At 62.7% G+C, this 57,671-nt stretch carries 47 protein-coding genes (1 of these 47 running past the window's edge); 31 read left to right on the forward strand and 16 right to left on the reverse strand.

All coding sequences use genetic code 11. The annotated features are described in order from the left end of the window. Positions 1-67 carry the start of a VOC family protein gene (locus tag G7016_RS15935; RefSeq protein ID WP_181116103.1) on the reverse strand. The gene continues 560 nt to the left of window position 1, outside the view, so only the first 67 of its 627 coding nucleotides appear in the window; the start codon lies at positions 65-67; the stop codon falls past the left edge of the window. Between the two features lie 21 nt (positions 68-88). Beyond that, positions 89-700, reverse strand: a complete 612-nt coding sequence (locus G7016_RS15940) for a LysE family translocator (RefSeq protein ID WP_181116106.1) — start codon at positions 698-700, stop codon at positions 89-91. Positions 701-1,051: 351 nt separating this feature from the next. On the opposite strand from G7016_RS15940, the gene G7016_RS15945 reads away from it, so the two are divergent. The 4 genes from G7016_RS15945 to G7016_RS15960 all read left to right on the forward strand — a co-directional run bounded on the left by G7016_RS15945 (position 1,052) and on the right by G7016_RS15960 (position 5,587). Next, entirely contained in the window at positions 1,052-1,414 is a 363-nt protein-coding gene (locus tag G7016_RS15945) for a DUF805 domain-containing protein (RefSeq protein ID WP_181116110.1), read from the forward strand. A 4-nt stretch (positions 1,415-1,418) separates the two neighbouring features. Then, positions 1,419-3,617 (forward strand): FAD-binding protein, encoded by a 2,199-nt coding sequence (locus G7016_RS15950; RefSeq protein WP_181116115.1) that lies wholly within the window; start codon positions 1,419-1,421, stop codon positions 3,615-3,617. Further along, positions 3,614-4,639, forward strand: a complete 1,026-nt coding sequence (locus G7016_RS15955) for a hypothetical protein (RefSeq protein ID WP_181116120.1) — start codon at positions 3,614-3,616, stop codon at positions 4,637-4,639. Before G7016_RS15950 ends, G7016_RS15955 begins: the two co-directional genes overlap by 4 nt. A gap of 222 nt (positions 4,640-4,861) precedes the next feature. Further along, the gene (locus tag G7016_RS15960; protein ID WP_258195211.1) at positions 4,862-5,587 is read left to right on the forward strand and encodes a phosphodiesterase; all 726 of its coding nucleotides are present in this window, start codon (positions 4,862-4,864) and stop codon (positions 5,585-5,587) included. 103 nt (positions 5,588-5,690) lie between these two features. Here the strand turns inward: G7016_RS15960 and G7016_RS15965 are convergent, their stop codons facing one another. After that, positions 5,691-6,605 (reverse strand): LysR family transcriptional regulator, encoded by a 915-nt coding sequence (locus tag G7016_RS15965; RefSeq protein ID WP_181116124.1) that lies wholly within the window; start codon positions 6,603-6,605, stop codon positions 5,691-5,693. Between the two features lie 209 nt (positions 6,606-6,814). On the opposite strand from G7016_RS15965, the gene G7016_RS15970 reads away from it, so the two are divergent. Both G7016_RS15970 and G7016_RS15975 read left to right on the forward strand, forming a co-directional pair. Next, positions 6,815-8,155, forward strand: a complete 1,341-nt coding sequence (locus tag G7016_RS15970; protein WP_181116127.1) for a nucleobase:cation symporter-2 family protein — start codon at positions 6,815-6,817, stop codon at positions 8,153-8,155. A 31-nt stretch (positions 8,156-8,186) separates the two neighbouring features. Beyond that, positions 8,187-8,696 carry a nucleoside deaminase gene (locus tag G7016_RS15975; protein ID WP_181116132.1) on the forward strand — a complete coding sequence of 170 codons (510 nt, stop codon included), beginning with the start codon at positions 8,187-8,189 and terminating at the stop codon, positions 8,694-8,696. Between the two features lie 80 nt (positions 8,697-8,776). Here G7016_RS15975 and G7016_RS15980 read toward each other — a convergent pair whose 3' ends face one another. Further along, entirely contained in the window at positions 8,777-9,172 is a 396-nt protein-coding gene (locus G7016_RS15980) for a RidA family protein (RefSeq protein WP_181116135.1), read from the reverse strand. A 141-nt stretch (positions 9,173-9,313) separates the two neighbouring features. Here G7016_RS15980 and G7016_RS15985 point away from each other — a divergent pair, with 141 nt between their 5' ends. Next, a complete protein-coding gene (locus tag G7016_RS15985; protein ID WP_181116138.1) occupies positions 9,314-10,210 on the forward strand; it encodes a LysR family transcriptional regulator in 897 nt (298 codons plus the stop codon). A 37-nt stretch (positions 10,211-10,247) separates the two neighbouring features. Here the strand turns inward: G7016_RS15985 and G7016_RS15990 are convergent, their stop codons facing one another. Genes G7016_RS15990 through G7016_RS16000 form a run of 3 tightly spaced genes read right to left on the reverse strand, consistent with a single transcriptional unit; the run spans position 10,248 to position 14,204 of the window. After that, positions 10,248-11,561, reverse strand: a complete 1,314-nt coding sequence (locus G7016_RS15990) for a c-type cytochrome (protein WP_181116141.1) — start codon at positions 11,559-11,561, stop codon at positions 10,248-10,250. 25 nt (positions 11,562-11,586) lie between these two features. Beyond that, entirely contained in the window at positions 11,587-13,728 is a 2,142-nt protein-coding gene (locus G7016_RS15995; RefSeq protein ID WP_181116144.1) for a xanthine dehydrogenase family protein molybdopterin-binding subunit, read from the reverse strand. Positions 13,729-13,733: 5 nt separating this feature from the next. Next, on the reverse strand, positions 13,734-14,204 hold the full coding sequence (locus tag G7016_RS16000; protein ID WP_181116147.1) for a (2Fe-2S)-binding protein: 471 nt from the start codon (positions 14,202-14,204) through the stop codon (positions 13,734-13,736). Between the two features lie 473 nt (positions 14,205-14,677). Here G7016_RS16000 and G7016_RS16005 point away from each other — a divergent pair, with 473 nt between their 5' ends. Beyond that, positions 14,678-15,532, forward strand: a complete 855-nt coding sequence (locus G7016_RS16005; protein ID WP_181116150.1) for an alpha/beta fold hydrolase — start codon at positions 14,678-14,680, stop codon at positions 15,530-15,532. A gap of 96 nt (positions 15,533-15,628) precedes the next feature. Here G7016_RS16005 and G7016_RS16010 read toward each other — a convergent pair whose 3' ends face one another. Further along, on the reverse strand, positions 15,629-16,264 hold the full coding sequence (locus tag G7016_RS16010; protein WP_181116153.1) for a nucleoside/nucleotide kinase family protein: 636 nt from the start codon (positions 16,262-16,264) through the stop codon (positions 15,629-15,631). A gap of 387 nt (positions 16,265-16,651) precedes the next feature. On the opposite strand from G7016_RS16010, the gene G7016_RS16015 reads away from it, so the two are divergent. From G7016_RS16015 to G7016_RS16035, 5 genes are all read left to right on the forward strand, one after another. Then, a complete protein-coding gene (locus tag G7016_RS16015) occupies positions 16,652-17,878 on the forward strand; it encodes an MFS transporter (RefSeq protein ID WP_181116156.1) in 1,227 nt (408 codons plus the stop codon). A 163-nt stretch (positions 17,879-18,041) separates the two neighbouring features. Beyond that, on the forward strand, positions 18,042-18,812 hold the full coding sequence (locus tag G7016_RS16020; RefSeq protein ID WP_219854710.1) for an alpha/beta fold hydrolase: 771 nt from the start codon (positions 18,042-18,044) through the stop codon (positions 18,810-18,812). 90 nt (positions 18,813-18,902) lie between these two features. After that, complete coding sequence (locus tag G7016_RS16025) at positions 18,903-19,589, forward strand: type 1 glutamine amidotransferase domain-containing protein (RefSeq protein ID WP_181116159.1); 687 nt, start codon at positions 18,903-18,905, stop codon at positions 19,587-19,589. Next, a complete protein-coding gene (locus G7016_RS16030; RefSeq protein ID WP_181116162.1) occupies positions 19,586-21,040 on the forward strand; it encodes an aldehyde dehydrogenase family protein in 1,455 nt (484 codons plus the stop codon). The genes G7016_RS16025 and G7016_RS16030 overlap by 4 nt, the downstream gene beginning before the upstream one ends. A 62-nt stretch (positions 21,041-21,102) precedes the next feature. Next, entirely contained in the window at positions 21,103-22,437 is a 1,335-nt protein-coding gene (locus tag G7016_RS16035) for an MFS transporter (protein ID WP_181116165.1), read from the forward strand. On the opposite strand, the gene G7016_RS16040 is transcribed toward G7016_RS16035, so the two are convergent. Continuing rightward, positions 22,427-23,011 (reverse strand): TetR/AcrR family transcriptional regulator, encoded by a 585-nt coding sequence (locus G7016_RS16040; protein ID WP_181116168.1) that lies wholly within the window; start codon positions 23,009-23,011, stop codon positions 22,427-22,429. The genes G7016_RS16035 and G7016_RS16040 overlap by 11 nt on opposite strands. 106 nt (positions 23,012-23,117) lie before the next feature. On the opposite strand from G7016_RS16040, the gene G7016_RS16045 reads away from it, so the two are divergent. Further along, entirely contained in the window at positions 23,118-24,554 is a 1,437-nt protein-coding gene (locus G7016_RS16045) for an amidase (RefSeq protein ID WP_181116171.1), read from the forward strand. A gap of 9 nt (positions 24,555-24,563) precedes the next feature. Here the strand turns inward: G7016_RS16045 and G7016_RS16050 are convergent, their stop codons facing one another. After that, positions 24,564-25,094, reverse strand: coding sequence for a cytochrome b (locus G7016_RS16050; protein ID WP_181116172.1), 531 nt, complete (start codon positions 25,092-25,094; stop codon positions 24,564-24,566). Between the two features lie 11 nt (positions 25,095-25,105). Continuing rightward, entirely contained in the window at positions 25,106-27,124 is a 2,019-nt protein-coding gene (locus G7016_RS16055) for a M10 family metallopeptidase C-terminal domain-containing protein (RefSeq protein ID WP_181116175.1), read from the reverse strand. A gap of 273 nt (positions 27,125-27,397) precedes the next feature. On the opposite strand from G7016_RS16055, the gene G7016_RS16060 reads away from it, so the two are divergent. Further along, positions 27,398-27,817: an organic hydroperoxide resistance protein gene (locus tag G7016_RS16060; protein WP_181116178.1), complete on the forward strand. Its 420-nt coding sequence runs from the start codon at positions 27,398-27,400 to the stop codon at positions 27,815-27,817. A 24-nt stretch (positions 27,818-27,841) separates the two neighbouring features. Here the strand turns inward: G7016_RS16060 and G7016_RS16065 are convergent, their stop codons facing one another. From G7016_RS16065 to G7016_RS16085, 5 genes are all read right to left on the reverse strand, one after another. Further along, positions 27,842-28,744 carry a LysR family transcriptional regulator gene (locus G7016_RS16065; protein WP_181116181.1) on the reverse strand — a complete coding sequence of 301 codons (903 nt, stop codon included), beginning with the start codon at positions 28,742-28,744 and terminating at the stop codon, positions 27,842-27,844. A 53-nt stretch (positions 28,745-28,797) separates the two neighbouring features. Further along, a complete protein-coding gene (locus G7016_RS16070) occupies positions 28,798-30,012 on the reverse strand; it encodes an MFS transporter (protein ID WP_181116184.1) in 1,215 nt (404 codons plus the stop codon). Positions 30,013-30,250: 238 nt separating this feature from the next. Further along, positions 30,251-32,743 (reverse strand): M10 family metallopeptidase C-terminal domain-containing protein, encoded by a 2,493-nt coding sequence (locus G7016_RS25385; RefSeq protein WP_181116186.1) that lies wholly within the window; start codon positions 32,741-32,743, stop codon positions 30,251-30,253. 168 nt (positions 32,744-32,911) lie between these two features. Next, positions 32,912-34,294 (reverse strand): uracil-xanthine permease family protein, encoded by a 1,383-nt coding sequence (locus G7016_RS16080; protein WP_181116189.1) that lies wholly within the window; start codon positions 34,292-34,294, stop codon positions 32,912-32,914. A gap of 98 nt (positions 34,295-34,392) precedes the next feature. Continuing rightward, positions 34,393-35,295, reverse strand: coding sequence for a LysR family transcriptional regulator (locus tag G7016_RS16085; protein WP_181116191.1), 903 nt, complete (start codon positions 35,293-35,295; stop codon positions 34,393-34,395). A gap of 94 nt (positions 35,296-35,389) precedes the next feature. On the opposite strand from G7016_RS16085, the gene G7016_RS16090 reads away from it, so the two are divergent. The 16 genes from G7016_RS16090 to G7016_RS16165 all read left to right on the forward strand — a co-directional run bounded on the left by G7016_RS16090 (position 35,390) and on the right by G7016_RS16165 (position 57,658). After that, positions 35,390-36,586 carry an MFS transporter gene (locus tag G7016_RS16090; protein WP_181116194.1) on the forward strand — a complete coding sequence of 399 codons (1,197 nt, stop codon included), beginning with the start codon at positions 35,390-35,392 and terminating at the stop codon, positions 36,584-36,586. A gap of 227 nt (positions 36,587-36,813) precedes the next feature. Further along, positions 36,814-37,959 (forward strand): transporter substrate-binding protein, encoded by a 1,146-nt coding sequence (locus G7016_RS16095; RefSeq protein ID WP_181116197.1) that lies wholly within the window; start codon positions 36,814-36,816, stop codon positions 37,957-37,959. Further along, entirely contained in the window at positions 37,956-38,540 is a 585-nt protein-coding gene (locus tag G7016_RS16100) for an ANTAR domain-containing response regulator (protein ID WP_181116200.1), read from the forward strand. Before G7016_RS16095 ends, G7016_RS16100 begins: the two co-directional genes overlap by 4 nt. Then, complete coding sequence (locus G7016_RS16105) at positions 38,537-39,385, forward strand: ABC transporter permease (protein WP_181116203.1); 849 nt, start codon at positions 38,537-38,539, stop codon at positions 39,383-39,385. Before G7016_RS16100 ends, G7016_RS16105 begins: the two co-directional genes overlap by 4 nt. Next, complete coding sequence (locus G7016_RS16110) at positions 39,385-40,311, forward strand: ABC transporter permease (protein WP_181116206.1); 927 nt, start codon at positions 39,385-39,387, stop codon at positions 40,309-40,311. Before G7016_RS16105 ends, G7016_RS16110 begins: the two co-directional genes overlap by 1 nt. A gap of 25 nt (positions 40,312-40,336) precedes the next feature. Further along, entirely contained in the window at positions 40,337-41,944 is a 1,608-nt protein-coding gene (locus G7016_RS16115; RefSeq protein ID WP_181116208.1) for an ABC transporter substrate-binding protein, read from the forward strand. Positions 41,945-42,034: 90 nt separating this feature from the next. Next, positions 42,035-42,982, forward strand: coding sequence for an acetamidase/formamidase family protein (locus G7016_RS16120; RefSeq protein WP_181116210.1), 948 nt, complete (start codon positions 42,035-42,037; stop codon positions 42,980-42,982). After that, on the forward strand, positions 42,982-44,721 hold the full coding sequence (locus G7016_RS16125) for an ABC transporter ATP-binding protein (protein WP_181116212.1): 1,740 nt from the start codon (positions 42,982-42,984) through the stop codon (positions 44,719-44,721). The genes G7016_RS16120 and G7016_RS16125 overlap by 1 nt, the downstream gene beginning before the upstream one ends. A 117-nt stretch (positions 44,722-44,838) precedes the next feature. Continuing rightward, on the forward strand, positions 44,839-45,750 hold the full coding sequence (locus G7016_RS16130) for a bestrophin family protein (protein WP_181116214.1): 912 nt from the start codon (positions 44,839-44,841) through the stop codon (positions 45,748-45,750). Between the two features lie 436 nt (positions 45,751-46,186). Further along, the gene (locus G7016_RS16135) at positions 46,187-52,093 is read left to right on the forward strand and encodes a putative Ig domain-containing protein (RefSeq protein WP_181116216.1); all 5,907 of its coding nucleotides are present in this window, start codon (positions 46,187-46,189) and stop codon (positions 52,091-52,093) included. A 315-nt stretch (positions 52,094-52,408) separates the two neighbouring features. Next, positions 52,409-52,780, forward strand: coding sequence for an FxLYD domain-containing protein (locus G7016_RS16140; protein WP_181116218.1), 372 nt, complete (start codon positions 52,409-52,411; stop codon positions 52,778-52,780). Positions 52,781-52,862: 82 nt separating this feature from the next. Further along, positions 52,863-53,144, forward strand: a complete 282-nt coding sequence (locus G7016_RS16145) for a hypothetical protein (RefSeq protein WP_181116220.1) — start codon at positions 52,863-52,865, stop codon at positions 53,142-53,144. 436 nt (positions 53,145-53,580) lie between these two features. Then, the gene (gene frlA, locus G7016_RS16150) at positions 53,581-54,951 is read left to right on the forward strand and encodes a fructoselysine/psicoselysine transporter FrlA (protein ID WP_181116223.1); all 1,371 of its coding nucleotides are present in this window, start codon (positions 53,581-53,583) and stop codon (positions 54,949-54,951) included. A gap of 20 nt (positions 54,952-54,971) precedes the next feature. Next, a complete protein-coding gene (frlB, locus tag G7016_RS16155) occupies positions 54,972-56,000 on the forward strand; it encodes a fructoselysine 6-phosphate deglycase (protein ID WP_181116225.1) in 1,029 nt (342 codons plus the stop codon). 56 nt (positions 56,001-56,056) lie between these two features. Next, positions 56,057-56,845, forward strand: coding sequence for a fructoselysine 6-kinase (gene frlD / locus G7016_RS16160; protein WP_181116230.1), 789 nt, complete (start codon positions 56,057-56,059; stop codon positions 56,843-56,845). 81 nt (positions 56,846-56,926) lie between these two features. Continuing rightward, entirely contained in the window at positions 56,927-57,658 is a 732-nt protein-coding gene (locus tag G7016_RS16165; protein WP_181116233.1) for a GntR family transcriptional regulator, read from the forward strand. The last annotated feature ends 13 nt before the right edge of the window (positions 57,659-57,671 follow it).

Genomic DNA, 57,671 nt, shown 5'->3' on the forward strand with positions numbered 1-57,671 from the left:
CGAGTTCCGCGCCTGCTGCAAGCGTAGGCGACACGACGACCAGATGATCCAGGGTGGAACGCCTCATATGCACAGCTCCAGACAGGGCTCAGGCCGTGGGTTGGCTTTGCAGCAGCGGATACAGCGATAGCACCAACAACGCTGCCATGCCCCAATTGAACAGGCGCAACCAGCGCGGCACCCGCAGTACGTTACGCAAGGCGCTGCCGAAACCTGCCCATACGCACACGCTGGGAAGGTTGACCAGCGCAAACACCGCGGCAATCACCAACACGTTATAAACGTAGCCCTGAGCCGGAACATAGGTGGTGATGGCCCCCACGGCCATCACCCAGGCCTTGGGGTTCACCCACTGAAAGGCGGCAGCGCCCAGGAAGGTCACCGGCTTGCTGCCCTGCCCGCCCGCCTCGCTCATGCCGCCCGAGGTGGCGATGCGCCAGGCCAGGTACAGCAAGTAGGCCGCGCCTGCCCAGCGCAGGGCGGTGTAGGTCCAGGGCACGGCGTTGAAGATTTCCCCCAGGCCCAGCCCCACCGCCACCACCAGCAGCATGAACCCCAGGCTGATGCCCAGGGCGTGGGGAATGGTGCGCAGGAAACCGAAGTTCACCCCCGAGGCCAGCAACATGGTGTTGTTGGGGCCTGGTGTGATCGATGACACAAGGGCGAAGAGCGCGAAGGCAGGCAATAGATCGAGGAGCATATCCGTATGTTCTCTAGGCGTTGTAGCGTTGACAGTACCTCACAACGTGCGCGGCGGGACCGTACAGCGGCGCGTGGATTCACCGCTACACCTGTTGTATTCAGAGGTTGGGGTTGGCCCTTGAGCATGGTGTGTGGGGCTCAGCTTGGCATCGGAAAAAGCATTGGGAAGGCAATGCCGGGATCGACCGAAGGTAGGGGTAGCCTCGGAAATCACTAGATCAGCCGCAGCGAGGCTGTTCCTATGGGGCATTGTGCCGATCAGGCCTACGTGACGGGCTACGCCCAGGCCGCCCGATAGCGGTACACTGGCGAGCACAGGAAGCCTTTTGTTAAACGCAAGGAAGTTAGCATGCCACTGATAACGCCGTTTGTTATCGCCCGGGGGCGTATTAGCCGCTCCACTTATTGTTCAAGGCTAGTGCTGTTGGGGGTCGCCTGCGCGGCACTCGGTACGGTAGCCGCCAGCTGGTTAGGCAATAACGCCAGCGCCTTATTCTCCGGTTTCTTCGTCTATAGCGCGTCCGCACTTAGCTGCCAGCGGCTTCACGACACCAGCCGTAGTGGCTGGGCGCTGCTGTGGTTGTTGCTTCCGGTGCTCGGGCCACTCTGGGTTGGTGTACAACTACTCAAACGTGGAGCAGTTGGCAGCAACCGCTATGGCGCCGATCCGTCCGTGCGTACCGGTTACCTGACTGTCGATATCGAGCGCTAAGTACATGACCACCGTAAACGACGTCACGCGCCTGAACCCTATCCCTGTATTCGCCATCGCATGCCCGACCTCTACCCAAGCTGTTGTCGATGCCCTGCAAAGCACCAGCTTACCGATATCGGTAGGCGGCGGGCATTTCAGCATGGGGGGCCAAACCGCAAGCGCCGGCACCCTGCATCTAGACTTGCGCAAGCTCAACACCGTGCTCCGCTTCGACCCGCAGGAACGGCGGCTTCGTGTACAGGCCGGCATTCGTTGGTGCGACATTCAACGATTCATCGACCCCCACGGGCTCGCAGTCAAGGTGATGCAGACCTACGCCAACTTGACCGTCGGAGGCGCGCTCTCGGTTAACGCACACGGCCGATATATGGGGCTTGGCCCGGTAATTTCGTGTGTAAGGGCGATCACACTGGTATTGGCAGACGGCACCGTCATTGAGGCCTCCCGCAGCGTGAACAGGGAACTCTTCAGCGCAGCCATCGGGGGCTACGGGGCCATTGGAATCATTACCGAAGTCGAGCTGGACCTTGCGGAAAACAACAGGGTTCAGCGACAACATCAACGCCTCAGTATTGGCCAATATGGCAGCTGGTTCGATGCAAAGACAAAAGGCGTGGCTGACGTTGTGTTTCATAACTTCGACCTGTACCCGCCGCATTACCGGAAAGGCCGTGCCGTCAGTTGGTCGATAACCGACAAGCCTGCGACTGCCCCACGTTTACAACCGCTCCAACGGCGCTTCTGGTTAGCGCGTTACCTGCTATGGGCGATAACCGAAACCCCGTTAGGCAAGCTACGCCGTCAGTACCTGTACGATCCCTTGCTGTACCTCAAGGCACCGGTGCACTGGCGCAACTACGAAGCGGGCTATGACGTAGCCGAACTCGAGCCGGTGGACCGTGACCGGCGTACCTATGTACTGCAGGAATATTTCGTCCCCGTTGCTCAGTTCGAGCGGTTCGCCGATGCTTTGAGCAGAACGTTGAGCAAATATCGTGTGAACACCGTAAACGTCTCGGTACGTCACGCTTATAGCGATGACGAAAGCCTGATGGCGTGGGCCCGCGGCGAAACCTTTGCCTTCGTGCTGTATTACAAACAGCGTACCCGTCAAAGCGCTCGAGACCGGGTTGCAGTATGGACGCGTGAGCTGATCGACCACGCATTGGCCGTAGGCGGCACTTACTACCTGCCGTACCAACTACACGCTACCGACCAGCAATTCCATCGGGCTTATCCGCGAGCAGTCGAGCTGTTTGCACTCAAAGCACGTCTGGACCCACGCTATCGCCTGCGCGGGAGCCTCTGGGACCGTTACTACAATCGACAGAAAAGCGCAGCAGAAACGCCACAAGCAGGTTTGTTCGCTGCGGTGTACGACGATACCGAGCAAGCCGACCGCTTTTACAGGTTCCTGCAGAACATCTTTAACGTAATACCCGAAGACCGCTTGCACAGCCTTATCAAAGCAACACTAAGGGTGCACCGTGACGATGAATCGGTATACCGCGCCATCCAGGCGGCCCTGCCGACGATTACACCGCCCCTTGCCATGCTGACCCACGCCTTGCCGTCGTTGGCCACGCAAAAAGAAGAGATGGGCCGCCAGACCGCGCGATTGATCAGCAACCGCCAGCTAACCGATTATGTCGAGATCGGCACGACTGGCCGCTACGTCAAAGCACTGAAGAAGCACCTCGGCATTCGGGGGAGCGTCACCTTGGCACATGAACAAGCGCCAGGCATGTCACCGGTAGATATCGTCGAACGCGGGCAACTGGGCCGGCTTGGCGAGCATGTGCAGTTGATTGCCTTCGCTCCTCTGACGTTACCCGACGCCAGTGCGGACTTGATCAGCTGCTATATCGGCCTGCACCACATGCCAGAGGAAAGCCTTCGACCGTTCCTGGAGTCCGTTGCCCGCGTCCTGCGCCCTGGCGGCTACTTCGTCGTTCGCGATCATGACGTGACCACCCCTGAGCTTGACCGCTTCGTTGCATTGGCGCATACCGTGTTCAACGCCGGGCTGGGTGAGCGCTGGGAGACCAACCAGGCTGAACCACGCTTTTTCAACAGCGTCGCCTACTGGATCGAGAACATCGAAGCGTGCGGCCTACGGCATACCGGTGAGCGCTTGTTGCAAGAGGGCGATCCCTCGCTCAACACATTGATGGCGTTCGTCAAAGAGGCCTCAGCATGATTGGCCGCGTCCTCCTTGTCGCTTGGCTGCATGCTCTTACATTCCAGCAGGCCAACGCGGCTGATAGTCTGGTGCCATCCGAGGCAAGGCGCAGCGCTGAGCAAACCTTGCTTACCTATCCAGAATGGTTTCTGGTTCATAGCCCTGCAGAATATGCCCGGACGCTGCGCGCTAGCCCGCCCCACGCATTTCCGTTCCTCGCCCATACAGGCCAGCTCTGGTCTGCCTATGGGACCGTTACCCACGAACAAATTCGCGGCGATTACCCCGCCAACCTGGGTTACCACACCATGATTCTGGTTCTCGCGACCAGCACCACGGTCGAGTACAGCCTGCGTTCGGCCTACGAAAACACCTTGGGCCGAACCAGCTGGGCGCTGGCAGGCAACGCTCTAACGGCTGAAGATCGCTTCGCCGCCACCGCAGCTCAGGAATACGTCGACTTCATCCGTCAAGAACCTTGGTACCTGTTCGACTTCAGCGCCCGGCTCAAGGCGCTTTGGACTGAAGTACCGCTGTGGGGCCCCGGCCTGATGCGCAAGTGGGAGCGCCGTTACGCGCTGACATCGGAGTATGTGATCAAGGCGCTTTACGCCAAAGCGATCGAAGCGGCAACGCGTGCTACCTATGACGTGGCATTGATGAACACCGATGTTGTCATTGATGCACCTTCTCAGCCTTTACATCTACCGCCAAAGGTCGATTTGTTGCAAACCTACGCGGACGGAAGCCAATTGCTGAGCCTGCCGCGTTATTACGACTTTCGGCTGGCTGCCGCGGCTCTGGCGCAACAAGGCGCGCATATAACTGACATAGCGGGAAACCAGGGCGACATCTTGGTAACCATCTGGGTGGACAGTTCTCAACCCTTGCCCCAAGGCCGAGTGCTGTTCACCCAAGACATTCAGACCCCTGACCATACCAAACGGGTCGGGATGCTGATGCAGGTGACCGAACTATCGGCGTTCCTGGTTAATGCTGGCCCTGGCCGTTATCAGGTTGAGCATGTGCACGACTATTAAAGAGAAATAAGCGGAGCTTTCGACGCCCGCTTTTGCCCCCTATCCGGGAAATGTCAGACCTCCAAGGAGACCTCTTGGAGGCTGTGCCATAACAAAATGGCACTCTAGTTCAGGCAAGCACGAGTCGCTCGATTTCAACCAATGAGCCCCTGATTCCGCCCAGGGGTGGTTGACGCCAGCAACCTATGGCTCTTTTTGAACCGCTGACAAGGACACTGCACAATGCTGATTGCCCACCTCTCAGATCTGCACATCAGGCCCAAGGGTTTGCTCTATCAGGGCTTGGTCGATTCGAACAGGATGGGTGAGCAGGCGATTGCACACCTGAATCTGCTCAGGCCCCGACCGGACGTTGTGATAATTACCGGCGACCTGGTAGATGAGGGCCTACCGGAAGAATACGAAATGGCGCGGGCGTTGCTGGCGGGTATCGAGCAGCCGTTGTTGATGATTCCCGGTAACCATGATGATCGGGCGTTGCTGCGTTCTAGCTTTTCGCAACCGTACCTCTCTTCAACCGGAGGGCCTATGCACTTCAATGCCGACGACCTTGGGCCGGTGCGGATCATTGGAGTAGACGTGACCGTGCCAGGGGAACATTACGGCGACATGACCGAAGCGGCTCGGCTCTGGCTCGATACAGCACTCGCCCGGGAGCTCGCGCGCCCTACCCTCCTCATGCTTCACCAACCGCCGTTCCTGAGCGGCATTCCCTATATCGACACCTATGCCTGCCGAAACGCAGACAGGCTTCGCGAGGTCGTGCAGGGCTATCCCGCGATAGAGCGTGTGGTGTGCGGGCACATTCACCGCTCGATGCAATTACGTTTTGGCGGAACAGTCCTGTGCACCGCCCCCAGTACCACCACTGCAATCGGGCTGGCGCTGGATGCTGAAGCGGAAGAGGCTTCCTATATCGAACCGCCTGCGCTGCTGCTCCATCATTAGAAACCGGACACGGGGCTGATTACCCACTGGGTTCCCATCGGCACGTTTCCCGGGCCACTGCCATTTGCCTGAGCGGCCAGCCGGATCGCTCGAAGCCCCGCAATCACAGCGTGGTGGTCTTTCCGTTGCGATCCAGTTCAAACACCTTGTTGCCTTGCAATGTCTCCTTCAACCAGCGTTCAGCCTTGCCCAAGGGCCTTTGGCGGGCCCATAAAAGGTCGACCCCAATTTGCCAGTCGGTATGCGGGTAGGCCGAGAGTTGCAGTTCTACCAATTCGCCGTCGGCCAACTCGCGCTGTATGAGTTGACGGGGCAACGTTGCCCAGCCGAGCCCCGCCCGAACCATTTCCAGCAGCACCGGGTAGCTTTCCGCTTGCCACAATTGGGTTGAGCGCAGGTATTCGCTGCTGGGCAGTTTGCTTGCGTGGGCACTGAAGGCCAGACGCCGATGGACGTGAAGGTCGTCGAACGTCACGGTATCGAGCTGCGCCAGCGGATGGCTGGGATGGCACACGTGCAGCATGATCAATTTGCCCAATTGCTGGAACTCCAGCTCCTTGGAATAGCCCGGTTGTGAAAACGCCACGCCGAGCACCGCCTCGCCACTGCTTACCAACTCACTGACGTCGCCATGGACCGGATGGCGGATGATCAGGTCGACGAAGGGAAACGCCTGCTCGAACGCCTTGAGGGCCGGCATGACCGGCCCGTACGGCGTTTCAATGGCAAGCGTAAGGCTGGGCTCCACGTTTTCCGAAAGGCATTGGGCATGTGCCTCGAAGGTCATGCACCGCTCGAGCACGGCTTCGGCCTGGATCAGCAGTTTATGGCCGCTGGCGGTGAGTTGCGGGCTGCGGTTGGTGCGGTCGAACAGGTCGACGCCAAGGTCGGTTTCCAGGTTGGCAATCGCGGCGCTGATGGTCGATTGAGTCTTGCCCAATGCACGACCCGCCGCGGAGAACGATCCGCTTTTAACCACTTGTATAAACATCTGCAGTTGGTCGACTGAGAAGCGCAACGCAATGACTCCTGTTCGCAAAGGGCGATTCCTGTATGGGCCGCTTGATTGTGCCGCGTGCGCGCCATCGAAAAAAGCGATAGTTGCCAATTTGTTTCATCGCTGGAAACGCTCAACCATGGCCCCGCATCCATTGAGCTCCCGGGGCCAACGTGCACCCCGAGACTGTGCCCAATCACTCCATACGCTGCACTTCAGGAGCTTGTGACATGAATACACAACGCATTCATCCGGTGGACGAGGTTCTGCCCCTGCGGCAGTTGTTCACGTTCGGCTTGCAGCATGTGCTGGTGATGTACGCCGGGGCAGTTGCGGTGCCGTTGATTCTGGGAAGCGCGATGGGGCTGAGCTCGGCGCAGATCATTTTGCTGATCAATGCCAACCTGCTGACTTCCGGTTTAGCCACGCTGGTTCAGACGCTCGGCTTCTGGAAGTTCGGTGCGCGCCTGCCCTTGATCCAAGGCTGCTCGTTCATTGCGCTTGCACCCATGATCATGATCGGCAAAGAGTTCGGGCTCAGTCAGATCTTCGGCGCGGTGATTGTCGCAGGCTTCATTACCATTGCGTTGGCACCCGTATTCAGCCGCCTGCTTCGCTTCTTTCCGCCGGTGGTCATTGGCAGCCTGATCACAATCATCGGTATCTCGCTGATGCCGGCTGCGGCGATCTGGCTGGGGGGTGGCAACCCGGACGCAGCGGATTTCGGCAGCCCGGCCAACCTGCTGCTGGGCCTGGCCACGGTCAGTGTCACGCTGGTGGTTTACGCCCGGTTCAAAAGCTTCATCGGTAACCTTTGTGTGCTGATCGGTTTGTTGGTCGGCAGCCTGATCGCCGCAGCCTGTGGCATGACTCAATTCAGCCGGGTGAGCGAAGCAGCCTGGTTTGAACTCAGTGCACCGATGGCATTCGGGGCGCCAGAGTTTTCGCTGGCGCCCATCTTGATCATGACCCTGGCCATGTTGGTGATCATGGCCGAGACCACCGGCAACTGCCTGGCCATCGGCAAACTGACTGGCAAACCGACCACCCAGCAAACGCTGGGCAATGCGTTCCGCGCCGACGGCCTGTCGACCATGGTCGGTGGCCTGTTCAACAGTTTCCCCTACAACGCCTTCACCCAGAATACCGGCCTGATTGCGCTATCCAATATCAAGAGCCGCTTCGTCGTGGCCGCGGCCGGCGCGATCCTGGTGCTGATGGGACTGTTCCCCAAGCTTGGCGCGTTGATCGCGGCGGTGCCCACCCCGGTGCTGGGTGGCTGCGCAATCGTCATGTTTGGCATGACCACAGTGGCGGGGATTCAGGAGTTGTCGCGCGTGCAGTTCGAGGGTACTCGCAACGGCATCATCGTCGCGGTCTCGGTCAGTGTGGGTGTGCTGCCGATGTCCTTTCCGGCGTTGTTCGAACACGCCGGCTCCACACTGAAACTGGTTCTCGACAGCGGGATATTTCTTGGCGCGCTCACTGCGATCGTGCTCAACGTACTGCTTAACACTGAAAAAAAATTGACCGACAACGTCGGCGTCTCAACGGCTGAACTGGCCGATTGAATGATTGTTTTCCCACTGCCCGGAGTTACCCATGAATCAATTCACTCAGCTCATTCCCGCTGGGGTCAGCGAGCTGGACCTGGCATTGCTGCGCCAGACCATCACCTTGTCGCAGGCATCGAAACAGCGCGGTCGTCATCCGTTCGCAGCGTTGGTCGCTGACCGCAACGGCAAGGTAATTGTCGAAGCGGGCAACAATTCGATGCCCCCGGAGGGCGATCCTACCCAGCACGCCGAATTGGTCGCGGCAGCCGCCGCCGCCAGGCTTTTATCTCCGCAGGAGCTTGAGCTGTGCACGCTGTACACCAGCGCTGAGCCCTGCTGTATGTGCGCCGGCGCGGTGTATTGGACCGGGATTGGGCGAGTGGTTTATGCCTTGTCAGAGCACGCGCTATTGGAGCTGACGGGTGATCATCCCGAGAACCCGACCTTCGCCCTGCCCTGTCGCGAAGTATTTGCCAGGGGCCAGCGCAAGGTGAGTGTATTGGGGCCGATGCTCGAGGCCGAGGCCAGTGAACCCCACAAGGGATTCTGGTCGTGAAGGGGTCTTGAACGGCGGGGCCTTGAGCGGGTCAACGCTGCCAATTACGACACGAAAGCCACGCCGTGTTACCTCAGGCTTCAAAACGCGGGCAGTTTGGCCACCACCTTGATCTCGAAGTCGAAGCCGTACAACCAAGTCACCCCTACGCAGGTGATATTCGGGAACGGCGCCTGCCCCCAGTATTCGGGTACAACTTCCCATATGGTTTCGAACCTCGACTCGGGGTTAACGATAAATACCGTCACGTCGACCACGTCGTCGAACGTGCAGTCGGCGGCGGCCAGTACCGCGTTCAGGTTGGTGAAAGCCAGCCGCACCTGGTCGCGCAGGTCCGGTTCGGGTGAGCCATCTTCGCGGCTGCCAACCTGGCCAGAAACAAACAGCAAACCATTGCTGCGCACGGCCGGCGAGTAACGATTGCGCTCGTAAAGCGCTTGGCGGCCGGCTGGGAAAACAACATCGCGCTGGGTCATGGCGTTAGCTCCATCAGGGGGTCGGCTGACCCGTTATCGACAATGGAGATACGGTAGAAGCTTGCTACCCCGGGATAAACGCGCAACCCTCACCAGCACTATTTGCATATGCCAAACAATCCCCGTTCAAGCGAGGTGTCGATGGACCGTTTCGATGCAATGCAGGCCTTCGCTCGAGTGGTAGAGACGGGCAGTTTTACCAAGGCGGCCACTACCTTGCACATGAGCAAGACCACGGTGACGCAATTGGTGCAGCAACTTGAAGCGCGCCTGCGGGTAAAACTGCTGAACCGCACCACGCGCAAAGTGAATATCACCGCCGACGGCGCGGCCTACTACGAGCGCGTGGTGCGCCTGCTGGCCGATCTGGACGACGCCGAAACCGGGCTATCCAGTGCCGCTACCGCGCCGCGCGGGCGCCTACGCGTGGACGTGCCCAGCCCGTTTGCCAGCCATGTGCTGGTGCCGGCGATGCCGGAATTTCACCGGCGCTATCCGGATATCCAGATCGATATGGGCGTGAGTGATCGCATGGTCGATATCATTGGCGAAAACGTCGATTGCGTTGTACGCGGCGGCGAGCTGACCGACCAATCCTTGATGGCGCGCCGCTTGGGTGACCTACAGCTTGGGGTATACGCAGCGCCGAGTTATCTGCAGCGGCTCGGCACGCCCAACCACCCGAGCGACCTGGACGGCTCGGACCATCGAGTGATCGGTTTTCTATGGGCGCGCACCGGCAAGGCCCTGACCTATACCCTGCACCGCGGTGCGGAAAGCGTGAACGTGCAGGGCCAGCCAGTACTGTCGGTGGATGACGGCAATGCCTATCTCGCCGCAGGGTTAGCTGGGCTGGGAGTGCTGTGGCTGCCGGACTACATGGCCAAGGCGCCTTTGGCTCGGGGCGATTTGGTGCCGCTGTTCCAGGACTGGCGCCTGGATGCCATGCCGATGTATATCGCCTACCCGCCCAACCGGCACATCAGCCTCAAGTTACGGGTTTTCATAGACTGGGTCGCTGAACTGCTGCCTGCGTGATCTGACCGGACCTTCCAATGAGGTAGCCACCGGGGCGCTATCGCTCGGCCCGCTGCTTGGCGACCTGCTCGGCAGTGGCCTGGCCTTGCTGCGCGCCGAACAGTGCGATGACATGATTGGCCAGTTGAGCGATTTCGGCGTCGGAGTATCGGTCAGCGAAGGCCGGCATCGCCTCCTGGCGGTCGCCTACCCGGAGCCTGCTGCCGTCGAGGATCGCCTGAACCACGCTGCGCGCCGAGGGGTCATTCACTGAGCGCGTGCCTAGCAGGTCGGCATAGTTCGATTGCCGCCCCTGGCCATCCCACAAATGGCAGCCAGCGCAGTCGCCAGCGAACAACCGCTCGGCGGGATCTGCGTTGCCTTCAACAGCCATCGGTAGCCCACTGCCCGGAATGAGCTGGCGAGAGGGCTGCAGGTTGACCGCATTGCCCTCCCCCGAGGCATGAGCCGGCACCGAGGCCAGGTAATGCGCCATTGCCGAAATATCCTCGGCGCTCAGGTACTGCAGGCTGTTTTCGATGACGGCCGCCATAGGCCCGGAGGCGGTGCTCCGGCCCGGCGCATGGCCACTGCTCAGGTATTGCTCAAGTTGTGCCAAGGACCAACTGCCCAGCCCGGCCTCACGATCGGCGCTGAGGTTGGGCGCGACCCAGCCCTCGATTTCGGCACCCGCCAGGTATCGCCCGCGGCTCATCGCGAACCCCAGGTTACGCGGCGTGTGGCATTCACCGCAGTGGCCGAGCGCGTCGGTCAGGTAGGCACCCCGGTTCCACTGGGCGCCCTGGCTGTCGACCGACTGATAACGCTGGTCGCGGAAAAATACCATGTCCCAGAGATGCAGGCCCCAGCGCTGATTGAACGGGAAGCCGATGGCGTTGGCGCGTCGTGGTTGGTCAACCGGCGGCAGGCTGAAGAGGTAAGCCTTGATCGCCAGCAGGTCGCGGTCGCTCATGGCGGAGTAGGAGGTATACGGCATTGCCGGGTAGAGGTGGCCTTCCGGCCCTACCCCCTGCCGCACGGCACGAATGAAGGCCCCATCTGACCAGGCGCCGATCCCGGTTACAGGGTCTGGGGTAATGTTTGTCGAATAGAGCGTGCCGAAGGGTAATGCGAACGCGCGGCCACCAGCGAACGGCCGCCCGCCTTCGGCTGTGTGGCACGCCACGCAGTCGGCCGCCCGTGTCAGGTACTCACCGCGCTCAACGTCCGTGCGCAGCTGCGGCGGCGCGCCGTCCACCGCCGCCATGGCCGAGCTGGCCTGTGACTGCGGCGATCCAGCCAGCATCAGCGCGGCCGCAATCGCCAGCACTAGAACGCCGCCTACCGCCAGCCATTTGAAGGTCGTTTTCATGTACACGCCCTTGAGAGTCAACGGCTCATACCTTTGCCGCAAGGCGTATGGGCAACGTATAGAAGCGCCTGCCGGTGGCGGCGTGCACAGCGTTGACGAAGGCGCCGCCGACCCCCGCCGTACCGGCTTCACCCACCCCGCCCGGCGCCGCAGTGCTGGCAACGATGTCCACAATGATCTGCGGCGCCTGATTCATCCTCAGCACCGGGTAATCGTGAAAGTTGCTTTGCTGGACCTGGCCGTTCTTCAGCGTGATGTTCCCGAACAACGCCGCGCTCAGTCCGAAATTGATGCCGCCTTGCATCTGCGCCACAACGGTGTCGGGGTTTACCACCACACCGCAGTCCACCACGCAGATCACACGCTGCACGTTGATGGTGCCGCCAGGTAAAACCGTGAGCTCAACCACCTGGGCCATGTAGGTATCCCAGGCATTGAGCAAGGCGATGCCACGGCCACTGCCCGCCGGCAAGGGCTTGGCCCAGCCGGCCAACTCGCCAACACGCCTGAGCACTTCATGAGCCCTGGCGTTTTTTCCCAGCATCGCCAATCGGTAGGCCAGAGGGTCCTGGCCGACGCGGGCGGCAAGCTCATCGATAAAGCTCTCCAGCACCAGCAGGTTGCGGGTAGCCCCTACGCCGCGCCAGAAGCCGGTGACCACGGGGCCGTCTTCCTTGATGAATTCGGAGCGGTAGTGGGGAATATCATAGGAAAACTGCGTAGAACCTTCGGCGGAGTTCCCGTCCAGGCCATCCTTAAGCGCTCCCGGCGCCCAACGCGCCAGGTTGGACGGCCCGGCGATCTTGTGAGACATCGCGACCGGAAAGCCGTCCGGGCCCAGGGAGGCTTGCACCGAGTGGGCATACAGCCCACGAAATATCCCTTGGCTGATGTCCTCCTCGCGGCTCCAGGTGATCTTCAGCGGCGCGTTTACCTGGCGACCGATCATCACGGCCTGCTCGACGTAGTCCGTCTCCAGCCGCCGACCGAAAGCACCGCCCAATAGATACCCCTGGAGGCTGACCTGCTCCACAGGCAGGCCCAGGATTCGCGCGGCGGCGTCCCGGGCCCGTGCCGGAACCTGGGTGCCCACCCAGATGCGCGCCTGCGTGGCTTCTATGTGCACGGTGCAATTGATCGGCTCCATGGGGGCATGGGCGAGCATGGGGTTGTAGTAGGCCGTTTCCACGCGCTGGGGGTCTGCGGCAATCACCTTCAGGGCGTCGCCGTCGTTACGCGCCAGCACCCCCGGCCGGTTCAGCGCGGCCTGCATGGTGCCCAGCAGGTCGGCTGTTGTCAGCCCGGCGTTTGGCCCGGGCGCCCAGGTGATGTCCAGCGCCGCCAGCCCTTGGCCGGCATACCAGGTGTTGTCTGCCACTACCGCCACAGCGTTGACGATCTTGATCACCGCGCGCACGCCTGGAAGCCGGAGCGCGCGCTGTTCGTCCACGGCGGCCACGGTGCCGCCCAGTTCAGGGCAGGCGCGGACCATGGCGAAGAGCATCCCGGGCAGCACGGTGTCGATCCCGAACAGCGCGCTGCCGTCGACCTTGCCGGGGGTATCCAGGCGCTTTTCTGGCCGCCCGATCAGGCGAAACTCACTGGCGGGCTTGAGGGTGATCGCGGTCGGCAGCGGCAAGCGCGCGGCAGCGTCCGCCAATTGGCCATAGCGCAATCGCCGCCCGCTGGCGGGATGGATGACCTCGCCCCGGCGGGCCTGGCATTCGCCGGCGGTAACACCCCAGCGCTGGGCAGCGGCGTCGATCAGGATCATGCGCGCGGCGGCCCCGATCTCCCGCATGGGCTGCCAGAGTGTCCTGATCGTCAGCGATCCTCCGGTGAACTGATCCATGCGCGCCCCTCCGTACAAGCGGGCATCAGGCGGCGCGTGGCGCAGTTGTACCTGGTCAAGGTCGACTTCAAGCTCCTCCGCGATCAGCATCGGCAGAGACGTATAGGTGCCCTGGCCCATCTCGATCTTCGCCATGGTCAGCGTGATACGGCCGTCGTGATCGATGCTCACGAAGGCGCTGGGCTGAAACGGCGACGACTCCGCCGCCACCACGCCCGAAGGCATGAAGCCAAACCCCACCATCAGCCCGCCGCCGAGCGCGACACCTGCCTTGAGCAAGCCGCGGCGGCTGAGGTTCACTTCGGGAAGGTTCATGATGCTCATGCCTGCTTCGACGCCTGCAGCCGGGCCGCGTGCTTGATGGCTTCACGAATGCGAGGGTAGGTACCGCAGCGACAAATGTTGCCGCTCATGGCATTGTCGATGTCTGCATCGGTGGGTTGGGCGGTGCTGGCCAGCAGCGTGGCGGCCGCGACGATCTGGCCTGGCTGGCAGTACCCGCACTGCACTACCTCGACGGCCAGCCAGGCGGCCTGCACCGCCTGGCCTGTCGCAGTGGCGCCAATGCCTTCGATGGTGACGATGTGCTTGCCTTCCAGCGAACCTACCGGCAGCACGCAGGCGCGCTTGGCGTGGCCGTCCACCTGCACCGTGCAGGCCCCGCAGAGTGCCATGCCACAGCCGAACTTGGTGCCCGTCAGCTGAGCCACGTCTCGCAGCACCCACAGCAGCGGTACATCGGGAATGACGTCGAACTCACGCGTGCTTCCATTGATCATCAACTGGACCAACTGGCTCACTCCTGCAAAGGTCGGACTCTGGGCTGTTGCATACGCCACTGTACGTGCAGCCCTGTCGTCGCCCTTAGCGTGTTTGTGCTGAGGATGGAAGCCGATTGCTTTTATTCGAGCGCGGCAGGCTTCGGATCGAGGAGCAGCCGGGGGGCTGATCGGGAGGTGGCAGCAGTCAGCCGCTTCATTCGTGCCCGCTGGGGCGATGCGGGGTCGGCCTTTACCGGGGACAGGTAGCCGCCTTCAGGAACGATTTTGCTCACGGCAGGCTATAGCACAGAGTGTCTATCCGGACCGTTCGGGCGCGCCCTACAGTGCAAACGCCCTGGGACGTGAATCCATACGAGGCCGCAGATAGGCTCGCTGGGCACCACTGTTTTCTCGATGTTCCACTGCCATCCTGATCTCATTCTTCACGCGGCACCTTTGTTGATGCCCGTGGCCACATGTTCTGAAAAACAGCGAGGCGCGCAATGAAAAAGTACACGGTATCGGCCAATGGCATCCGCCAGTTCGTCATCGAAGAAGGCGACGGCCCGCCAGTGGTATTGCTTCATGGCTTTCCGGAAACCAACTATGCGTGGCGCTACCAGATCCCGGCGCTGTCCAAACATTACCGAGTGATCGCCCCCGACCTTCGTGGCTACGGCGAAACCGACAAACCCGCAGGCGGGTATGACAAGCGCAACATGGCCAAGGACCTGCACGACCTGCTCGGCGAGCTGGGCGTATCTAAAATCGCGCTGATCGGCCATGACCGGGGCGCCCGGGTCGCCACGCGCTTCGCCAAGGACTATCCGCAGCTGGTGGACCGCTTGGTGGTGATGGACAACGTGCCCACCCGGATCGTCTCCCGAGACCTCAACGCCGAAGTGGCCAAGGCGTACTGGTTCTTCCTGTTCCACCTGGTCCCCGACCTGCCAGAGGCCCTGATTGCTGGCAAGGAAGAAGTATGGCTGCGCTATTTCTTCTCGGACTGGTGCTTCGATCCCACGACCATCTCCGGCGAAGCCTTCGACACTTATGTGCGGGCGTACAAGGCACCCGGCGCGGTACGTGGCGCCATGGCTGACTATCGGGCCAATGCGGTGGACGTCGCCCAGGACCAGGAAGACGCCGACGTGAAGATCGCCTGCCCGGTCATGGCGCTGTGGGGCGCGGACTTCCATGCCGTGGGCAAGCTGTTCGACATGGCCAAGGTATGGGCGGAAATGGCCGACAACCTTGAGGCGCACCCTATTGCCGAGAGCGGCCACCTTCCACAGGAAGAACAACCGGAAGTGGTCAACGGGCTGTTGCTGAAATTCCTCGACGGCTGGCGCGGTTGATTCCTGAACGATGGCAAAGGAGGCGCCACCGAGGCTTTGACACCCCCACCCCAGCATCTCGCTGTCGCCAGGGCTGGGCTTTATAGGCGTGTGGCATCAGTCCCAAGGCAGTACAAAGTCCGCCCGGTCCTTGTAGCGCTCTATTAAACAGGCGTTAGGTTCGTCCACTGTTTCAGCCCATGCCTGTGCCTGGGAACGGGTACGCCCGTAGCGCTGATGGCGCTCTACCAGGCGCGCCATTCGCGTGGCGCTGTTCACCTCAACATACCATTGGTCGTCGAAGAGCTCGGCGATCCGCGCCCAGGGCCCTTCAGGCAGCAACAGGTAGTTGCCTTCGGTGATCACTAATTGGACCTCGCAGCTTACGGGGATGGCGTTGGCGATGGGTTCTTCTATCTCCCGGGCAAACTTCGGCAGGTAGACGATGTCATCCTCACAGGCCCTGAGCCTCAGCAGAGCGGCCCGGTAGCCGTCCACGTCGAAGGTATCGGGCGCGCCTTTGCGCGTTTGCCGTCCGATCCGTACCAGCTCCTGATTAGCCAAATGAAACCCGTCCATAGGTACCACTACGGCCCTCGGTCCCAACGCGGCGGCCAGCAGGTGAGCTACCGTGGACTTGCCCGAGCCAGGCGTGCCGGCGATGCCTAGCAGCGCACGCCTTCCGCTATGCATCAAGGCTTGCGCCCGTTCGAGGGCATGGGATGGTAACTGCAGGTTCAATAGCACTGTCATAGGTAAGGTCCTTCTCTGTGCCGAATGGCTCGATGCGCTTTGATTCGCTAGCCGAGGGCGCCTGCATTCGCCGCGGTTCTACCGTTCCGACACCATTGATGGATTCACGCGTTGTACCCTGATACTCGGATTGGCCTGGTCACCAACGGTTCGGAAAACATGCTGATAAGCTTGGCCGGCAGGCTTGGCTGACGGCCCGCCTCAGCAGGCGCGCCTCCAAAGCGGGCGAATACAGCCGCTCTATCCAGCGCCTCGCATCGACTGCGCTGATGATTACTATCGAGCGGCCCGCCTCTGGCCTTGCCTGAGTGCCCTCTATAATCCCCTACCCTTTTCTCCCCCGCTCCCCGCTCGCCCTCGGGCGACATTCTTTACCGGAACCGCACCATGCCAACCTCCAGTCAGGCCCCTCGCGGCCTACCCGAACATAGCCAACAGAGCGTCAAACAGCAGTGGCTTGCGATCCTCTCGGTCGCCGTGGGCGCCTTCGCCCTGGTGACCAGCGAGTTTCTGCCCGTAGGCGTACTCAACGATGTGGCCAGCGACCTGGGCATCAGCGCCGGCCACGCCGGCTTGATGGTTACCCTGCCCGGCATAGCCGCCGCCCTCGCGGCGCCCTTGCTGTCCGTGGGCATTGGCGCGATGGACCGGCGTTATCTGCTGATCGGCCTTACGCTGTTGATGGTGATCGCCAACTCGGTGGTCGCCTACGCCAGCGACTTCAGCCTGCTGCTGTTCGGTCGTGTGCTGCTGGGTGTGAGTATCGGCGGCTTCTGGTCCACGGCCATTGCGCTCAGCGGCCGCCTGGCCCCCAAAGGCGTGGGTGTGGCCCAGGCCACCTCATTCATCATGGCCGGGGTGACTCTGGCGACCGTGCTGGGCGTGCCTGTGGGCACCTGGCTAAGCGGCCTGATGGGATGGCGCATGACCTTCCTGGTTACTGCGCTGGTGGGTGTGCCGGTGTTGCTGGCGCAAATCCTGCTGTTGCCGCGGCTCAACCCCGACAAGGCCATTCGCATCAGTGACCTGCCAGCCTTGTTCATCAATCCGCAAGCGCGGGTTGGGCTGATCGCCGTATTGCTGATTGGCCTGGCGCACTTCGCCGCGTACACCTATGTGGCCCCCTTCTTCAAACAAAGCGGTGGGTTCGACGGGCCTACTATCGGCTCGCTGTTGTTGCTCTACGGCATCGCCGGGGTTGCCGGTAATGTGTTCGCAGGCTTCGCCGCAAACCGCAGCGTGCGTTACACCCTGTTGCTGGTTGCCCTGATGATCGCCACCAGTACCGCCCTGTTCCCCTACTTCGCCACCGGCCTTACCGGCGCTGCCATGTTAATCGCGCTGTGGGGCTTTGCCTTCGGCGCCTTCCCGGCCTGCGCCAGTATCTGGATGTTCGTGGTAGCGCCCAAGGATGTGGAACGTGGGATGCCACTGTTCGTGGCCCTGTTCCAGGTGATCATTGCTGTAGGTTCGTTCTTTGGCGGGCAGATTGTCGACCAGCTCGGCAGCTCGGTGCTGATGAGCCTGGCTACCGCCTTGGTGGGCTGCGGTTTTGTGTTGGTATTGGTGCTAGGGCGTAACGTCAGCAATAGCTTGGCGGCTCAGGCCCAGTAATGCTCAAAGCGGAGGGGCGAAGGCCTCCTCCGCCAGCTCTCACACGGTCTTCAACCGGCGAGGTGGAGCAGCCCTCGAAAAAGATTTAAAAAATCTCTAGACGACCGGTCTAATCAGGACTAATGTAACCCACACACCACCTCACAGCAGAAAGGAAACCGCGATGAAAACCCCGACCAGGCTGGCTGCCTTCATCTCTTCACTGGCCTTCATGGCCCACATGGGCGTCGCCTCCGCACAAGCAACATCGGCAAGCACACCCGCCAAAACCGTGGTGCTGGTACACGGGGCATTCGCCGACGGCTCGTCCTGGAACAAAGTCATCCCTTTGCTGCAGCAAGCCGGGCTGAAGGTGATCGCGGTGCAGAACCCGCTGGACTCGCTGGCAGGCGATGTGGCCTACACCAACCGCGCTATCGCAGACGCCGAGGGCCCCGTGGTGCTGGTTGGCCATTCCTGGGGCGGCGCTGTGATCACCGATGCCGGTGCGAACGAGAAGGTTCACTCCCTCGTGTATGTCGCCGCCTTCGCACCCGCTGACGGCCAATCTGCGCTGGACACTACCAAAGGCTACCCGCACAGCCCCGGACAGGCTTCGTTCGTGAAGGACCAGGCCGGCTACGTGAAAGTCAGTGATGAAGGCGTGGCCAAATTCTTCGCTCCCGACCTGTCGCCCTCGGAACAAGCCCTCGTCGCTGCTGGCCAAGGCGCGCTGAACAGCCACGCGCTGGGCGAACCGGTGCAGCATGTGGCCTGGCACAATGTGCCCTCCTACGCCGTGATCGCCACCAAGGACGCGATCATTTCCCCCCAACAGCAAGCCGACCAGGCCAAACGCATGAACGCCGTGTCCGTGGAAGTGCCCTCCAGCCACGTCGCGATGCTGTCGTATCCCCAGCAAGTCGCAGACCTGATCATCAAGGCCGCCAAATGACTTTTTATTTGGCCGATCTATAGACGACCGGTCTATTCAAACCCTGAAACACTTCTCCTACTGCACATCACTCACTACAGGAAACGCAAAATGAAAATCCTCATGGTTCTGACCTCGCATGACACCCTCGGCAACACCGGCCGCAAAACCGGGTTCTGGCTCGAAGAACTGGCAGCGCCCTACTACGCGTTCCTCGACGCCAAGGCGGACATTGTCCTGGCCTCGCCCAAGGGCGGCCAACCGCCGCTTGACCCGAAGAGCAACGAGCCATCCTTCCAGACAGACCTGACCCGCCGCTTTGAAGCCGATGCCACCGCCACCGCATTGCTCGCCAGCACCGTGCGCCTGGACAGCGTTTCGGTAGCCGACTTCGACGCCGTGTTCTATCCCGGTGGCCACGGCCCGCTGTGGGACCTGGCTGAAAGCCGTACTTCCATCCAGCTGATCGAGGCGTTCCAGGCGGCCGGCAAACCTACGGCTTTGGTGTGCCATGCGCCTGGTGTGCTTCGCCATGTGAAAAACCCCGATGGCACGCCGCTGGTGCAGGGCAAAAAAGTCACCGGCTTCACCAACACCGAGGAAGAGGCGGTAGGCCTCACCAACGTGGTGCCCTTCCTGGTAGAGGACGTGCTCAAGGCCAACGGCGGTGTGTACTCCAAGGGTGCGGACTGGGCTTCTTATGTGGTCAGTGACGGCCTGCTGATCACTGGCCAGAACCCAGGCTCCTCCAGCGAAGCTGCGAACGTGCTGATCAACCAACTGGGAGCAAGCAAATGACTAACGTATCCCGCAGCGCAGCATTCACAAGCCTGTTCGACGGCCCGTACTACCTCAGCATCGCCGGCAAGCTGGTCCAGGCCGAGGATTCGTTCGACGTCATGAACCCGGCCACCGGCCAGGTGCTGGCCAAGGCCCCCGCCGGCACGCCACAGCAACTCGACGACGCGGTAGCCGCGGCCAAGTTAGCGTTCAAGTCCTGGTCGGCGCTGAGCTATGACGAGCGCGAAGCCTATCTGGTGGCCTACGCCGATGCGCTGGAAGCACATCGGGACGAGCTCGCCGTGCTGCTCACGCTGGAGCAAGGCAAGCCCCTGAAAACCATGGCCGAGCCTGAGGTTGACCAGTCGATTTCCTGGATTCGCCAGATCGCGGCGCGGCGCATTCCGGTAGAGATCGTTGAAGAGAACGACAGCCATATCGTGGAGTTGCACCACACCCCATTGGGCGTGGTCGGCGCGATCACACCGTGGAATTTCCCTGTGCTGCTGGCGCTGTGGAAAGTGGCGCCGGCGTTGCTGACCGGCAATACCATGGTCATTAGGCCCTCACCGTTCACCCCGCTGACCACCTTGCGTTTCGGCCAGATCGCTCAATCGGTGCTGCCTGCCGGCGTGCTGTCCGTGGTGTCTGGCGGCAATGAGCTCGGCCCGCAAATGACCGCACACCCGGACATCGCAAAGATCAGCTTCACCGGCTCTACCGAAACCGGCAAGCACGTGATCCGTTCGGCGGCGGGCACGGTCAAGCGCCTTACGCTGGAAATGGGCGGCAACGACGCAGCCATCGTGCTCCCCGACGCCGACTGGAAGGCCGCCATCCCCCAGCTGTTCTGGGGCGCGATCGGTAACTCCGGCCAATGGTGTGTCGGCATCAAGCGGCTGTATATCCACCGCTCGTACCACCAGGAATTTGTCGCTGCATTCGTGGACTATGCGCGGCAGCAGAAAATGGGCGATGGCCTGGACCCGCAGGTCACTGTAGGCCCCGTGCAGAACAAGATGCAGTTCGACAAGGTTCGCGAGTTCCTGGACGACATCAAGGCCAACGGCCAGAAGATCGTGCTGGGCGGCGAAATCGATGAAAGCCGGGCGGGTTACTTCATCCCTGTCACTGTGGTGGACAACCCGCCGGAACAATCCCGGATTGTGCAGGAAGAGCAGTTCGGCCCGATTGTTCCGATCATCGTATATGACCACGTCAATGATGTGGTGGAGCGCGCCAACAACAGCCCGTACGGGCTTGGCGGTTCGGTGTGGGGCCGCGATACCAGGGCTGCAGTGGCCGTCGCCAATCGGTTGGAAACCGGCATGGTGTGGGTAAACGAAATACATACCCAAGGCGTGGACGTTCCTTTCGGCGGCCATAAGCAATCCGGCGTGGGAACCGAGGGCGGGCACGAAGGGCGCCTGTTGTTCACCAACCCCAAAACCGTGCTGATCAAGAAGTGAGCCTGTGCACGGCCCCTCTCGCGGGGGCCGTTCGCTACCTTGCCCTGCCTGGAGACCGAATCATGCTGGCTACCGCCCAACTACCGCTCGCCGAGCCCGTGCCCGTTACCGCAAAAGAAGCCGCCCCGCAGTTGACCCTCTGCGCGCCGGCGCGCCTGCCAGCAGAAGCGCCCTCGCTGCTCGTCGCTATCCTGTGTATCACCCTTGTCGCCGTCACATTGCGCCCCGCGATCGTCTCGATCGGGCCGCTGTTGCCGTCGATGATCCAGGCGTTTGGCCTTTCCCATACTCAAGCCTCCCTGCTCACCGCCATCCCTACGCTGTTGATGGGGGTGATGGCCCTGCCGGCGCCTTGGCTGGCACGGCGCTTCGGGCGCGATCGGGTGATCCTGGCCGCCTTGGCGGTGCTGCTTGCCGCCACAGCCTTGCGCGCCTTTGCCGGCACAATCGCCACACTCTTTCTGACAACCGTGGGTATTGGCGCGGGCATCGCGGTTGCCGGCGCGCTGCTGGCCGGCTTCGTCAAAGCCAGTTACCCGCGACAGGCCGCTGTGCTCATGAGCATTTACGCCACCGCCCTGGCGCTGGGAAGCACCGCGGCGGCCGCCATCACCGGCCCGGTCGCCGTCGCCACCGGGGGCTGGAAGCTCGGCGCGAGCCTATGGGCGTTACCGGCAATCGGTGCGATCGCCGCCTGGTGTTTCGTGGAGCGCCGTGGGCTTTCGCCAAGGCAAGATGGCCAGCAGCGCCCGCGCTATTCAATGCCGCTGCGCAACCCTACCGCCTGGCTGATCGCGTTGTTCTTCGCCAGCAACAATATCGTGTTTTATGCCTACATCTCCTGGGTGGCGCCGATGTATGTGGAATACGGCAGAACACCGAACATGGCCGGGCTGATATTGGCCAGCTTTACCTTGGCGTTCATGATCGCCAACCCGGCTTTCGGCCTGCTCAGCCGCAAGGAAGACCGCCGCATCGCCCTGGCGATCAGCTCGGGTATCTCTCTGATTGGCACCCTGGCTATCGCTATCGCCCCCAATGCCATGCCGTTTCTGGCAATACCCATCGTGGCGTTTGGTGCAGGCGGCGCGTTCACCCTGGGCATGACGCTGCCGCTGGACAACGCTAAAAATGCCGAAGAAGCCAACGCCTGGAACGCCTTCATCCTGCTGATCAGCTACGTTGTTGCCGCGGCTGGTCCGCTGTTGATGGGGTACCTGCGGGACGTAACGGGGGGCTTCGAAGTGTCTCAATGGCTGATGGCAGGCGTAAGTGCGCTGATGCTGGTAGTGACGCCGTTTCTCAAGCCTCACCACCTCAAGGTGCGCCGGGGCGTGCTGAACGGCAAACTGCACACCGCGCAACCTGGCGCGCCCGCTTTGACCATCAGCGGCTGATTCGCGCCCGCACCATGTCCAGCAGGTGCTCCCCTACGTCGGCTATCCCCTTGTTCTGCGCCACCACTTGCGCCCCTTCCAGCAAGAACGTCAGCTCCCGGGCCACAGCCTCAGGCCCGGGCAGTTTCGCTTGCTCACACAGCCCCACCAACCGCTCGAACTGGCGCTGCTTGTGGGCTTCGATCAGCAGGCGTGCGGGATGCTGCGGGTCTGCGAGCTCGGCGAGGCTATTGGTGAAGGGACAACCCCGGTAACCCGCCGCCGCGAGGTCCGCAGCAATGAATTGTGCAAACCCTAGCAGTTGCTCAACGGGCTGCTCGGGCCATCGCGCGGCAAGCTCGTCCAGTACCGCGCTGTAATGCTCGGTGAGCAACCGCAGCCACTCCACGACCAGCACATCCTTGGTCTGAAAATGCCGGTAAAGGGTCATCTTGGTCGAGCCAGCTTCGGCGGCGATGGCGTCCACAGTCACTCGGGCGATCCCCTGCTCCATGAACAGGGCATGGGCGGCATCCACGATACGTTCCCGGGGCGGCAATTGGGCGACGCGGGCGGGGCGAGCGATTTGATTCATGAGGGACTGTCTCGGCGACCTTTTGTGCTTGACACAGATACTACCCAGTATCGCATGATACTAACAAGTATCTCTCGATACCCACCAGTATCACACCGGAGCACTTATGAACCCGCACGAATACGCCGAACACGATGCCGTAGGTTTGGCACAGCTAATCACCGATCGGCAGGTCACCATGGAGGAAGTCCGACACGCTGCGCTGGCCGCCATTGGCGCCATCAACCCTTCCATCAACGCCGTGATTGAAACCTGGGATGACGAAGCCGTGTCGATATCCGGTGCGTTCCAAGGTGTCCCCCTGCTGGTGAAGGATCTGGGGTTGACCGTACGCAACCGGCCAAACGAATTGGGCAGCCGGCTGGCACACGGCTGTGTCGCCGCTGAGGATTCGGAGCTGATGGCGCGCTTTCGCCGGGCGGGCTTGGTGCCATTGGGGCGAACTACTACCCCGGAGCTGGCGGCGAGCACCACCACTGAAAACCGCCTGGATGGCCCCACGCGCAACCCCTGGGACCTGAACCGCAGCGCTGGCGGCTCCAGCGGCGGGTCGGCCGCGGCTGTGGCGGCGGGGCTGGTGCCGATTGCCCATGCCACCGACGGCGGCGGTTCGATCCGCGTGCCCGCAGCCGCCTGCGGGTTGTTTGGCCTCAAGCCCAGCCGGGGGCGCCTGCCCATGGGGCCTGCGGTGGACGAGGTATGGGCGGGGCTGGCCGTGCATGGCGTGCTCAGCCGTTCGGTACGGGACACCGCCGCTTTGCTCGATTGCCTTCACGGGCCGGCCATGGGGGACCCGTTCCATATCGCCCTGCCAGCCCGGGCCTACGCATCTCTGCTCGACAACGCGTCCCGGCCGCTGCGGATCGCTGTGCAGGATCGGCCCCTGAGCGGCCAGGCGATCGCACCCGAGGTGGGCGCTGCCCTGGATCAGGTATGCCATGCGCTCGAAGCCTTGGGCCACCGCGTCACGCCGGTGGCCGCCAACATCGGCGTGAGCTGGGAGGCGTTCGTGGAGCTCAATGCCCGCTTCTGGTCCAGCAACACCGCCGCGTGGATCGACGCGATCGCCGGGGCGACTGCTCGCCCCATCGATGGCAGCACCCTGGAACCCGCTACGCTGGCCCTCTACCAACTGGGCCGAGAGTTGACCGCCGTCGAACTGCTGGGCGCCATGCACGAGCGCAACCTGGTTACCCGGCACATGGGCCAGTTATTCAGTGACTACGACGTACTCCTTACGCCCACGCTGCCAGACGTTGCGGCACCGCTGGGTCAATACAACAGCGGCCAGGAAAAGCTCGACGGGCGTGGCTGGATGCGCCGTGTTTTCAGCCACTCACCGTTCACCGCGGTATTCAACGTGAGCGGTTGCCCGGCCATGTCGATGCCGTTGGCACAAAGTGCCTCGACAGGGCTGCCTATCGGGCTGCAGTTCGGCGCGGGATACGGGCGCGAGGACCTGCTGCTGACGCTCGCGGGGCAACTGGAGCGCGCCTTGCCCTGGCAATCCCGACGGCCTGCGGTGTGGGCCGGGCACGCCTGATCAGCCGTTTCACAGGCGGCGCTGAGGCGGCAGCATGCGCTCGAGCATACCGTCGCGGCGTACCGCCACATGCCAGACCGTGGCAAGCACGTGCAGCGCGATCAATCCATACACCGCGAACTGGCACCACACGTGAACCTTGTCGGCAATCAGCCCCAGCCCGTCGTTGCGGGCGAAACCGGGCAGCGTGATCGCACCAAAGAACGGCACGCCCTGCCCATTGCCGGCCATGAGATAGCCGGTAACCGGCATCACCAGCAGCACAGCGTACAGCAGGGCGTGATTGAGCCAGGCGACCCGTGAGATTACGCGGCCGATGCCAGCTGGCATGGCTGGGGGTCGATGGCGCCAGCGCCAGGTCAGCCGCAGCACCACCATCAGAAACACACTGATGCCCATGGACTCATGGGCCATGTACCAGAACACCCGCACCGGCCCCGGAGGAAAATTCTCCGCTACCCATACAAACGGCAGCAGCAGGCAAAGCGCTGCAGCCGTCAGCCAGTGCAGCGCCTGGGCCAGGCCGGTGTAACGCTCCATTGGTTGCAGGGCTAAGCCGCCACCGGCGCCGCTGCGCCGATCAGCTGGATCGCTTCGTCTTCAACGAGCCCGGCGAAGGTGATATTCAAGCTGCCGTACCCCGAGTGATCGCCAAGCACCGCCACTTCGAACCGTGACCCGTTGGCATCTGCATCGTAGCTCTTCAAGTAGGTCAGGGTTTTGGCCTCGTTGGTAACCACCGCCAGCGTACCGTTGTGGCCATCGCCCAGGCGGGTGAAGCCTAGCGCGGAGACGTCGATCGCGTCGTCGTAGGCCGCATAGTCGACGATCCGGTCGGCATGGCTTTGCGTGCCCGTACGGTAGCTGTCGGTCAGCGACACGAAGTGAAACACGTCCTTGCCGCTGTCGCCTCCAAGCCAATCGCGGCCAGCTCCACCGGCCAGCACATCATCCCCGAAGCCGCCGAGCAGTCTGTCTGCACCGCCAAGGCCTTCGATGATCTCGGCCCGCGCGCTACCGGTAAGGTGGTCCGCTGCGTCGGTGCCTTCGCGCAACGCCTTGCTGAAGAGGATATTGCGCTCGGTCAGTGCGCCGCTCAGGTCCCCGTTCAACACTACCTCGAAGCGTTGCCCATCGGCGTCGGCATCCAGGCTTTTCAAGTAGGAATGGGTGCCTGCCTCGTTTACCCGCAGGGTCAAGGTGCCGTCCCGGCCGTTGCCCAGGCCAGTGAAGCCGAGCGCGGACAAGTCGAGCACATCCACCGTAGGGTCAAAGTCGGTAATACGGTCGCTGTGGGCGGTAGTTGCGGTCCGGAAGCTATCAGTGATTTCCTGGAAGCGGAACACATCAGCGTCCAGCCCTCCGCTGAGCACGTCCCGGCCCTGCTGGCCATCGAGCAGGTCGCGGCTGCCACCGCCGGACAACACATCATCGAAAGATGCTGTGCCGATCAGCACGTCGGCGCTGGTACTTCCCACCAAGTGTTGGTAACCGTCATTCGGGTTGCCAAAGGTCGTGTCCAGGCTGCCGTCGGTGTTCAGCTGAACCAACGCCAGCACGCTGCCGTCGGCCGTGGTGTTCAGGTTGCCGGCGAGCAGTACCTTGCCGTCGGCCCGCAGGGTCATGTCCGCGATAGAAAACCCGTCCCCCGCGAACGGCAAGGCCACGCTGCCGTCGTTGCCAAATTGGCTATCCACACTGCCATCGGCATTCACCCGGGTGAGCACCGCCACGCCGTCCTCGCTGCCGGCCACCAGGATCTTGCCGTCAGCCTGTAACGCCATGGCATCGGCGCGGTAGTCCAGGGCCAGTGTTCCGTCGCTGCCGAAGGTGGGGTCGGCGGTGCCGTCGGAATTTACCCGGGTGAGCGTCGCGCTCCAGGTGGAATCGGTGGAATCGAACGCTGATGCCCAGATCAGGATTTTACCGTCGGTTTGCAACGCCACATCAATGGGGCTGAGGCTGCGGATGCCCAACGAGGCGGGCAAGCTCAGCACGCCTGCCGCCCCGAAAGACGCATCCAGCACACCGTTTGACGCGAACCGGGCAATGTACACCTCGCCGGAGGAATACGTCGCCCCGGCGAAGAAACTGCCATCGCCTTGCGCGCTGAAAGACGCCTGGTTCCCGAGCGAATCCTCCCAGTTGAACGGCACCGTCGCGGTGCCCGCCTCCCCAAAGCTTGAATCCAGCCTGCCGTCGGGGAGAATGCGGCTTACGGCGGCAACGTATTCATCGCCCTGGCGAACGTAGTGGGCCTGGAGGTACTTGCCGCCCGGCTGCACCGCGCCGTTACCGCCGGACTCCAGGTCCAGCTCTACCGGCAAGAGGGTTTTACCGTCCTCGCTGAAACGGGTGTCCACGCCACCTTTGGCGGTGAACTTGACGAGGCTGCCGGTGAACGCCGAGTCCTCTTCCCCGCCCAGGCCCAGCCGGCTATACCCTGCAAGCCAGATCTCCCCGTTGGGGTCCAGCGCAAGGCCGGCGGCGTTGTCCGCCCCTGCCACACCTACCAGAACCGCGCCGGTGGTCCCCTGCGCTTTGTTGTTCGATGCTGCTGTATGGCGCATGTCGTATTCCTCCTGAGGCGACCGCCTGGTTGTAGTCGTTCGGTGGCTTCGCCGTCAGCTCAGCGTAGATCCTTGCAACCTCGCCATAGCCGATTTACGAATCAAAGGTGGTGCCTTCTATCAGTCGGCCGCAGCCAATGGAGGTGCACTCGAAAATAATGCTTGCGTACTAAATAATTGCGAGCTAGATTAAAGCCATCTGGTTAGCGAACAAAACTTTAGCGCTACCAACGCTCACTATTTTCCCTACGACTATCAGCAAGGAGAGGCACCATGAACGTTCTCTATACCGCAGTTGCAACCGCTACCGGTGGCCGCGATGGCCGTGCTGTTTCCAGCGACAAAGTCCTCGACGTGAAACTGGCCACGCCCAAGGCGCTAGGCGGTGCCGGCGGCGAAGCCACCAACCCCGAGCAGCTGTTCGCCGCCGGTTACTCGGCTTGCTTCATTGGCGCGCTGAAGTTCGTTGCCGGCCAACGCAAGCGCAGCATTCCGGCCGACGCGTCGATCACCGCAAAAGTGGGCATTGGCCAGATCCCCGCCGGCTTCGGGTTGGACATCGACCTGGAAATCAACCTGCCAGGCCTGGACAAGGCAGAGGCGCAGGAGCTGGTAGAAGCGGCTCACCAGGTGTGCCCTTACTCCAACGCCACACGCGGCAACGTTGACGTTCGCCTGCATGTAAGCGTGTGATCCGGCGCTGCCGCCGGCTAGCGGCTAGGCAGCGGCCAGCAAGCCCTTGATGAACTGAGCAAACGCCTTGATGCGCGCCGACTCACGGTTGATCGGCAGGTACACCAGGGTGATGGATGCATCGACAGAGGCCGGATTGATCTCGTATTGCGCAAGCAAGCGGGTCAACCGGCCTTGTTGTACGTCCTCGGCTACCAGCCAATCCGCCAGCAACGCCACCCCCTGCCCCGCTATCGCCGCTTGCCGTAGCACGTCGGCGTTATTGCTATGGATGCGCCCCTGCACCACCACCGGTATCGCCTCGCCCTCCACTTCAAAATCCCAACCTTTCATGGGCCCGCCATAATCGAACTGAAGGCAGGCATGCCCGGCCAGGTCGTTCGGCGCCATTGGCGCGGGGTGTGCGTTGAGGTATATGGGGCTTGCCACGAGCCAGCGCTGGAAATGGCCGATCGGGGTGCAGACCACGTCGTCGCTATTGACGGTAGAGCCCAGGCGCACGCTCAAGTCGATGCGGTCCTTGAACAGGTCCACGCGGTCATCGCTGAGGTTGAGGCTTACGTCCAGCGCCGGGTGGTCCGCCAAAAAGCGCCCCAGGTGTGGAGCGATCACGCGGCGCCCGAACTCCACGGGTACGCTGATCCTGAGTTTCCCCTTGGCTTCGCTGCCCCGGTCCGTCACTACGCTGTCGGCGGCGGCGAGAGCATCGAGGATGGCCACGACTTTTTCGAAGTAAGCCTGGCCCAGGTCCGTTGGCTTGTTCTGCCGTGTGCTGCGGGTAAGCAGCGTGGTCCCCAGTTCCGATTCCAACGCTGCCACCTGGCGGGTAACGGACGACGTGGCCACGCCCAGCTTGCGTGCGGCTGCGGAGTAACCGCCGCAGCGCACGGTTTCGACGAACATGCTCAAGGCGAGAAACTTATCCATCTGTGTGCCCCGGTTGCTGAGGGCCCCGAGGCTGAAATGGATGCTATCGAGTGTCAAGGCCTGTTGGTTTTCTTCAGCAGGAAAATCAGCAGCGCCAGGCCTGGCATCGCCGCCGCGCACAGCTCAGTCGTGACCCAACCGAAGTGCTCGTAGATCGGGCTGGCCAGCAGCGAACCCAGTGCACCGCCCACGAACACGCTGGTCATGAACACCGCGTTGAGGCGTGCCCGGCTGTTGGCGTCCAGGGCGTAGACCTCGCGCTGCCCTAGCACCAGGTTGAGCTGCACTGCAAAGTCCAGCGCGATCGCCGCAGCCACCAGCCCCAGGTAACCCAGGCCCGGAACGCCACCGATCAGCAATGCCGCCGGAGCGAGCACGAGCGCGAACAGCGTACTGATGCGACCGTGCCCGGCGTCGGCAAGCCGACCAGCAATGGGCGCGGCGATGGCACCCACTGCCCCCACTAGCGCGAACAATGCCACGCCGTTCTGGCTGAAGCCGTAATGGCGGATCAGCTCGATGGGAACGATGGTCCAGAAGAAGCTGAAGCTGGCAAACAGCAGCGCCTGGTAGAGCGAGCGTTCACGCAGCACTGCATAGCGCCGGGCCAGGCTGAACACCGAGCCAATCAGCCGGGCATAGCTGGTGTGATGGTTCGGCAGGCGTTGCGGCAGCAGCGCGGCAACCAATGCTGCGATGACCACCATCAGCACGGCGGCGCTGTAGAACACCCCTCTCCAGCCCAGGTATTCGGACAGCAGGCTGGAGATCGGGCGTGCCAGCAGGATACCGAGCAGCAGCCCGCTCATGATGTTGCCCACCATCCGGCCCCGGCTGCTTTCCGGCGCCATGTGCGCTGCCAGCGGCACCAGGATCTGCACGGCTACCGAGGTGAGGCCGATCATCAACGAAGCGACCAGAAACACCGAAGGCGCCGTCGCGCTGGCCGCCGCCACCAGAAACAGGCTGACCGCCAGGGTAAAGCCGATCACCAGCCGTTTGTTCTCCATCAGGTCGGCCAGCGGCACCAGGAACAGCAAGCCGGCGGCATACCCGAACTGCGTCAGCGAAACGATCAGGCTGGCATGCTCGGGAGAAAGCCCGATGCTGGGGGCGATCAGCTCAACGATCGGCTGCGCGTAATAAAGGTTCGCCACCACCGCGCCACAGCAGAAGGCCAGGAATACAACCAACGCCGTGGACAAGGTGGCTGGGGCATTGGTATGCACCGAGGGTGAAGCAAGTGTGTGAGGGCTGCTCGCGGGCATCACCATCTCTCCGGCTTGAGTGAATATTGAGTCACAAGCCTAGGGATGCAGGGCGAATGTGGGAATACGAACCTGGCGCAACGCACCTGAGCGTGGTGCGCAATGGTGGGTCACAGGGCAGTCCAGAACAGGCTTTACACCGGACTCATGGGCCTCGTTCGCTGGCTGGCGCCAGCTCCTACCAGGAACCTGGCGTAAGCCATGGAAAGGACTGCCACATACTTCCCGCCGCGGGGGCCTACACCACAGCGAACATCACATTCTCCGCATTCAGTAACCCACCCTGATCGCCAAGCAGCTTGAGCTCGAACCGCGCGCCTTGGTTGTCGGGGTCCAGGCCTTGCAGGTAGGTGGTATCGGTGTCGGCGCGGTAGGTCACCTTCAGCGTGTCGCCGTGCCCGTCGCCCAGCCCGGTGAAGCCCAGCGCCCGCAGGTCCAGCATGTCCTTGCTGGCGGTGAAGTCCTGCACCGTGTCGGCGCTGGACGCACTGGCGGTGCGCTGGCTGTCGGCAATGCTGGTGAAGCGGAACACGTCCTCGCCCGAGCCACCCGACAGCTGATCGGCGCCTTTGCCTCCGGTGAGCACGTCATCGCCTACGCCGCCTGCCAGGCGGTCGTTACCCGCGCCGCCACTGAGCCGGTCGTTGCCGGAGCCGCCGTTCAAGGTGTTGTCCGCGGTGCTGCCGGTCAATGTACGGTCCTGCGTGGGATAGCTGCTGGTGGTCCCCTCCCCGGCCGGTTTGGCGAAGATCACGCTGGTGGTGGCGGCGAGCACGTCCAGCACGTAGTGGTCGATCTCTATCTCGAAGGCATTGCCGTTCGCATCGGTTTCCAGGGACCTGAGCAAGGTGGAGCGGCGCCCGATGTCCTGCTCCAGCAGCAATGTGTTGCCGTAGCCATTGCCCAACCCGGTGAAGCCCAGCGCGCTCACATCGATGCTGTCATTACCCTGAAGGTCGAAGTCGACAATCAGGTCACGATTGGCGATGCTGCCGTCGGCACCGCGCAGGCTGTCGCTCAAGGCCCGGTAAACGAAGGTGTCACTGCCATCACCGCCGGTAAGGCGGTCGCCGCCCTGATCGCCGAACAGGCGGTCTTCGCCGGCCTTGCCGTCCAAGGTGTCCGCGCCTTTTGCGCCGAACAAGGACTCGCCCGCCGCAGTGCCCTTGAGCGAATCAGCGCTGTCGGTGCCTTGCTCGAACTGAACGAAGGGGAAGTCGTTCATGCGGGATTTGTCGCCGCGCATCTGGAACTCGAAGCGCCGCCCGTCTTCGTCGGCGTCGTAGTTCTTGAAGTAGGTCACGTTCCTGGCGCTGTCGTACAGCGCGGCCAAGGTGCCGTCATGGCCATCCCCCATGCCGCTGATACCCAGCGCGGTGAGGTCGAGGCGGTCCTCGAAGCCGGTGAAGTCGACGATCAGGTCCGAGTGGGCCGAAGTAGCGGTGCGATAGCTGTCACTCAGGCTGTCGAAGCGGAACACATCGCCCTCCCAGCCACCGGTGAGGCGATCCCGCCCGGCGCCGCCCACGAGCACATCCATGTTGTCGCGGCCACCCAAATGGTCATCGCCGTCGCCACCAAACAGCCGGTCCCGGGCACCCGTGCCGGCCAGCGCATCTTTGCCATCTCCGCCATAGGTATCGACGAAGGCCTGGTTGCGCGCGAATACACTATGAGGCCCATTGGGCGAGATGGGCGTTGCGATCAGGCTGATCACGTTATCTGTGACAGTATTGGTCGCGTAGCTGCGGTGGTCTTCGGAAATACCGATTACGCTGCCCGGTGAATTGAGCCCGCTGATCTGGTTCCACTGCACCAGGTTGTCATGGCTGCGCGCAGCGGAAACGTAATCACCGCCCCCCAGCTGAATTTCGCTGCCGGCGCTGCCAATATTGTTGCCCAGCAAGCGGTTGTGCGTGATCTCCCCATCGTGCGTGTTCATGGCGTAGATCCCCTGAGCCAGGTTGAGGGTCACCTCCAAGCCATTGATCCGATAACCACCGATGTTTTCCAGGCGCACCCCTACCTGGCTATTCCACTGGGCCAGGCCGCCGTTCAATTCCAGGGCGCTGTTTTCGCTGTCGCCCAAGCCACCCGCCCCAAGGGAGAACCCGTCGAGGGCGTTGTAGGTGGCATCGCTGTCCTGCACGCGAATCTCACCCGCCAGCGTATAGCCATTGCCCAGGTTGAGAGTGGCGAGGTTGTCCTCGAACAGGCTGTTCACCAGGCCGTCGGCGATAAAGCCGTCGCTGCCGTTGTTCAACGCGCTCGAGGCCCGCACCTCGACTTGGCTGCCCAGGCTGCGCAGGTCGAAGCCATAGCCGCTGGCTTCGCGCACCTCCACGCTGTCGATCAGCACGTGGCTGCTGTCGCCGTTCACGTATCCGTCCACGCGGCCGGTGGTAGAGGCATTGTTGCCGTCCAGCGTCAGGCGCGTGATGCCTATACCCTCTCCCGCGCCACGCACGAGGCCGGCCGCGCCGTCTTCGCCGTCCATCAGTTTGAGCTGGGTGGTCGCAGCGCTGGCTCCCGCCAGGGTGACGCCCGCCTTGAGCAGCAGGCAGCCTTCCTGAGCCGCGGCCGACGCCGAAACCCGGTACGTGCCAGGCCCCAGCAGCACCGTGCCGCCGTCGACTGCGGCGGCGTCGATGGCCGCCTGCAGGGCCTGGGTGTCGTCGGTGAAGCCGTCGCCCTTGGCGCCGTAGTCTTTCGCGTTGAATACTGTTGCCATGGTGTCTCTCCCGGGCCACCGCGCGCGGCATGAAGGGGGGTGACACCGCAGCGAGCGAGGTGCTTATACGGTAGAAGACCTCTGCCCCCGCGCCGCCTGTTCGGACAGATGGCCTTCACACCCCTTCGCCGGTTTCACCGGCTCCCACAAAAGCCCCCCGCTCACGCCTTACTCGCGGGCAGCGGCTTGCTGCGGCAGGAACCAGTTCAGCACCAGCGCGCAGATACCACCGGTGGCAACGCCCGATTCCAACACATTGCGCAGCGCCGCTGGCATGTGGGCGAGGAACTCCGGCACCTGTGCCACGCCCAGGCCCAGCGCGAGGGACACGGCGATGATCAACAGTGCGCGACGGTCCAGGTCGATGCCCGCCAGGATATTGATGCCCGACGCCGCTACGGCGCCGAACATCACCATGGCGGCACCACCAAGCACCGGCTCCGGCACGGCCTGAATTACCCCGGCCACGGTGGGGAACAGGCCCAGCACCACCAGCATCAAGGCGATCCACCCGCCAATGCTGCGGCTGGCGATGCCGGTGAGCTGAATCACGCCATTGTTCTGGGCGAAGATCGAGCTGGGGAAGGTATTGAACACACCGGCCAACAGCGAATTGACACCGTTCACCAGCACGCCGCCCTTGATGCGCTGCATCCACACAGGCCCTTCCACAGGCTGGCGGGACACCTTGCTGGTGGCGGTCACGTCACCGATAGCCTCCAGCGAAGTGACCAGGTAAATCACCAGCATCGGGATGAACAGGCCCCAGGAAAAGCTCAGGCCGAAGTGCAGCGGCGTAGGCACCTGGAACAGCGCGGCCTGGTGCATGCCAGTGAAGTCCAGGCGGCCCAGATAGCCGGCCAGGCCGTAGCCCACCAGCAACGCGATAACAATCGCCGCGCTGCGCATCCATACCAGCGGGATGCGGTTGAGCACCACGATCACGGCCAATACCACGCCCGACAGCAGCAGGTTTTCGCCATTGGCGAAGGTGCCGTTGGCCATGGCGCCGAAGCCGCCGCCCATGCTGATCAGGCCCACCTTGATGAGGGTAAGGCCGATCATCAGCACCACGATGCCGGTCACCAGCGGGGTGATCAGCTTCTTGATGAAGGGCAGGATGCGTGAGATGCCGATCTCCACGAACGAGCCGGCGATCACTACGCCGAAGATGGCTGCCATCACCCCTTCCACCGGAGTGCCCTGCTTCACCATCAACGCACCGCCGGCAATCAGCGGCCCCACGAAATTGAAACTGGTGCCCTGCACGATCAACAGGCCCGCACCCAGCGGCCCGAAGCGGCGGCATTGCACGTAGGTAGCGATACCGGACACGATCAAGCTCAGCGAAACGATCAGGTTGGTGTCCCGCGGCGAAACGCCCAGCGCCTGGCAGATCAGCAAGCCAGGGGTAACGATCGGCACGATGATCGCCAGCAGGTGCTGCAGCGCGGCAAAAAAAGCCGCCAGCGGCCGCGGCCGATCATCAAGGCCATAGATCAGCTCACCACTTTGGGTGGCTGGCTTGTTAGGGGTGTTGGCAGGTTGCATGGGAAGGCCCGGGCAGTAAAAGGCGCGGATTCTACAGAGGGCCGGGGAATATTCTCAAACGGCAAATGCCAAGCGGGCCGGCAGCGGGATGTCGGCGGTCAAGGGTCGCCCATGCGGTGGTGCTCCAGTAGAAAGTCCACGAACACCCTTACCCGCGCGGGCATCGCTGGGCCGCCCACGAACACGGCATGGATCGGCTCCCGGTCACCCGGGTTGAAGGCCTCCAGCAGCGGCACCAGGCGCCCGTGTTTCAAATCGTCGGCCACGGTGAAGGTACCGATGCGCGCGATACCCGCTCCCAGCACGGCCAGTTGCGCCAGCGCTTCACCGCTGCTGCATTCGATGGTGCCAGCGACCTTGAGCGAAAAGGCCTGCCCATCCCGCACGAATGGCCAATCCGTTGTCGCCCGCCGAAAGTTGAACCGCAGGCAATTGTGCCGGCCAAGGTCCTCGGGCTGTTGCGGTGTACCGTGGCGCTCAAGGTAATCCGGCGAGGCCACCACTACCTGGCCGGTATCGCCAATGTAGCGGGCGGTGAGCGGGCTGTCCGGCAGGTGGCCGAACCGCAGGGCCACGTCGGCTTGCCCGGCAAGGATATCGACCACCTCGTCGCCCAGCGCGAGGTCCACGCGCACTTCCGGATAGCGCTGCGTGAAGGCGGCCACCAGCGGTACAACGGCAAGCCGGCCATGACCCAGCGCGGCGCTGACCCGCAGCCGGCCCTTGGGTACGCCCTGAGCGGCAATGGCCTCTTCCACTTCCGCCATGTCTGCCAGGATGCGCCGCGCACCGCGTAAATAAGCCTCCCCCTCTGCGGTAAGCGTAAGGGCACGGGTGGTGCGCAGTAGCAGCCGGGTGCCGATTCGCTGTTCGGTGCGCGCGATGATGCGGCTGACCGCCGACGGCGTCAGCCCCAGCGCACGCCCGGCGGCCGACAGGCTGCCCGCCTGAACCACCCGGGCGAACACTTCCATTTCCCCGGACCGGCCATTGAAATCCATCTGTGCCTCCAGCGCAAAAGTACTTCCCTTTTTGGCGGTCTACCGCGCCATTTGCCCGGATCGTACCATCTGGCGCATAGATAAGGAGCCGCTCATGCACATTAATCCACCGCTCACAGCCCTTGCCATCGGTGCCTTTGGCATCGGTGTCACCGAGTTTGCCCCCATGGGCATGTTGCCCAGCATCGCGACCGACCTGGGGGTGTCCATCCCCTCGGCTGGCCTGCTCGTCAGTGCCTACGCCCTGGGCGTTCTGGTTGGCGCCCCGTTGATGACCCTAACCACGGGCAAGATCCCCCGCCGGTGGTTGTTGATCGGGCTGATGGCTATTTTCACCCTGGGCAACCTGATGTCCGCACTGGCCACCGACTATCAAAGCCTGCTCATCGCCCGTTTGGTGACCTCGCTCAATCACGGCGCGTTCTTCGGCGTGGGCTCTATCGTGGCCGCCAGCCTGGTGCCGCCCGACAAACGCGCGGGCGCAGTAGCGGCGATGTTCATGGGGCTCACCGTCGCCACGATTGGCGGCGTGCCCCTGGCCACCTGGTTCGGCGAGCTGTTGGGATGGCGCACCGCGTTCGCCGGGATCGCGGGCCTTGGGGTGATTGCGATGGCAGCACTGTGGATCGCGTTGCCCGATGTACCGCTGCCGAAAAGCGACGGCGTACTGGCCGAGATTCGTGTACTGGGTCGCGGGCCCGTGCTGGCAGCACTGGCACTGACAGTAGTGGGCTCCGGGGCGATGTTTACCGTGTTCACCTACATCGCGCCTATCCTGCACAGCCAGACGGGAGCTTCCACGACCTTTATCACCGGCATGTTGGTGCTGTTTGGCGTGGGCTTGACGTTGGGCAATATCTGGGGTGGCAAGGCGGCGGACCGTTCCGTGGACCGTACCCTGATCGTTTCGTTGGCGGTATTGGTCGTGGTATTGCTCGCGTTTTCGGTGATCACGCGATGGGCACTGCCGACCGCGCTGGCAGTGCTGGTATGGGGCGTCGCAAGTTTTGCGCTGGTGCCGCCGTTGCAGATGAGGGTGATGGAGGCCGCCAAGGCTGCACCCAACCTGGCATCCGCTGTGAACATTGGGGCCTTCAACCTGGGTAACGCGATCGGGGCGGCGCTGGGCGGCGCGGTGATCGACGCGGGGCTAGGGTATCCGGCGATTTCGGTGGCTGGCGCGGTAATGGCCGCGCTGGGCCTGGTGATGGTCGTGGCGTTTGCCTGGTGGGGCCGGGAACAACGGCAGGGGAAAATGGGCGAAACGGTGCGCCTTGGTGAGGCAAGGTAATGCAGGCGGCACTGACAAGGGGCAGCGATCCTCACCAGCCGCCAGGTTTCAAGCGAAAAACAGACGCTCTACAGACTGGCACAGATATTTCATAGTATTTCACCAACCCCGCAAGCCGGACTCACCTCCTTAAGCCTTGCTACATCCGCGCAGCCTGCTGCGCCAGGTACCGAAGCCTGATCAACCCTTTGCCGGGTAGATCGGGCTTTTTTTTATGGATAACGGCCATGCTCGATGCTCGCCCCGCTGTCCCTGTCGGCTTTCTGCTTTCCACCGAGGGCACCTATCGGCGCATGGGCCGCAGTGCATTGCAGGGCCTGCAGGATGCCCTTGCCGAGCTCAACGCCGAAGCACACCGCGATGTTCGGCTGCAGGCCATTTGTGTGGACCCCAAAGGCGAACCCGCCGAGTACAGCTGCGGCGTAGCGCGATTGCTGGGCGCCGGGGTGAGACACATATTCGGCACCACGCTCTCGGCCAGCCGTAAGGAGATCATTCCGGACCTGGACCAGCACGGCGCCCTGCTTTGGTACTCCAGCCCCTATGAAGGTTATGAGAGCAGCGAGAGCGTGTTGTACCTGGGCGGCTGCCCCAACCAGACACTGTTGCCGCTGCTACGGTATGCCCTGACCCACTTCGGGCGCGGTGCGTTTTTGCTCGGCTCCAATTATGTCTGGGGCTGGGAAAGCAACCGTATCGCCCGGGAAGTGCTGGAAGCCAACGGCGCCCAGGTGCTGGGCGAAAAATACGCGCACCTGGGCGCCACCAGCTTCGAGCCGCTGGTGGAAACGCTGATGCGAGAGCAGCCGGCTTTCGTGCTGAACAACCTGGTGGGCGAATCCTCCTACGCATTTCTGCAGCAGCTGGACCGCGCCTGTACGCAACAGGGGCTGCGCCTGCCAGTGCTCAGTTGCAACCTTACCGAAGCCGAGCTGGATGCCGTGGGCCCGATGTACGCGCTGCGGTTGCTGTCGTGCGGGCCGTTTTTCGAAGCGCTCGACCCCGCCTTTTGCGCCCGGCAACAGGCCCATGGCCCGCGCCGCTGTTCGCACTACTACGCTGGGGCCTACGCTGCGTTGCGGTTGTTCGCCGATGCCTTGCAAGCCTGTGGTGGCGCCACGCCGGCCGCGATCTGCGAACACCTCCATGGCCACGCGATGGCCAGCGTGCTCGGCACCTTGAGTGTGTCACCGCGCAATCATCACAGCGCGCTGGGCAGCCACATTGCCGAACTGCGCGAAGGCAGCTTCGAAATCGTGCATTCGGCGGCGCAACCGCTGGCCGCCGATCCCTACCTGACCGTTACAGATCTACACGCGGATGTGGCCGACCGACACGTTCGCGGGGCACCGCATTTGAGGATCGTCAAATGAAAGCACGCGCACTTCCCAACCTGGGGCAAGGCCACCTGCTATTGATCGACTGTGATGAACGCAGCCAGGCCAGCCTTGGTAAAAGCCTGCAGCGCCTGGGCATTCAAAGCCACGCATTGGAACAGGACGCCCCCTGCGACACCGCCGGCTGCTTCGCCGCCATTCTGGAAGTGGAGCATTTCGCCAGCCCCCTGGCCGTACAGGCACTGAATGCAGCCGCCATTCCTATCGTCGCGCTTACGGCGCACGAAACCCTGTCGCAGATCCAGCGGGCACTGCAACTGGGCGCCACTGCTTTGCTTAACAAGCCCATCAGCCAGGGCTCGGTGTATACCACCTTGATGATGGCCGTGGGGTTGCGCGACCGGCAGCGTGCAGACGCCGAGGAGCTGGCAACACTGCGCCACCGCCTGGCGCAGCGGCCGTTGCTGGGCCAGGCATTGGCGCGTTTGATGGTGGCTCAGCACATCGACGAGGCCACCGCGTACGAACGCTTGCGCACGCTGTCGATGCAGCTCAACCGCCCCATCGAAGCCCTGTGCGCAGACATCCTTGCAGTACGCGACGAGGGCCGGGCATGAACACGCTCAAGGCGCTGTTGCGCCGGCCGACCGTGGCCATCTCGCTGTTGTTCATTACCGCCGTGGTGGTGCTGGCTTTGCTGGCGCCCTGGCTTACGCCCTTCGATCCGGACGAGCAATTCGTCGAGGGCCTGTCGCTGGAAGGCGCACCCCTGGCCCCTGCCACCCCGTACTGGATGGGCACGGACCTGCTGGGTCGCGATCTTTTCTCAAGGTTGATTTTCGGCGCACGCACCTCCCTGTTCATCGGCGTGCTGGCCAACGGGTTGGCCGTGCTGATCGGCACACTGGTGGGGCTCACCGCAGGCTTTGTGCGCGGCTGGCTGGGCAGCGCACTGATGCGCCTCACCGACCTGATGATGGCCTTCCCTGCCTTGCTGCTGGCGATTGCCCTGTCGGCGATTTTCCAGCCCAGCGTGTGGATCGTGGCCATGGTGATCGCGATGGTGAACTGGGTGCAGATCGCGCGGGTGATCTACGCCGAAACCGTAGCGCTGAGCGCCCGTGATTTCGTGGCGGTAGAACGTACCTTGGGCGCCAGCTCGCTGAGGATTCTGTTCTCGCACCTGCTGCCGCACCTGCTGCCGACCATCCTGGTGTGGGCCACGTTGGGCATTTCCACCACGGTGCTGCTGGAGGCCACGCTGTCGTACCTGGGCGTGGGCGTACAGCCGCCTACGCCTAGCTGGGGCAACATCATCTTCGAGAGCCAGACCTACTTCACCTCGGCGCCCTGGCTAGTGTTCATTCCGGGCGCGGCGATCATTCTGCTGTCGCTTGCGTTCAACCTGGTCGGCGACGCCCTGCGCGACGAACTCGACCCCACCCTCAAGGGGCGCCGCTGATGCTGCCGTTCATTTGCCGCCGGGTGGGCTATGCCCTGCTGATTCTGCTGGGCGTGACCCTGATCACTTACCTGTTGCTGTTCCTGTTGCCCGCCGACCCTGCCCGGCAGATCGCCGGCCGCAGCGCCACCCCTGAAGTAGTCGCGGCGATCCGTGCGCAACTGGGGCTGGACCAGCCCTTCTACCACCAATACCTGAGCTACCTGGGCAACCTGCTGCACGGCGACCTGGGCCGCTCGTACATCCAGCGCACCGCGGTGAGTGAGCTGATCGGCGCGCGGCTGCGCCCTTCGCTGGAACTGATGGCGGCGGGCATCGGCTTCGAGCTGTTGATCGGGATCAGCCTGGGCATGCTCGCGGCGCTCAAGCGCGACAGCTTCGCGGACAAACTGCTGATGGCGTTCTCGTTCGTGGGTGTGTCTGCGCCCCAGTTCATTGCCGCGATGCTGTTTCTGTACTTCTTCGCGGTGCAGCTGGGCTGGTTCCCGCTGGGAGGCTATGGCGGCGTGAGCCACCTGATGCTGCCGGCGCTGACCCTCGGCCTGCTGGGCAGCGGTTGGTACTCGCGCATGGTGCGCTCTTCGATGATCGAAGTGCTGCATCAGGATTTCATTCGCACCGCCCGCGCCAAGGGCCTGAGCCGGGCCCGTGTGGTGTTCGTTCACGTACTGCCCAATGCCATCGTGCCGGTGATCCCGATGATCGGGATCGACATCGGCGTGTTCATGGGCGGCCTGGTAGTGGTCGAGTCGGTGTTCGGCTGGCCGGGCATCGGCCAGTTGGCGTGGCAGTCGATCCAGCAAGTGGATATTCCGGTGATCGTCGGCGTTACCACGCTGTCGGCGGTCGCCATCGTTCTGGGCAACCTGCTGGCGGACCTGGTAATCCCGCTGGTGGACCCACGCATCGACATCAAGCGGCACTGAATCTGTCAATAAAACGGGGGCAAACATGAAGATCAAAGCGCTGACCCTGGCCATTGCGGCCACGCTGTTCACCACGCCGCTGTGGGCCGAAACGCCTAAAAGTGGCGGCAATGTGGTGGTGACCTACCAGAACGATGTGGCCACCCTGGACCCCGCCATCGGTTACGACTGGCAGAACTGGTCGATGATCAAAAGCCTGTTCGGCCGGCTGATGGACTACAAGCCCGGCACCACCGAACTGGTGAAAAGCCTGGCCGAGGACTACAGCGTATCGCCCGACGGCACGGTGTACAGCTTCACCCTGGTGAAGGGCGTGAAATTCCAGAACGGCCGCGAGCTGGTGGCCAGCGATGTGAAGTACTCGCTGGAGCGCGCCGTCAACCCGAAAACCCAGAGCCCCGGCGCAGGGTTCTTCAGCTCCATCGTGGGCTACGAGGACGTTACCGGCGGCAAGAGCGAGACGCTCAGCGGCATCAAGGTGATCGACGACCAGCACCTCACCATCACCCTCAGCGCGCCTAATGCCACCTTCCTGCACATCATGGCCATCAACTTCGCCTCGGTGGTGCCCAAGGAAGCCGTGGAGAAATGGGGCGCCGATTTCGGCAAGCATCCGGTGGGCAGCGGCGCGTTTAGCCTGGCCAACTGGCAGCTGGGGCAGAAGCTGGAACTGGTGAAGAACCCGGACTACTTCCAGAAGGGCTTGCCTTACGTAGACAAGATCACCTTCGAAATCGGCCAGGACCCCACCGTGGCCCTGCTGCGCCTGCAAAAGGGCGAAGTGGACATCGCCGGCGACGGCGTGCCACCCGCGCAGTTCCTGCAGTTCAAGAACGACGCGGCATCCAAATCTCTCGTGGTCACCGGCAACCAGCTGCAAACCGGGTACGTCACGCTGAAAACCACCCTGCCGCCGTTCGATAACCTCAAGGTGCGCCAGGCCGTGAACATGGCCATCAGCAAGGAGCGCATCGTGCGCATCATCAACGGCCGCGCGGTGCCCGCCAACCAGCCGTTGCCGCCCGCCATGCCCGGTTATGACACCCAATACAAGGGCTTGCCCTACGACGTGGAGGGCGCCAAGAAGCTGCTGGCCGACGCCGGCTTCGCCAAGGGCTTCGACACCGAGCTGTACGTGATGAACACCGACCCGCAGCCGCGCATCGCCCAGTCGATCCAGCAGGACCTGGCCAAGGTAGGCATCCGCGTGCAGATCAAATCCCTGGCCCAGGCCAACGTGATCGCGGCGGGCAGCTCGAAGGACCAGGCACCGATGGTGTGGTCGGGCGGCATGGCCTGGATTGCGGACTTCCCCGACCCGTCCAACTTCTACGGCCCGATCCTGGGCTGCAGCGGTGCGGTGGACGGTGGCTGGAACTGGGCGCTGTATTGCAACAAGGCACTGGATGAGCGCGCCGCCAAGGCCGATGCCATGGCAGCCCCTGAACAGCAGGCCGAACGCACCGAGGCCTGGAAAAAGATCTTCACCGACGTGATGGCTGACGCCCCCTGGGTGCCGATCTTCAACGAGCAGCGCTTCACCGTGCGCTCCAAGCGCATGGGCGGGGACGACGCGCTCTATGTAGACCCGGTACACGTACCGGTGAACTACGACTACATCTGGGTGAAATAAGCCCTTTTTGTAAGCCGCAAGCTTGCCTTGGCCTGGGTCGGGATCACCCTGCGTACAGGCCACTGCCATCATCGTAACGAGGACCGCTCCATGTGCCAGAACTGCCTGGTCAAGACCATCCACAGCGTGAACAGCCACTTTGGCTGGGACAACAGCTTCGCCCCGGTGGAGCGTGTGGCGCCCGGGGCCATGCTGCAAATGAACTGCCGGGATTCATCCAACGGCTACTTCACGGCCCAGTCCCAAGTGGCGGACGTGAGCACGATGCCGTTCGATCAGATCAACCCAGTCACCGGCCCCATCTTTGTGGAAGGCGCTCAGCCCGGTGACATCCTCAAGATCACCTTGGACAGTTTCAAACCGGGCGGCTTCGGCTGGACGGCCAACATCCCGGGCTTTGGCCTGCTGGCGGACCAATTCCCCGAGCCCGCCCTGGCGCTGTGGCACTACGACACACAAACCCTGGCGCCCGCAGCGTTCGGCGAGTTCGCCAAGGTGCCGCTCAAGCCATTCGCCGGCACCGTGGGCGTGGCGCCCGCCGAGGCCGGGTTGCACTCGATCGTGCCGCCGCGCCGTGTAGGCGGCAACCTGGACATCCGCGACCTGGCCGCAGGCAGCGTGCTGTACCTGCCCGTGGAAGTGGAAGGCGCGCTGTTCTCCATCGGTGACACCCACGCGGCGCAAGGCGACGGCGAGGTGTGCGGCACGGCGATCGAGAGCGCCATGGACGTGGTGGTGAAACTGGACCTGATCAAGCAGACGCCACTGGCTACCCCGCGCTTCAGCACGCCCGGCCCGGTGACTCGCCACCTTGACAGCGCCGGCTATGAGGCCTTCACCGGCATCGGCCCGGACCTGATGCAGGCCGCCCGCCAGGCGGTGGCCAACACCGTGGACTGGTTGTGCCGCGAACACGGCATGCCCGCCGAACAGGCCTACATGCTGTGCTCGGTATGCGGCGACCTGCGCATCAGCGAAATCGTTGACCTGCCCAACTGGGTGGTGTCGTTCTACTTCCCGAAGGTGGTGTTCAATTGATGGCCGCGCCCGTACCCAGCCTTGCCGTTGAACGCCTGAGCATCGACGTGGGCGGCGGTGCCTCGCGCAGGCGGGTGGTCGATGAGCTGAGCTTCGCGCTGTACCCGGGGCGTACTTTGTGCATCGCCGGGGAATCGGGCAGTGGTAAATCGCTGTCGTCGCTGGCGATCATGGGCCTGCTGCCCAAGGCCGCGAGCGTGCCGGCGGGCGCGATCCTGTTCGGCAACCGGGACCTGCTGAGCCTGCCCGAGCGAGACATGCAGGCTTTGCGTGGCAAGCGTATCGGCATGATCTTCCAGGAGCCGATGACCTCCCTTAACCCACTGCTTACCGTGGGCCAGCAACTGGCCGAAACCCTGCGCCGCCACGAAGCCATGGGCCGCGCCGATATACGCAGGCGTTGCCGCGAGATGCTGGAAGCGGTGCGCATGCCCCAGGTGGACAAGCGCCTCACCCAATACCCTCATGAATTGTCGGGCGGCATGCGCCAGCGGGTGATGATCGCCATGGCGATGCTGTGCCAGCCCGAAGTGCTGATCGCAGATGAGCCCACCACCGCGCTGGACGTGACCATCCAGGCGCAGATTCTGGAGCTGATGCGTGAGCTGCAACAGCAGTTCAAGACCAGCCTGCTCTTGATCACCCACGACATGGGCGTGGTGGCCGAAATGGCCGACGAAGTGGTGGTGATGAACCAGGGCCGCGTGGAAGAGCACGGCAGCCTGGAGGAGGTGTTCACCGCTGCACAGGCCCCGTATACCCGCAAGCTGTTGGCCGCCGTGCCGGTATTGGGCACTGCGCCGCCGCCGGCCGCGCTCACCGAGAAACCAGTGGTGCTGGCCGTACAAGACCTGAATGTGCGCTTCGCCCTGCGCCATGGCTGGTTCGAACGGCCACGCACCGTGCACGCGGTGGAGGGCTTGAGCTTCGAGCTGCGCAAGGGCGAAACCCTGGGCCTGGTGGGCGAAAGCGGCTGTGGCAAATCCACCACCGGCAAAGCCGTTATGAACATGCTGGCCTACCAGGGCAGCATCAAATTGCTGGGCCAGGAACTCAACGGCCTCACCGGCGATGCGTTGCAACGGGTGCGCCGTGATGTGCAGATGGTGTTCCAGGACCCCTACGCCGCGCTCAACCCGCGCAAGACTGTGTTCGACCTGGTTGGCGAGCCCCTGCTGATCCACGACCGTACGCCAGAGCCTGAGCGGCGGGCACGCGTCGCCCAATTGCTGCAACAAGTGGACCTGCCCGCTGCCTCCATGGAGCGCTACCCGCACCAGTTCTCCGGTGGCCAGCGCCAACGTATCTGCATCGCTCGGGCACTGGCGCTGAACCCCAAGGTGATCATCGCCGATGAATCCGTTTCCGCGCTGGATGTATCAGTGCAGGCCCAGGTGCTGGAACTGCTCGAACGCCTGCGCGCCGAGCATGGCTTGAGCTACCTGTTTATCTCCCACGACATAGCGGTTGTGGAGCGGATCTGCCACCGCGTGGCGGTGATGTATGCCGGGCGGATCGTCGAGATTGGTGCCCGCGACCAGGTGCTGCACAACCCCCAGCACGCCTATACCCAACGCCTGCTGGCCGCGGTGCCCGTGCCTCAGGTGAGCCGCCGACGCGACTTCAAAAGCCTGCTCAAGGAGTTCGTGCCGCCCAACCCCATCAAGGACGCCGGCTTCACCGCCCCGCCACAGCGTTTCTCGCCGGTGGGGGCCGACCATTGGGTGGCAATGGAGTGAGGGTGTGCTGGGCATGCGAAGGCCTGTGCGGCTTCAAGCGCGGCTTGGCGACGGAAAAGCCGCTAACATTCCGGGCAGTCAGGCCCCTCGGGCCAGCCACCGGAGCGCTCTACCACCGTGATCATTCGCCCGCAAAACCCCTCCGCCGCCACCCTGTTGTTCTCACTCAAGGGCTCCATCATCCCGGCCATCTGGCGCAAGGTGCTGTTTACCGTGCTGGTAAGCGCCGGGGTGGTGGCGGTGCATGGCACGTTCTTCAGTTTCAAGTTCATCCTTACCGCCACCCCCTTCACTTTATGGGGGCTTACGCTGGCGATCTTCCTGGGGTTTCGCAACACCGTGGCCTACCAGCGCTATTGGGAAGCTCGCACATTGTGGGGCGAGTTGCTGATCGTGAGCCGTAACCTCACCCGCCAGACACTCAGCCTGATGCCAGCCCTGAGCGCGGCGCCTCGCAAGGCGCTTGCCTTGGGCCTGGTGGGCTTCGGGTACCTGCTCAAATTCCAGCTCAGGGGTGAGAACGCCGACCTGGCGCTGCTCGCGCGCCTGGAAGTGGACGCCGCACTGCTGGCCAGGCAAAACCCCGCCAGCGCGCAACTGGGCCGGCTGGGCCAGCAGTACCTTGGCGCAGCGCGCCATACCCAGGCCAGCGACGTGGCCCAGATGAACATCGACCAACAACTGTCACGGTTGAGCTATGTACTCGGCGGCTGCGAGCGCATCAAAGGCACGCCCATCCCCTATCCCTACATACTGCTGCTGCACCGCACAGTGTATGTGTACTGCTTCCTGCTGCCGTTCTGCCTGGTCGACAGCATCGGCTGGTTCACCCCTTTGGCGGTGTGCATCCTCAGCTACACCTTCTTCGGCCTGGACGCACTGGGCGACCAGATCTCCGACCCGTTCGACACCTTGCCCAACGACCTGCCGCTGGATGCCATGTGCCGGAACCTGGAGATCGCCGTGCTGGAATTGCTCGACGAGCCCGCGCCGGAGGGGTTGAAGGCGGTGGATGGGGTGTTGCTGTAGCGAATCGGCACAAAGCTCCCTTGGCTATCGCCGAATGGCCGGCCCCCGTTTCCCACAGAGGTCATCCTGACACCCTGAGGAGCGTGTACCTCTGTAGGAAGCGGGCGAAGCTCGCGAATCGCGGTCCTTGGATCACCAGCAACGGCCGCGAACATTCTCTGACTATTGATAGGTTACATATCCAAGCGAAATTCACCGCGCCAAAAATCCGACCCACACGACATAAATATGACTCAACGAGCTTTTCACACCCTCCTTAGAGCAAAACCGCCGCCAGCATACCGCCGCTTTAATGGCCAAATGCCCAATTTCGCGATTTCTTTGACGCGCCCGTCTGATAACCACAATCCGCGTGTGAACTCCGTCATACAAAGTCGTACCAATTGTCGACATTTTGGCATTGATCACTATTTTCCTCCCCGGGCGGACCAAGCACATGATCTTCAACGTAAAGGACTTCGGCGCGGTAGGTGACGGTGTAACGGACGACACCGCGGCCATTCAGGCAACCATTGACGCCGCAGCGGCGGCAGGCGGCGGCACCGTTTTCGTACCAACCGGGACCTTTATCGTTTCCGCCGGGGAGGAGCCTTCCGACGGTTGCCTGATGCTCAAAAGCAACGTGTACATGGAGGGCGCGGGCGCTGGCCTGACCACAGTCAAGGTGGCGGACGGCTCCGACACCAAGATCACCGGGGTGATCCGCTCGGCTTACGGCGAGGAAACCCACGACTTCGGCCTCAGCAACCTGACCATCGACGGCAACCGGGACAACACCACCGGCAAGATCGACGGCTGGTTCAACGGCTACATTCCTGGCAAGGACGGCCACGACAGCAACGTCACCCTCAGCGGCGTGGAAATCAAGGACTGCTCGGGTTACGGCTTCGACCCCCACGAGCAAACGATCAACATGCTGATCGAGAATTGCGTGTCCCACGGCAACGGCCTGGACGGCTTTGTCGCGGACTACATGATCGACACCAAGTATGTGAACAACGTGGCGTACGACAACGACCGCCACGGCTTCAACATCGTCACCAGCACCAACGATTTCACCATGACCGGCAACGTGGCCTACGGCAACGGCGGCAACGGTATCGTGGTGCAGCGCGGCAGCGAGAACATCCCCTCGCCGTACGACGTGACCATCGAAGGCGGCAGCGTGTACAACAACGGCGCCGAAGGCGTGCTGGTGAAGCTGTCCAGCGACGTGACCGTGACCGGTGTGAATATCCACGACAACGGCGGCTCGGGCGTGCGCATCTATGGCAGCACGGATGTCACCATTACCGGCAATACCCTGACCAACAACGGGCTGAAGGCACCGGTGCCGGAAGTGGTCATCCAGAGCTATGACGACACCGCTGGCGTGTCCGGCAAGTTCTTCCCCGGCAGCGACAACCTCATTACCGACAACACCATCACCGGCGGCGCCAATTCCACCTATGGGGTGGCCGAGCGTAACGAAGACGGTACGGACCGCAATACCATCACCGACAACAGCATCGCCAATACCACCAAGGGCTCGACCTTGACCTACGGCGACGGCACCACTGTGGGCACCACACCGCCGGATACCGCGCCGCAGGGCACCGCTGGCGACGACACGCTGGTCGGCACCGCGGGCAACGATACCCTGATGGGCCTGGCGGGAGCAGACAAGATCAACGGCGGCGCCGGCAACGACATCATTAACGGCGGCACCGGCGTGGACACCCTCACCGGTGGCGCCGGGGCCGACACGTTCGCATTCACGGACCGCCTGGACAGTTACCGCAACTACAACACCGGTGGCGTTACCGCGGTGGACCTGATCAGCGACTTTGCCGCTGGCGAGGACCACATCGACCTGTCGGCGCTGGGCATCACCGGCCTGGGCGATGGCCGCAACGGCACCGTTTACCTCGCGCTCAATAGCGCAGGCGACAAAACCTACGTCAAATCCCTTGAAGTCGATGCCAACGGCAACCGCTTCGAGTTGGCACTGGCGGGCAACCTCCTGAACACGCTCAAGGCGACGGACTTTATCTTTGCCACCGCGGCGCCGGTGAACCATGCGCCAGTGGTAGCCGCCCCTCTGGCCGACCAGAGCGCCACCGAAACATCGCCGTTCAGCTACACCATCCCGGCCGGTGCCTTTACCGACGCGGACAACGACACACTGACCTTCACCGCCACCCTGGCCGACGGCAGTGCCTTGCCGGCCTGGCTGAAGTTCGACGCCGCCACCCGCACCTTCAGCGGCACACCGGATTCGAACGCGGCGGGTAACTTCAACGTGACTGTCACCGCCAACGACGGCAAGGCCGGCAGCGTGGCCGACACCTTCGCGCTGGCGGTGCAAGACACACCTGCCGCGCCTGATACTACGCCGAAGGTGATCACCGGCACTTCCGGCAAGGACGCTCTGGTGGGCGGCGCAGGCGATGACGTGCTGATCGGCGGCGCCGGGAGCGATACCCTCACCGGCGGCGCCGGGGCGGACACCTTCCGCTTCACCAGCGTAACCGACAGCTACCGCACCGCCAGCACCAGCTACGCCGACACCATCACCGACTTCACCGTAGGCGTGGACAAGATCGACCTCTCCGGCCTGGGCTACACCGGGCTGGGCAACGGCTACAACGGCACGTTGCTGCTGCAGTACAGCGCCAGCGCCAACAAAACCTACATCAAGAACTACGACGCCGACGCCAGCGGCCAGCGCCTGGAGCTGGGGCTGACCGGCAACCTGGTGGGCACCCTCACGGCGTCGGACTTCATCCTCAACGCCACGCCTCCGGTCAACCATGCCCCCGTCGTGGCCGCCCCACTGGCCGACCAGAGCGCCAAGGAAGCCACGCCGTTCAGCTACGTGATCCCGGCCACCAGCTTCACCGATGCCGATAACGACACCCTGACCTTCATCGCCACCCTGGCCGACGGCAGCGCCTTGCCAAGCTGGCTGACCTTCGATGCCTCCACCCGCACCTTCAGCGGCACGCCGGACTTGAATGCCGCCGGTACCTTCAACGTGACCGTGACCGCCAGCGACGGCAAAAGCGGCACCATCACGGATACCTTTACCCTGGCGGTGGAAGATACCCCCGACACCGGAAACAAGGTCATCACTGGTACCTCAGGCAAAGACACCCTCACCGGTACCGCAGCCAACGAGCAACTGCTCGGCCTCGCCGGGGTGGACACCCTCAATGGCGCTGGCGGCAATGACATTCTGGTTGGCGGCGCCGGCGCGGATAACCTCACCGGCGGCACTGGCGCGGATATTTTCCGCTTCACCAACCTCACTGACAGTTATCGCAGCGCCACCACCAGCTACAGCGACCTGATCACAGACTTCGATGTCAGCCAGGACAGGCTGGACCTCGCGGGCCTGGGCTTCAAGGGGCTTGGCAACGGTTACAACGGTACCCTGCTGGTGCAGTACAACAGCAGCAATGGCCGCACCTACCTGAAAAGCTACGATGCCGACGCCAGCGGCAACCGCTTCGAGCTCGCGTTGCAGGGCAACTACGCTGCCACCCTCACTGGCGCGAACGTTATCTTCAACAGCGGCTCGGTACCCGCCAATGCGGCCCCGGTGATCTCCGACCCGCTGCAGGACAGCGCAGCGACCGAAAACAGCCCCTATACCTACACCCTGTCGCAGACGGCCTTCACCGACGCCGACAGCGATACCCTCACCTACAAAGCCACGCTGCAAGACGGTACCGCCCTGCCCGCCTGGCTGACGTTCGATGCCAATACCCTGACCTTCAGCGGTACACCGGTGGACGACGCCGCGGGCGCCTATAACGTGCTGGTGACCGCCACCGACCCCAAGGGCGCATCCGCCAGTGACGTGTTCGCCCTCACCGTAGCCGCCGCGCTCCCCACCACCATCACCGGCACTGCCTCAGGGGAAACCCTGAACGGGACCACCCACAGTGATCTGATCCTGGGGCTGGATGGCGCCGATACCCTTAAAGGCAACGCCGGCGCCGATGTGCTGGATGGTGGTGCGGGCCGCGATACGCTTACCGGTGGCGACGGTGCGGATACCTTCCGCTTCTCGGCACTCACCGACAGCTACCGGGACTACGACACTGGCGGCATTACCGCCAGCGATACCATTACCGACTTCACCGTGGGCGTGGACAAGATCGACGTGAGCGCGCTGGGCATCCTGGGCCTGGGGGATGGCAGCCACAACACGCTGTACATCACCACCAGCGCCGACGGCAGCAAAACTTACATCAAGTCGGCCGAGTCCGATGCCGACGGCAACCGTTTCGAAGTGACCTTGCAGGGCAATTATTCTTCCACCCTGAGCGCCAGCGACTTTGTGTTTGCCGAACGCGCCCAGCAAGACATTCTGTTCCTGCCAACCCTGGGGCAATCCAACGCGCGCATGCTGCGCATGACCGATGACGACGACCAGTCTGGCATCACCGAACTGGTCAAGGACTTGAGCAAGTACACCACCTATGACGTGCGCAGCCAGTTCACCGACGCCGATGGCAACGGCATCGACATCGCTGTGGGCGGCAGTACGGTGAACGGCTTGTCGACTGGCAACGAGGAACAGCTGCGGCTGTCGTGGTGGCTGACCGACACCAACCAGCCGGGCCCTGCCCTGCTGCGCGCCGTTGGCCTGCTGAAAGAACAGCTGGCCAGCCTCACGGCAACCGACAACGTGACCATGGGCATCATCTGGGGCCAAGGCGAAGAAGCCGCCGGGGAAATCGGCCGGTCGGCTGACGTCGTAGCCGCCACCGCCGCGTACAAAGCCGCCACCTTGAAGGTGTTCGATTACCTGCACGCGCAGCTGGGCGACTTCAAGGTGTACATCATGGAAACCGGCCACTACGACGCGGACGCCGCGCGAGTGCGTGGCTATGACGAAACCACGATCGCGCAGATCCAGAACGGCCTGGTGGCCGTGCGGGCGACTCAGGAGGCGATCGCGGCGGAGCGCGCCGACGTAGCGCTGGCGGTGGACTACACCGACCTGCCGTTGCGCGAGGAAGCGGACCCTGTGACCTACCCGGACGATGTGTGGCACTTGCATGAAGAGTCCGCCGAAATCGTGGGCCAGCGGCTGGCGGATTACATCGCCTCCGACCTGGGCTTCCAGGGCGATGCGACCGACAACCGCACCGCGCAAGATGTGTACGACGAGGTGGCCGCCCAGAAAGGCGGCAACATCCTGGGCACCGACCTGGACGACACATTGGTAGGCAGCGCCTACAACGACACGCTGGACGGCGACCTGGGTGCGGACACCATGACCGGAGGCGACGGCAAGGATGTGTATATCGTCGATAACGCCGGTGATGTGGTGATCGAAACCAATGCCTCCACCAGCCAGATCGACACCGTGCAGGCCTCGGTGAGCTGGACGCTGGGCAATAACGTGGAATACCTGGTGCTCACCGGCTATTCGGCCATCAACGGTACGGGGAATGCGCTGCGCAACTTCATCACCGGCAACGACGCGGCCAACGTGCTAGACGGCAAAGCCGGCGCCGACAGCATGACCGGCGGTGACGGTTCCGATACCTACTACGTCGACAACGCCGACGACACCACCGTGGAGAAGAACAGCGACAGCGCCACCGGCGGCATCGACACCGTGTACACCAGCCTCGCCACCTGGACGCTGAGCAGCAACGTGGAAAACCTGGTGATCAATACCATCGGCGCCGCCAACGGTATCGGCAATGCGCTGGACAACACCTTCGTGGCGGGCGCCGGTAACAACGTGCTGGATGGCCGCGACGGGATCGACACCGTGTCTTACGCGTACGCCACCCAAGGGATCACCCTGGCCTTGAACACCACTGCCCAGCAGAACACCGGTGGTTCGGGGCTGGACACGATCAAGTACATGGAGAACGTGATCGGTAGCCTGTACAACGACAAACTGACCGGCAGCGCTGTGGCTAACGTATTGGACGGCGGTGCGGGCGACGATGAACTCAATGGCGGTGCCGGTGACGACACCCTGATCGGCGGCGCCGGCAAGGACACCCTCACCGGCGGCACGGGCGCGGACGTTTACAAGTTCAATGCCTTGGGCGACCTGGGGCTGGGCAACCTGCGCGATGTAATCTCGGGCTTCAAAACCAGCGAAGGCGACAAGATCGACCTCAGCGGCCTCGATGGCGACACGGCCACCGCAGCCAAGGAAGGCTTCACGTTCATCGGCAGCGCGGCGTTCGACAGCCACAACGCAGCCGGCCAGTTGCGCCTCGAAAACGGCGTCCTGTACGGCAGCGTGAACGCCGACGCCACTGCCGAGTTTGAAATCCAGTTGGTGGGCGTGACTACGTTGCACCAGAGCGACTTTATGGCGTAGCAACCGGCGTAACTGTTCTCGGGTCGGCACTGGCTGCCAGCCCGGGAACGGACGGCCTGTTTGTAGCACCCGCTGCCCGCTGGAAGCAGTGGCTTGGTATGCCCCTCCTCTCCTCCTCTCCTCCTCGCCTCCTCGCCTTATCTCTGAGCCCGACACTAATGGCTCCGCGCCATATAGCCGTCGAGCAATCAAACGCGCGTTCGACAAATTATTGACTTTATTTTGAACTTTTTAATAAAGCGTCAAAAACCTCTACGCAGAGGGCTCGGGGGCAGGTATCATCTTGCCATCATTCGATTCCCAAGGAGGGAGAACGTGAACTCGAAAATAGTAGCGCTGGTGGCTCTAAGTGCGTTTGTCTCTTCTGCCGGTGCAGCCGACTTGAGGTTACGCAACGTGCAGTTGGTGGATGCCGGGCACGTCACGAGCATCGTTGGAACCGTGGTCAACGCTTCGGACCATATGGTGAAGGGTGGCTATCTGGACCTCGAAATTACCCGCAAAGGCAAGGTTGTCGCCCGGGAAACGGTTGAAGTCCCGGATATGGATGCAGGCCAGGCCTGGCGTATCTGGCAACCCGTTCAACACGATGATTCTTCTGCTGGGGTTGCGGTTCGCGCACGCGATCCTGGTATGCGCGTAACCGGCTCTGTCGTTCCTTACCCAGGCACCGTAGTGGCGCAGTAACCCGCCTGTACCTTCAGCGGCCTGACGATCAGGCCTGCTCAGCCAGAGATCCCTGGAAGATCCCGCCGTAACAATGGAATGAATGACCATGCCTTTAGCCGCGATCATGTACGTCAGCCTCTGCGCTTCCCCTGGCCATTGCGAGCCACGGCAAATAGCCTACAAGCCCAGCTCGGGCTCTGCACGCGAAGAGCAGATGCGTGAATGTGAAGATGCCAAGCGAAACATAACGCTGTACCAGAACGACCCCACGCGCGTTTACGTGTGCGAATACAAGAAAAAGCAAGTAATGGCCAACGCCGCCCCGGCTACAGACAGCGAAGCCTCTCGTCAGCACCACGCGAATGTCGCTGCTGCCGACTAGTTCGATAAGCGCCTTGGCCATGCGTGGTCACATCTGATTCAACGCCCTTTTCGCAGGCTGCTGCCTACTCTCATGGAACAGAGTTGTTCCCGGTGCGACAGCGGACCTGTGGGAAGCGGCGGGGCTTGAGGGACCAGGCGAAGCCTGGGAATTGCATACAACAGGCGCAATGCCTGTTCGCAGGCTGCCGCCTACTACTACCGCGTCGATCCCGATATCTCTGTTCACAGCGGGGATGTAGGACCAGGCGAGGCTTGGGAACCCCTATCGCCCCTCAGCAAAAATAAATTTGCGCACCTGTGCCTGCCTGCTACATTCATCATAAATACGTTATATATCGTCATGCTTTCGAGTAAGCGTATTGACTGGCTTTACAGTGCGTGTCACTGCCGCCTGTCACGGCGGCCCCCAATAACGAAAACAATCGGGTGGGCATATGCAGGTTTCAGAAGGGTATTCCAAAGAACTCGCGCGCAAGCTGGGCTTCTGGCCTGTGCTGGCGATCGCGGTGGGCACGACGGTGGGTTCGGGTATTTTCGTTTCGGTGGGTGAGGTAGCGAAGGCGGCAGGCACACCGCTGCTCACCATCCTTGCCTTTGTGATTGGCGGGCTGATCGTTATCCCGCAGATGTGCGTGTACGCCGAGCTGTCTACCGCATACCCCGAGAACGGCGCCGACTACATCTACCTGAAGAAAGCCGGCAGCAGGCCCTTGGCCTTTTTGTCCGGCTGGACGAGTTTCTGGGCCAACGACGCGCCTTCGCTGTCGATCATGGCCTTGGCCATTGTGAGCAACCTGAACTTCATCCTGCCCGTGAGCCCCTTGGCAGGGAAGCTGCTGGCCACTGCCTTGATCCTTTGCTTCATGCTGCTGCATCTGCGTTCCGTAGAAGGTGGGGCAACCTTCCAAACGCTGATCACCGTGGCCAAGATCATCCCCTTTACTCTCGTTATCGGCCTGGGGATTTTCTATATCAACGGGGCAAACCTCACTGCTCCCGTAGTTTCCGGGCCTACCTTGGGCGCAGGTGCAGGCTTGATGGCACTGCTGGCCGGCATCTCTGCCACCAGTTGGTCCTACACCGGCATGGCCTCGATCTGTTACATGACGGGCGAGATCAAACAGCCAGGCAAGACCATGCCGCGTGCGTTGATTGGCTCCTGCCTGTTGGTGCTGGTGCTCTACTCGTTGCTGGCGCTGGTGATCACCGGAATGATGCCCTTCGACCGGCTGCTGGGGTCTGAAACGCCGCTTTCCGACGCGGTGACCTACCTTCCTGCCCTGGGCAACGTGGCGGGGATATTTATCGCGGTCACGGCAATCATCGTGATCCTCGGCTCGCTGTCCAGCTGCGTGATGTACCAGCCACGGCTGGAGTACGCCATGGCCAAGGATAACCTCTTCTTCAAGTGCTTCGCCCACGTACACCCGCGCTTCCACACGCCGGACTACTCCATCGTGCTGCAGTGCGCGCTGGGTATCGTGTTCATCTATGCCTCCAACCTCACCGCGCTGCTGGGCTACTTCACGCTGGTGATGTGCTTCAAGAACACCCTCACGTTCGGCTCGATCATCTGGTGCCGCCGCCAACCGGATTACAACCCCCTGTGGCGCACCCCGGCCTTTGGCCTGATGACCTTCCTGGCCCTGGCGTCGAGCCTGATTCTGGTGGCTTCCACATTCGTATGGGCGCCGGTTCCCGGCCTGGTGTGCGCACTTGTGGTGATTGCGACCGGCCTGCCTGCCTACGCGTATTGGGAGCGGCGGAACAAGCGCCTTGCCGCCCTCGAAGTACAACCGACCTGATCACCCCTGGAGAGAACGACATGCTGGATATCGATAAAAGCACCGTGGATTTTCTGGTCACCGAGAACATGGTTCAGGAGGTCCAGAAGGTGCTGGCCGTGGACGTACCCAAGGTCAAGGCCATCGTCGAGCAGATGCTCGCCCGCGGCGTGGACCGCTTCTATTTCGTGGCCTGTGGCTCGCCGCTTAACGCCGCGCAAACCGCCAAACATTTGGTGGACCGTTATTCGGGTTTGCAGTGCATGGCTTATTCGGGCTGGGAATTCTGCGACAACACCCCTCACCGGCTGGACGAGCGCTGCGCGGTGATCGGTGTGTCGGATTACGGCAAGACCGAAGAGGTGATCGAGGCGCTGCGGATCGCCAAGGCGCGCGGCGCGCTGACCGCAGCGTTCACCAAGCGCCCCGACAGCCCCATCACCGAAGTGGCGGAACAGGTAGTGGCCTATGAGGCCGACTGCATCTGGGAAATCCACCTGCTGCTTTGCTACACCGTGGCACTGGAGATGATCAACCGGCTGGAGCCCACCCCCCACCCCGACGTCGCCCGGATTGCCCGTGAGCTTCAGCAACTGCCGACGGTACTGGGGGAACTGGTGCGGGGTTGGGAAGAAAAAGGCCGTGCGCTGGGCGAGCGCGCTGCCGCCTGGCCCATGATCTACACCGTTGCGGCCGGCCCATTGCGGCCGCTGGCCTACAAGGAAGGCATCGTGACCCTGATGGAATTCACCTGGACCCATGGCAGCGTGCTGGAGAGTGGTGAGTTCCGCCATGGGCCGCTGGAAGTGGTCGAGCCCGGCGTGCCTTTCCTGTTCCTGCTGGGTACCGATGAAAGCCGCCATACCACTGAACGCGCCATCAAATTCGTGAAGCAATACACCGACGCCGTGATCGTGGTGGACTACGCCGAGATCAGCCACGGCTTGCACCCTTGGCTCGCGCCCTTCCTGATGTTCGTGCCGATGGAATGGCTGTGCTACTACCTCTCGATCTACAAGGACCATAACCCGGACGACCGCCGCTACTACGGTGGCCTGGTGCAGTACTAAGGGGGCTCGGGGCGGCGTGGGTCGCCCCGTATCTTTTCCGCGAGGGGGGAACAGTCATGAAAAGCCTGGTAACGGTTGGGGATAACTGTATCGACGTGTACCCGGCGTTGGGCCGAGGGTTTTCGGGGGGCAATGCGGTCAACGTCGCGGTGCACTGCAGCCGGCATGGGTTAAGCCCTGCCTATGTGGGCTGGGTGGGCGAGGACGACTATGGCCGGCAGTTGCGCCGTGAGATGGCGGCTGAAGGGGTGGATGTGAGCCACGTGCACAGCCAGCCTGGCAGCACCGCGCAAACGTTCGTGGAGCTGCAGGGCAGCGATCGCGTGCTGGGCGATTACCATGAGGGCGTGATGAGCAGCTTTTATCTGACCGATGAAGACCTGGCCTGGATCGCACGGTTCGACATGGTGCACGCCGGCATCTGGGGCCATGTGGAGCCTTACCTGCCCACGCTTAAATCGTGGAACAAAATCATCAGCTTTGATTTCGCCGACAAGTGGGACAGCCCGCTATGGGGCACGTTACCGCCAAACCTGGATTACGTATTCGCCTCGGCGCACGAGGACACGCCTCAGCTGCGCGCTCGCTTGCGCGAAGTGGCGTGCATGGGAGCAGGCACTGTGATCGCCACGCTCGGTGCCGGAGGTAGCCTGGCCTATCACGGTGAGCGGTTCTACCACCAGTGCGCGCTCCCCGTGAACATCGTCGACACCATGGGCGCCGGTGACGCCTTTATTGCCGGCTTTCTAAGCGCAGTCGCCAAGGGTGCTGCTCTCGAGGAGGCTATGAGGCAAGGGGCCTGTGGCGCAGCGTTGACCTTGCAGTGCCAGGGCGCCTGGGGCTGAACGCCGGCCGGGGAAAAACTGGCGGCAAGGGCGCCGGCCTTTATACTGGCCGTTGTGTTCGTGATCCAACAAGGATGGTCCATGCCCAGCTTGCAACGCAACTCGTCCCAGCGGCTTTACGCGGTGGTCCGCCAGCGGATACTCGAGGCCATCGAGCAGGGCGTGTACCCGGTGGACGGGCAGATCCCCACAGAGCCCGAACTGTGTGAACTGCACGGCGTGAGCCGGATTACCGTGCGCAAAGCCATTACCGACCTGGTGAAAACAGGTGTGCTCACCCGGCTGCAAGGCAAAGGCACTTTTGTGCAAGGCCGAAAGGTAGAGAACGCCCTGCTCACCGTCAGCGGCTTTACCGATTTCGGCGTGGCCCAGGGCAAGAACACTCGTGAAGAAGTGATCAAGCAGGAACTGATCCCGGTTGACGACTATGCCCAGCGGCTGGACGTGCCCGACGGTGGGCGGCTGTTCAAGCTGGTGCGGGTGATGTACCTCGAAGACGAGCCGCTGTTCATCGACCATTCCTACATTCCTTTGGCTCGCTACCCAGAGTTCGACCAGCGCTACCGACCCGGGGGCTCCACGTACCAGCTGTTCGATGAAGGCTATGAAACCTGCGTGCGCAGCGACCGCAAGCTCATAGACATCTACACCGCCACCAAGGCCGAGGCCAGGTGGCTGGGCTGCGAACTTGGCGAGCCGCTGTTCCGCATCAGCAAAACCGCCTACGACCAGGACGGCCGCCCCGTGCACTGCTCCGAACTGTATTGCCGAGCCAACCGCGTGAGCCTGACGATCGACAATACACACCGGTAGTGAAGGCGCCGTA

This window comes from Pseudomonas japonica, from assembly GCF_013522925.1.
GTDB lineage: Bacteria > Pseudomonadota > Gammaproteobacteria > Pseudomonadales > Pseudomonadaceae > Aquipseudomonas > Aquipseudomonas japonica_A.

Bases quoted from the DNA above. Each gene is read 5' to 3' on its own strand.
- G7016_RS16040 (WP_181116168.1), bottom strand. From the start codon at position 23,011: ATGAATCAAATCGCTCGCCCCGCCCGCGTCGCCCAATTGCCGCCCCGG.
- G7016_RS16070 (WP_181116184.1), bottom strand. From the start codon at position 30,012: ATGCCCGCGAGCAGCCCTCACACACTTGCTTCACCCTCGGTGCATACC.
- G7016_RS16115 (WP_181116208.1), top strand. From the start codon at position 40,337: ATGAAGATCAAAGCGCTGACCCTGGCCATTGCGGCCACGCTGTTCACC.
- G7016_RS15970 (WP_181116127.1), top strand. From the start codon at position 6,815: ATGAATACACAACGCATTCATCCGGTGGACGAGGTTCTGCCCCTGCGG.
- G7016_RS16030 (WP_181116162.1), top strand. From the start codon at position 19,586: ATGACTAACGTATCCCGCAGCGCAGCATTCACAAGCCTGTTCGACGGC.
- G7016_RS15995 (WP_181116144.1), bottom strand. From the start codon at position 13,728: ATGAACCTTCCCGAAGTGAACCTCAGCCGCCGCGGCTTGCTCAAGGCA.
- G7016_RS16135 (WP_181116216.1), top strand. From the start codon at position 46,187: ATGATCTTCAACGTAAAGGACTTCGGCGCGGTAGGTGACGGTGTAACG.
- G7016_RS15945 (WP_181116110.1), top strand. From the start codon at position 1,052: ATGCCACTGATAACGCCGTTTGTTATCGCCCGGGGGCGTATTAGCCGC.
- G7016_RS16025 (WP_181116159.1), top strand. From the start codon at position 18,903: ATGAAAATCCTCATGGTTCTGACCTCGCATGACACCCTCGGCAACACC.
- G7016_RS15950 (WP_181116115.1), top strand. From the start codon at position 1,419: ATGACCACCGTAAACGACGTCACGCGCCTGAACCCTATCCCTGTATTC.
- G7016_RS16060 (WP_181116178.1), top strand. From the start codon at position 27,398: ATGAACGTTCTCTATACCGCAGTTGCAACCGCTACCGGTGGCCGCGAT.
- G7016_RS16015 (WP_181116156.1), top strand. From the start codon at position 16,652: ATGCCAACCTCCAGTCAGGCCCCTCGCGGCCTACCCGAACATAGCCAA.
- G7016_RS16105 (WP_181116203.1), top strand. From the start codon at position 38,537: ATGAACACGCTCAAGGCGCTGTTGCGCCGGCCGACCGTGGCCATCTCG.
- G7016_RS16120 (WP_181116210.1), top strand. From the start codon at position 42,035: ATGTGCCAGAACTGCCTGGTCAAGACCATCCACAGCGTGAACAGCCAC.
- G7016_RS16065 (WP_181116181.1), bottom strand. From the start codon at position 28,744: ATGGATAAGTTTCTCGCCTTGAGCATGTTCGTCGAAACCGTGCGCTGC.
- G7016_RS16055 (WP_181116175.1), bottom strand. From the start codon at position 27,124: ATGCGCCATACAGCAGCATCGAACAACAAAGCGCAGGGGACCACCGGC.
- G7016_RS15955 (WP_181116120.1), top strand. From the start codon at position 3,614: ATGATTGGCCGCGTCCTCCTTGTCGCTTGGCTGCATGCTCTTACATTC.
- G7016_RS15975 (WP_181116132.1), top strand. From the start codon at position 8,187: ATGAATCAATTCACTCAGCTCATTCCCGCTGGGGTCAGCGAGCTGGAC.
- G7016_RS15990 (WP_181116141.1), bottom strand. From the start codon at position 11,561: ATGAAAACGACCTTCAAATGGCTGGCGGTAGGCGGCGTTCTAGTGCTG.
- G7016_RS16085 (WP_181116191.1), bottom strand. From the start codon at position 35,295: ATGGATTTCAATGGCCGGTCCGGGGAAATGGAAGTGTTCGCCCGGGTG.
- G7016_RS16110 (WP_181116206.1), top strand. From the start codon at position 39,385: ATGCTGCCGTTCATTTGCCGCCGGGTGGGCTATGCCCTGCTGATTCTG.
- G7016_RS16080 (WP_181116189.1), bottom strand. From the start codon at position 34,294: ATGCAACCTGCCAACACCCCTAACAAGCCAGCCACCCAAAGTGGTGAG.
- frlB (WP_181116225.1), top strand. From the start codon at position 54,972: ATGCTGGATATCGATAAAAGCACCGTGGATTTTCTGGTCACCGAGAAC.
- G7016_RS16095 (WP_181116197.1), top strand. From the start codon at position 36,814: ATGCTCGATGCTCGCCCCGCTGTCCCTGTCGGCTTTCTGCTTTCCACC.
- G7016_RS16090 (WP_181116194.1), top strand. From the start codon at position 35,390: ATGCACATTAATCCACCGCTCACAGCCCTTGCCATCGGTGCCTTTGGC.
- frlA (WP_181116223.1), top strand. From the start codon at position 53,581: ATGCAGGTTTCAGAAGGGTATTCCAAAGAACTCGCGCGCAAGCTGGGC.
- G7016_RS16050 (WP_181116172.1), bottom strand. From the start codon at position 25,094: ATGGAGCGTTACACCGGCCTGGCCCAGGCGCTGCACTGGCTGACGGCT.
- G7016_RS16145 (WP_181116220.1), top strand. From the start codon at position 52,863: ATGACCATGCCTTTAGCCGCGATCATGTACGTCAGCCTCTGCGCTTCC.
- G7016_RS16125 (WP_181116212.1), top strand. From the start codon at position 42,982: ATGGCCGCGCCCGTACCCAGCCTTGCCGTTGAACGCCTGAGCATCGAC.
- G7016_RS25385 (WP_181116186.1), bottom strand. From the start codon at position 32,743: ATGGCAACAGTATTCAACGCGAAAGACTACGGCGCCAAGGGCGACGGC.
- G7016_RS16010 (WP_181116153.1), bottom strand. From the start codon at position 16,264: ATGACAGTGCTATTGAACCTGCAGTTACCATCCCATGCCCTCGAACGG.
- G7016_RS15985 (WP_181116138.1), top strand. From the start codon at position 9,314: ATGGACCGTTTCGATGCAATGCAGGCCTTCGCTCGAGTGGTAGAGACG.
- G7016_RS16045 (WP_181116171.1), top strand. From the start codon at position 23,118: ATGAACCCGCACGAATACGCCGAACACGATGCCGTAGGTTTGGCACAG.
- G7016_RS16035 (WP_181116165.1), top strand. From the start codon at position 21,103: ATGCTGGCTACCGCCCAACTACCGCTCGCCGAGCCCGTGCCCGTTACC.
- G7016_RS16165 (WP_181116233.1), top strand. From the start codon at position 56,927: ATGCCCAGCTTGCAACGCAACTCGTCCCAGCGGCTTTACGCGGTGGTC.
- G7016_RS15960 (WP_258195211.1), top strand. From the start codon at position 4,862: ATGCTGATTGCCCACCTCTCAGATCTGCACATCAGGCCCAAGGGTTTG.
- frlD (WP_181116230.1), top strand. From the start codon at position 56,057: ATGAAAAGCCTGGTAACGGTTGGGGATAACTGTATCGACGTGTACCCG.
- G7016_RS15980 (WP_181116135.1), bottom strand. From the start codon at position 9,172: ATGACCCAGCGCGATGTTGTTTTCCCAGCCGGCCGCCAAGCGCTTTAC.
- G7016_RS16005 (WP_181116150.1), top strand. From the start codon at position 14,678: ATGAAAAAGTACACGGTATCGGCCAATGGCATCCGCCAGTTCGTCATC.
- G7016_RS15940 (WP_181116106.1), bottom strand. From the start codon at position 700: ATGCTCCTCGATCTATTGCCTGCCTTCGCGCTCTTCGCCCTTGTGTCA.
- G7016_RS16020 (WP_219854710.1), top strand. From the start codon at position 18,042: ATGAAAACCCCGACCAGGCTGGCTGCCTTCATCTCTTCACTGGCCTTC.
- G7016_RS16100 (WP_181116200.1), top strand. From the start codon at position 37,956: ATGAAAGCACGCGCACTTCCCAACCTGGGGCAAGGCCACCTGCTATTG.